The organism is Pseudoalteromonas sp. NZS71_1, from assembly GCF_015864305.1.
Taxonomy (GTDB): domain Bacteria; phylum Pseudomonadota; class Gammaproteobacteria; order Enterobacterales; family Alteromonadaceae; genus Pseudoalteromonas; species Pseudoalteromonas arctica.
Map to the genome: position 1 here is coordinate 57672 of NZ_JADYXM010000002.1, position 57671 is coordinate 115342.

57 protein-coding genes (2 of these 57 cut by a window edge) are annotated in these 57671 nt (G+C 38.7%); 12 read left to right on the forward strand and 45 right to left on the reverse strand.

The annotated features are described in order from the left end of the window. The 6 genes in view from I6F43_RS03205 to ccmA are tightly spaced (at most 2 nt apart) and all read right to left on the reverse strand, a layout consistent with a single transcriptional unit that may run on beyond the window. A protein-coding gene (locus I6F43_RS03205; protein ID WP_197100944.1) for a heme lyase CcmF/NrfE family subunit crosses the window boundary here: on the reverse strand, nt 1-1745 show its 5' portion. It extends 226 nt beyond the left edge of the window; the window shows 1745 of its 1971 coding nt (coding positions 1-1745); it begins with the start codon at nt 1743-1745; its stop codon lies beyond the left edge, outside the window. A 2-nt stretch (nt 1746-1747) separates the two neighbouring features. Continuing rightward, complete coding sequence (ccmE, locus tag I6F43_RS03210) at nt 1748-2227, reverse strand: cytochrome c maturation protein CcmE (RefSeq protein ID WP_007585848.1); 480 nt, start codon at nt 2225-2227, stop codon at nt 1748-1750. Beyond that, the gene (ccmD, locus tag I6F43_RS03215) at nt 2224-2427 is read right to left on the reverse strand and encodes a heme exporter protein CcmD (protein WP_007585846.1); all 204 of its coding nucleotides are present in this window, start codon (nt 2425-2427) and stop codon (nt 2224-2226) included. The genes ccmE and ccmD overlap by 4 nt, the downstream gene beginning before the upstream one ends. Before the next feature lie 2 nt (nt 2428-2429). Beyond that, nucleotides 2430-3167: a heme ABC transporter permease gene (locus I6F43_RS03220; protein WP_007585844.1), complete on the reverse strand. Its 738-nt coding sequence runs from the start codon at nt 3165-3167 to the stop codon at nt 2430-2432. Further along, the gene (gene ccmB, locus I6F43_RS03225; RefSeq protein ID WP_002959286.1) at nt 3167-3853 is read right to left on the reverse strand and encodes a heme exporter protein CcmB; all 687 of its coding nucleotides are present in this window, start codon (nt 3851-3853) and stop codon (nt 3167-3169) included. Before ccmB ends, I6F43_RS03220 begins: the two co-directional genes overlap by 1 nt. Next, on the reverse strand, nt 3853-4473 hold the full coding sequence (gene ccmA, locus I6F43_RS03230; protein WP_076916360.1) for a cytochrome c biogenesis heme-transporting ATPase CcmA: 621 nt from the start codon (nt 4471-4473) through the stop codon (nt 3853-3855). Before ccmA ends, ccmB begins: the two co-directional genes overlap by 1 nt. A 113-nt stretch (nt 4474-4586) precedes the next feature. Here ccmA and fliK point away from each other — a divergent pair, with 113 nt between their 5' ends. Together fliK and I6F43_RS03240 are read left to right on the forward strand one after the other, a co-directional pair. After that, complete coding sequence (gene fliK / locus I6F43_RS03235; protein WP_197100946.1) at nt 4587-7040, forward strand: flagellar hook-length control protein FliK; 2454 nt, start codon at nt 4587-4589, stop codon at nt 7038-7040. A gap of 2 nt (nt 7041-7042) precedes the next feature. Beyond that, on the forward strand, nt 7043-7351 hold the full coding sequence (locus tag I6F43_RS03240; RefSeq protein ID WP_197100948.1) for an EscU/YscU/HrcU family type III secretion system export apparatus switch protein: 309 nt from the start codon (nt 7043-7045) through the stop codon (nt 7349-7351). Nucleotides 7352-7382: 31 nt separating this feature from the next. Here I6F43_RS03240 and I6F43_RS03245 read toward each other — a convergent pair whose 3' ends face one another. The 32 genes from I6F43_RS03245 to I6F43_RS03400 form a co-directional block, all read right to left on the reverse strand. Continuing rightward, nucleotides 7383-7784, reverse strand: a complete 402-nt coding sequence (locus I6F43_RS03245; protein ID WP_024589935.1) for a DUF2802 domain-containing protein — start codon at nt 7782-7784, stop codon at nt 7383-7385. Between the two features lie 17 nt (nt 7785-7801). After that, a complete protein-coding gene (locus I6F43_RS03250; protein WP_002959294.1) occupies nt 7802-8299 on the reverse strand; it encodes a chemotaxis protein CheW in 498 nt (165 codons plus the stop codon). A gap of 24 nt (nt 8300-8323) precedes the next feature. After that, entirely contained in the window at nt 8324-9118 is a 795-nt protein-coding gene (locus I6F43_RS03255; protein ID WP_165725382.1) for a chemotaxis protein CheW, read from the reverse strand. A gap of 3 nt (nt 9119-9121) precedes the next feature. Beyond that, entirely contained in the window at nt 9122-9892 is a 771-nt protein-coding gene (locus tag I6F43_RS03260; RefSeq protein ID WP_007585827.1) for a ParA family protein, read from the reverse strand. A 12-nt stretch (nt 9893-9904) separates the two neighbouring features. Next, complete coding sequence (locus tag I6F43_RS03265; RefSeq protein WP_121953962.1) at nt 9905-10864, reverse strand: flagellar motor protein MotB; 960 nt, start codon at nt 10862-10864, stop codon at nt 9905-9907. A 1-nt stretch (nt 10865) separates the two neighbouring features. Further along, nucleotides 10866-11630, reverse strand: a complete 765-nt coding sequence (locus tag I6F43_RS03270) for a flagellar motor protein (protein ID WP_007585825.1) — start codon at nt 11628-11630, stop codon at nt 10866-10868. Continuing rightward, nucleotides 11623-12789, reverse strand: a complete 1167-nt coding sequence (locus I6F43_RS03275) for a protein-glutamate methylesterase/protein-glutamine glutaminase (protein WP_165721592.1) — start codon at nt 12787-12789, stop codon at nt 11623-11625. Before I6F43_RS03275 ends, I6F43_RS03270 begins: the two co-directional genes overlap by 8 nt. Nucleotides 12790-12847: 58 nt before the next feature. Beyond that, nucleotides 12848-15055 (reverse strand): chemotaxis protein CheA, encoded by a 2208-nt coding sequence (locus I6F43_RS03280; RefSeq protein ID WP_007585817.1) that lies wholly within the window; start codon nt 15053-15055, stop codon nt 12848-12850. Between the two features lie 15 nt (nt 15056-15070). Continuing rightward, nucleotides 15071-15844: a protein phosphatase CheZ gene (locus tag I6F43_RS03285; RefSeq protein WP_007585814.1), complete on the reverse strand. Its 774-nt coding sequence runs from the start codon at nt 15842-15844 to the stop codon at nt 15071-15073. Nucleotides 15845-15861: 17 nt separating this feature from the next. Continuing rightward, entirely contained in the window at nt 15862-16245 is a 384-nt protein-coding gene (gene cheY, locus I6F43_RS03290) for a chemotaxis response regulator CheY (RefSeq protein WP_008132609.1), read from the reverse strand. A 40-nt stretch (nt 16246-16285) separates the two neighbouring features. Continuing rightward, complete coding sequence (locus tag I6F43_RS03295; RefSeq protein ID WP_007585810.1) at nt 16286-16996, reverse strand: RNA polymerase sigma factor FliA; 711 nt, start codon at nt 16994-16996, stop codon at nt 16286-16288. Between the two features lie 26 nt (nt 16997-17022). Further along, nucleotides 17023-17883, reverse strand: a complete 861-nt coding sequence (locus I6F43_RS03300) for a MinD/ParA family ATP-binding protein (RefSeq protein WP_007585809.1) — start codon at nt 17881-17883, stop codon at nt 17023-17025. Beyond that, nucleotides 17876-19357 carry a flagellar biosynthesis protein FlhF gene (gene flhF, locus I6F43_RS03305; RefSeq protein WP_007585808.1) on the reverse strand — a complete coding sequence of 494 codons (1482 nt, stop codon included), beginning with the start codon at nt 19355-19357 and terminating at the stop codon, nt 17876-17878. Before flhF ends, I6F43_RS03300 begins: the two co-directional genes overlap by 8 nt. Before the next feature lie 21 nt (nt 19358-19378). Beyond that, the gene (flhA, locus tag I6F43_RS03310) at nt 19379-21490 is read right to left on the reverse strand and encodes a flagellar biosynthesis protein FlhA (RefSeq protein WP_010553901.1); all 2112 of its coding nucleotides are present in this window, start codon (nt 21488-21490) and stop codon (nt 19379-19381) included. A 72-nt stretch (nt 21491-21562) separates the two neighbouring features. Further along, nucleotides 21563-22693 carry a flagellar biosynthesis protein FlhB gene (gene flhB / locus I6F43_RS03315; protein ID WP_007585806.1) on the reverse strand — a complete coding sequence of 377 codons (1131 nt, stop codon included), beginning with the start codon at nt 22691-22693 and terminating at the stop codon, nt 21563-21565. Between the two features lie 9 nt (nt 22694-22702). Beyond that, nucleotides 22703-23482 carry a flagellar biosynthetic protein FliR gene (gene fliR / locus I6F43_RS03320; protein ID WP_007585805.1) on the reverse strand — a complete coding sequence of 260 codons (780 nt, stop codon included), beginning with the start codon at nt 23480-23482 and terminating at the stop codon, nt 22703-22705. A gap of 2 nt (nt 23483-23484) precedes the next feature. Next, on the reverse strand, nt 23485-23754 hold the full coding sequence (gene fliQ, locus I6F43_RS03325; RefSeq protein WP_002959325.1) for a flagellar biosynthesis protein FliQ: 270 nt from the start codon (nt 23752-23754) through the stop codon (nt 23485-23487). Between the two features lie 40 nt (nt 23755-23794). Continuing rightward, nucleotides 23795-24535 (reverse strand): flagellar type III secretion system pore protein FliP, encoded by a 741-nt coding sequence (gene fliP, locus I6F43_RS03330; RefSeq protein ID WP_007585804.1) that lies wholly within the window; start codon nt 24533-24535, stop codon nt 23795-23797. A gap of 4 nt (nt 24536-24539) precedes the next feature. Continuing rightward, on the reverse strand, nt 24540-24923 hold the full coding sequence (gene fliO, locus I6F43_RS03335; RefSeq protein ID WP_197100950.1) for a flagellar biosynthetic protein FliO: 384 nt from the start codon (nt 24921-24923) through the stop codon (nt 24540-24542). After that, nucleotides 24920-25318 carry a flagellar motor switch protein FliN gene (gene fliN, locus I6F43_RS03340; RefSeq protein ID WP_007585803.1) on the reverse strand — a complete coding sequence of 133 codons (399 nt, stop codon included), beginning with the start codon at nt 25316-25318 and terminating at the stop codon, nt 24920-24922. Before fliN ends, fliO begins: the two co-directional genes overlap by 4 nt. Before the next feature lie 20 nt (nt 25319-25338). Next, the gene (fliM, locus tag I6F43_RS03345) at nt 25339-26430 is read right to left on the reverse strand and encodes a flagellar motor switch protein FliM (RefSeq protein WP_007585802.1); all 1092 of its coding nucleotides are present in this window, start codon (nt 26428-26430) and stop codon (nt 25339-25341) included. Nucleotides 26431-26439: 9 nt separating this feature from the next. After that, nucleotides 26440-26970 (reverse strand): flagellar basal body-associated protein FliL, encoded by a 531-nt coding sequence (gene fliL, locus I6F43_RS03350; protein WP_007585800.1) that lies wholly within the window; start codon nt 26968-26970, stop codon nt 26440-26442. Between the two features lie 57 nt (nt 26971-27027). Continuing rightward, nucleotides 27028-29115: a flagellar hook-length control protein FliK gene (locus I6F43_RS03355; RefSeq protein WP_197100952.1), complete on the reverse strand. Its 2088-nt coding sequence runs from the start codon at nt 29113-29115 to the stop codon at nt 27028-27030. Between the two features lie 89 nt (nt 29116-29204). Next, nucleotides 29205-29651 carry a flagellar export protein FliJ gene (gene fliJ, locus I6F43_RS03360; RefSeq protein ID WP_024589948.1) on the reverse strand — a complete coding sequence of 149 codons (447 nt, stop codon included), beginning with the start codon at nt 29649-29651 and terminating at the stop codon, nt 29205-29207. Further along, nucleotides 29651-30985, reverse strand: a complete 1335-nt coding sequence (gene fliI, locus I6F43_RS03365) for a flagellar protein export ATPase FliI (RefSeq protein WP_024589949.1) — start codon at nt 30983-30985, stop codon at nt 29651-29653. Before fliI ends, fliJ begins: the two co-directional genes overlap by 1 nt. Before the next feature lie 18 nt (nt 30986-31003). Next, a complete protein-coding gene (gene fliH / locus I6F43_RS03370) occupies nt 31004-31810 on the reverse strand; it encodes a flagellar assembly protein FliH (RefSeq protein WP_197100954.1) in 807 nt (268 codons plus the stop codon). Between the two features lie 3 nt (nt 31811-31813). Beyond that, nucleotides 31814-32854 carry a flagellar motor switch protein FliG gene (gene fliG / locus I6F43_RS03375; RefSeq protein ID WP_007581881.1) on the reverse strand — a complete coding sequence of 347 codons (1041 nt, stop codon included), beginning with the start codon at nt 32852-32854 and terminating at the stop codon, nt 31814-31816. Beyond that, nucleotides 32847-34562 carry a flagellar basal-body MS-ring/collar protein FliF gene (gene fliF, locus I6F43_RS03380; RefSeq protein WP_007581880.1) on the reverse strand — a complete coding sequence of 572 codons (1716 nt, stop codon included), beginning with the start codon at nt 34560-34562 and terminating at the stop codon, nt 32847-32849. The genes fliG and fliF overlap by 8 nt, the downstream gene beginning before the upstream one ends. 20 nt (nt 34563-34582) lie before the next feature. Further along, a complete protein-coding gene (fliE, locus tag I6F43_RS03385) occupies nt 34583-34915 on the reverse strand; it encodes a flagellar hook-basal body complex protein FliE (RefSeq protein WP_008168784.1) in 333 nt (110 codons plus the stop codon). Between the two features lie 156 nt (nt 34916-35071). Beyond that, nucleotides 35072-36538, reverse strand: a complete 1467-nt coding sequence (locus I6F43_RS03390; protein ID WP_197100956.1) for a sigma-54-dependent transcriptional regulator — start codon at nt 36536-36538, stop codon at nt 35072-35074. Further along, nucleotides 36535-37647: a sensor histidine kinase gene (locus I6F43_RS03395; RefSeq protein WP_197100957.1), complete on the reverse strand. Its 1113-nt coding sequence runs from the start codon at nt 37645-37647 to the stop codon at nt 36535-36537. Before I6F43_RS03395 ends, I6F43_RS03390 begins: the two co-directional genes overlap by 4 nt. 245 nt (nt 37648-37892) lie before the next feature. After that, nucleotides 37893-39251: a DUF4910 domain-containing protein gene (locus tag I6F43_RS03400; RefSeq protein ID WP_197100959.1), complete on the reverse strand. Its 1359-nt coding sequence runs from the start codon at nt 39249-39251 to the stop codon at nt 37893-37895. Between the two features lie 99 nt (nt 39252-39350). On the opposite strand from I6F43_RS03400, the gene I6F43_RS03405 reads away from it, so the two are divergent. Then, nucleotides 39351-39935 (forward strand): DNA-3-methyladenine glycosylase I, encoded by a 585-nt coding sequence (locus tag I6F43_RS03405; protein ID WP_182748754.1) that lies wholly within the window; start codon nt 39351-39353, stop codon nt 39933-39935. Nucleotides 39936-39959: 24 nt separating this feature from the next. Here I6F43_RS03405 and I6F43_RS03410 read toward each other — a convergent pair whose 3' ends face one another. After that, nucleotides 39960-41393 (reverse strand): sigma-54 dependent transcriptional regulator, encoded by a 1434-nt coding sequence (locus I6F43_RS03410; protein ID WP_197100961.1) that lies wholly within the window; start codon nt 41391-41393, stop codon nt 39960-39962. Between the two features lie 534 nt (nt 41394-41927). Here I6F43_RS03410 and pseB point away from each other — a divergent pair. From pseB to I6F43_RS03425, 3 genes are all read left to right on the forward strand, one after another. Then, the gene (gene pseB / locus I6F43_RS03415; RefSeq protein WP_197100969.1) at nt 41928-42929 is read left to right on the forward strand and encodes a UDP-N-acetylglucosamine 4,6-dehydratase (inverting); all 1002 of its coding nucleotides are present in this window, start codon (nt 41928-41930) and stop codon (nt 42927-42929) included. A gap of 14 nt (nt 42930-42943) precedes the next feature. Beyond that, on the forward strand, nt 42944-44095 hold the full coding sequence (gene pseC / locus I6F43_RS03420) for a UDP-4-amino-4,6-dideoxy-N-acetyl-beta-L-altrosamine transaminase (RefSeq protein ID WP_197100978.1): 1152 nt from the start codon (nt 42944-42946) through the stop codon (nt 44093-44095). A gap of 186 nt (nt 44096-44281) precedes the next feature. After that, a complete protein-coding gene (locus tag I6F43_RS03425) occupies nt 44282-45457 on the forward strand; it encodes a Gfo/Idh/MocA family protein (protein WP_231614018.1) in 1176 nt (391 codons plus the stop codon). Nucleotides 45458-45469: 12 nt separating this feature from the next. Here the strand turns inward: I6F43_RS03425 and I6F43_RS03430 are convergent, their stop codons facing one another. Genes I6F43_RS03430 through I6F43_RS03445 form a run of 4 tightly spaced genes read right to left on the reverse strand, consistent with a single transcriptional unit; the run spans nt 45470 to nt 49827 of the window. Next, the gene (locus tag I6F43_RS03430; protein WP_197100988.1) at nt 45470-47023 is read right to left on the reverse strand and encodes an AAC(3) family N-acetyltransferase; all 1554 of its coding nucleotides are present in this window, start codon (nt 47021-47023) and stop codon (nt 45470-45472) included. Beyond that, a complete protein-coding gene (locus tag I6F43_RS03435) occupies nt 47007-47252 on the reverse strand; it encodes an acyl carrier protein (RefSeq protein WP_197100990.1) in 246 nt (81 codons plus the stop codon). Before I6F43_RS03435 ends, I6F43_RS03430 begins: the two co-directional genes overlap by 17 nt. After that, a complete protein-coding gene (locus tag I6F43_RS03440) occupies nt 47249-48328 on the reverse strand; it encodes an FkbM family methyltransferase (protein ID WP_197100992.1) in 1080 nt (359 codons plus the stop codon). Before I6F43_RS03440 ends, I6F43_RS03435 begins: the two co-directional genes overlap by 4 nt. 8 nt (nt 48329-48336) lie before the next feature. Then, a complete protein-coding gene (locus I6F43_RS03445; protein ID WP_197100994.1) occupies nt 48337-49827 on the reverse strand; it encodes a class I adenylate-forming enzyme family protein in 1491 nt (496 codons plus the stop codon). Nucleotides 49828-50139: 312 nt separating this feature from the next. Between I6F43_RS03445 and pseF the strand changes: the two genes are divergently transcribed. From pseF to pseI, 4 genes are read left to right on the forward strand one after another with little or no spacing between them, the layout of a single operon-like run. Further along, nucleotides 50140-50823, forward strand: a complete 684-nt coding sequence (gene pseF, locus I6F43_RS03450; protein ID WP_197100996.1) for a pseudaminic acid cytidylyltransferase — start codon at nt 50140-50142, stop codon at nt 50821-50823. A gap of 4 nt (nt 50824-50827) precedes the next feature. Then, nucleotides 50828-51883 (forward strand): UDP-2,4-diacetamido-2,4,6-trideoxy-beta-L-altropyranose hydrolase, encoded by a 1056-nt coding sequence (gene pseG, locus I6F43_RS03455; protein ID WP_197101005.1) that lies wholly within the window; start codon nt 50828-50830, stop codon nt 51881-51883. Beyond that, nucleotides 51876-52421 (forward strand): UDP-4-amino-4,6-dideoxy-N-acetyl-beta-L-altrosamine N-acetyltransferase, encoded by a 546-nt coding sequence (gene pseH, locus I6F43_RS03460; protein WP_197101009.1) that lies wholly within the window; start codon nt 51876-51878, stop codon nt 52419-52421. The genes pseG and pseH overlap by 8 nt, the downstream gene beginning before the upstream one ends. Then, a complete protein-coding gene (gene pseI / locus I6F43_RS03465) occupies nt 52418-53485 on the forward strand; it encodes a pseudaminic acid synthase (RefSeq protein WP_197101018.1) in 1068 nt (355 codons plus the stop codon). The genes pseH and pseI overlap by 4 nt, the downstream gene beginning before the upstream one ends. Before the next feature lie 677 nt (nt 53486-54162). Here pseI and I6F43_RS03470 read toward each other — a convergent pair. Then, nucleotides 54163-56169 (reverse strand): motility associated factor glycosyltransferase family protein, encoded by a 2007-nt coding sequence (locus tag I6F43_RS03470; RefSeq protein ID WP_197101020.1) that lies wholly within the window; start codon nt 56167-56169, stop codon nt 54163-54165. Nucleotides 56170-56507: 338 nt separating this feature from the next. On the opposite strand from I6F43_RS03470, the gene fliS reads away from it, so the two are divergent. Further along, entirely contained in the window at nt 56508-56909 is a 402-nt protein-coding gene (fliS, locus tag I6F43_RS03475; protein ID WP_197101022.1) for a flagellar export chaperone FliS, read from the forward strand. An 8-nt stretch (nt 56910-56917) separates the two neighbouring features. Then, complete coding sequence (locus I6F43_RS03480; RefSeq protein WP_197101031.1) at nt 56918-57217, forward strand: hypothetical protein; 300 nt, start codon at nt 56918-56920, stop codon at nt 57215-57217. Between the two features lie 144 nt (nt 57218-57361). Here I6F43_RS03480 and fliD read toward each other — a convergent pair whose 3' ends face one another. Then, nucleotides 57362-57671, reverse strand: the end of a protein-coding gene (gene fliD / locus I6F43_RS03485) for a flagellar filament capping protein FliD (protein ID WP_197101035.1). 1088 nt of this gene lie beyond the right edge of the window; the window shows 310 of its 1398 coding nt (coding positions 1089-1398); its start codon lies beyond the right edge, outside the window — the gene reads right to left on this strand; it ends in the stop codon at nt 57362-57364.

Sequence of the window (57671 nt, forward strand, 5' to 3'; positions counted from 1 at the left end):
GTCATAAACTGCATACCAATATCATACTTACGTTTTTCGGCGTGTAAGCGTGTTACTAGCTCATTGTTTTTAAGCACCGATACAACACCAGCATGACCACTGTAGTTCGGCCCGCGAATAGTTTTAACACCATCAAAACGGTATTCATACTCGTTAAGCTGAACTGTATCGCCTTGCTTCATCGATACGTCACGCTCAACTGAATACGCCGATGTAAGCGTTACACCTGCAATAACAAACGAAATACCAATATGCCCAAGCACCATAGCCCAGTAACTTACACCTAAGCGTTTTAAACCTTCTTTTAAGGTGCCGTGTACAGCAGATTTAGTGTAAATGTCGATGCCAGTTGATATTGCAATCCAAACTGCAAGCGTTGTAGCTAATAGCGTAAGTGGTTTTACTAAGTCGTAACTTGAAAACAACCAAGAACAGGTAATAACAACACTGGCTAATACGCCCATTAATATTTTGTTTTGTAAAAAAGCCCACTTATTTTGCTTCCAGCGTAAAAATGGTCCTATTCCCATCAAAATAGCAAACGGGACTAAAATTATTGCAAACATCTTATTAAAAAACGGTTCGCCAATAGAAATACTGCCCAAGCCCATTTCTTTATGAACCATAGGTAATAACGTACCCAGTAATACAATTAATGTAGCAACCACTAAAAATATATTATTGAGCCATAATGCCACTTCGCGTGATACAAATTTGTATCGACCTTCACTATGTACTTGCGATACACGCAGCGCGTATAACGTCAAACCACCACCAACAACAATGCCTAAAAAGGCGAGTATAAATAAGCCACGATCAGGGTCTGTAGCAAAAGCATGCACCGATACAATAATACCTGAGCGCACAATAAAGGTGCCTAATAAGCTTAACGAAAACGCTGCTATCGCTAATAATACAGTCCACGATTTAAATACACCGCGTTTTTCAGTTACGCTTAATGAATGCAGTAATGCAGTTGCAACAAGCCATGGCATTAATGATGCGTTTTCTACTGGATCCCAAAACCACCAGCCGCCCCAGCCAAGCTCTGAATACGCCCACCAGCTACCTATTGTTATTCCAAGAGTTAAAAAGCCCCATGCAGTCATTGTCCACGGACGTGACCACTTAGCCCATGTGTTATCAAGCTTACCGGTTAACAACGCAGCAATAGCAAAAGAGAAAGCAACTGATAGTCCTACATAACCCATGTACAGTAATGGCGGGTGAATAATCATGCCCGGATCTTGAAGCAACGGATTTAAATCACGCCCTTCAACTGGGAAATAAGGAAGTAGGCGCTCAAACGGGCTTGAAAGTAGTAAGGTGTACATCATAAAACCCACACCTAAAAAACCAAGTACGCCCAATACGCGAGCACGTAGCACCCAAGGCAATGATTTAGAACGCGCAGCGACAACTGCAGTCCAACCTGCTTGCATTACTAACCACAGTAAAATAGCGCCTTCATGGCCGCCCCATGTAGAGGTGATTTTGTAATACCAAGGTAGCGTACTACTTGAATGATATGCCACATACGATACGGTAAAATCATCCGTTACACTGGCGTAAATAAGTGCTGCAAAAGAGATTAAAACAAAAGCGAATTGCCCAATTGCTAAAGAGGGAGCTGCACGCATTAATCGAAGATTACCGGTATGCGCGCCCCAAAGAGGAAAAATACACAGTAAAACGCTTAGCACCATGGCAAGCGTTAAAGAAAAATAACCAATTTCTGGGATCATAGCTAATTACCACTATCTAAGTTGTATTTTGGTTTTTCGTGCTTAATACCTTTAACTGCCTCTGCAACTTCTGCTGGCATATATTCTTCGTCATGCTTTGCAAGCACTTCAAATGCTTCAATAACATTAGGTTCGATTAATACGCCCTGCGCTACAATGCCTTGCCCCTCACGAAACAAGTCTGGCAATATGCCTTGATAACGCACGGTCACTAATGGACCTGTATCAATTAGCTTAAAGCTTACTTGTAAGCTCTGTTCATTACGCTCAACCGTGCCTGGTACAACCATGCCACCAATACGTAGCTTTTGGCCAATGAATGGTTTTTCTTTATTAGGCCCTTTGCCATCAATAAGTTCGCTTGGCGTATAAAAAAGATTAATATTTTCTTGAAGTGCATAAAGCACTAAACCAATTGATCCACCAATACCAAACAGTACGGCAATAATTACCAATAGGCGCTTTTTACGTCTTGGATTCATGAGGCTTGTTCCTGTTTAGCTTTTTTAATTCGCGCTTCACGTATTATTTGTTGCTCAACTGAAGCCATAATACGTTTGGTATCTCTTAAAGAGTTCACTAAAATACCGAGTAAAATAAGAGCGCATGTACCAAAAGAAAGCCAGATATAAAACCCATAGCCTCCCATTGCAATAAAATCAGAAAAAGAGTCAAACTGCATAATTACCCCTTATTTAACAACAAACGCACCCACGGTCGGTGCTTTTCGCGTTGTAAAATTTCATTTTTAAGACGAATTAAAGTCACTGTTCCTACAAAAGCAGCAAAGGCTAAAATATTAACCATAAGTGGCCAAAACATACTTGGGTCTATTGCTTTAGTGTCTAGTTTTGTAATGCTTGCGCCTTGGTGTAGCGTATTCCACCACTCAACTGAGTAATGAATAATAGGTAAATTAATTACGCCAACAATTGCTAAAATAGAAGCTGCACGCCCTGCTGACTTCTTATCTTCAAATGCATGATAAAGCGAAAGCACGCCAAGATATAAAAATAATAAAATAAGTTCAGACGTTAAACGCGCATCCCATACCCACCAAGCACCCCACATAGGTTTACCCCATGCAGCGCCAGTAATAAGCGCTATAGCTGTAATACAAGCACCAACAGGCGCTATAGCAATAACGGCAAGTTCGGCATTTCGTAGTTGCCATACAAGTGCAACAACAGCTGCAATAGCCATTGATGAGTAAGCCCCCATAGACAAAATGGCAGAAGGAACATGAATAAAGATGATACGGTAGCTGTCTTTTTGTTGGTAATCGGCAGGTGCAAAACCAAGCCCCCATACCCATCCAACAATCATACTAACTACAGTAACTACGGCAAAATAAGGCAGTAACGTATTGCATAACTGGTATGCACGCTCTGCTTTAGCATAGGGATGTAACCACTTCCACATTAACTTACACTCACTTTTAAAGCTGACGATATGGCAATTGGTGCGCTAATAATAGCAATAAGTAACATTGCACCAAGGATGGCAAGCTGCCCACTATAATCCAGCGACATGGTGCTGGTATCGATAGCCGACGTTGCAAAAATCAAAACAGGAATATACAAAGGCAGTACGAGTAAACTCATCAAAATACCCCCTTTTTGTAATCCTACAGTAAGCCCTGCGCCTATTGCGCCAATAAAGCTCAATAGTGGAGTGCCTAATAATAATGTTAAAACAGTCGCTGTTAACGCCGTACTTTCTAGGTTTAACAACAATGCAAATAGCGGCGTCATTAATACAAGCGGTAAACCTGTTACCACCCAGTGAGCAGCCACTTTAGCAAGTACGGTTAACGATAACGGGTAAGACGATGCAATTAACTGCTCCAATGAGCCATCATTAAAATCATCTCTAAACAGCTTATCCAAGCCCAACATGGTAGAGAGTAATGCGGCAACCCAAATAATTCCCGGTGCCATTCTCGCTAGTAAACCAGGCTCAGGCCCGATTGCTAACGGAAATAATGAAATTACAATTAAGAAGAACAAAATAGGATTTACAATTTCAGCGCGCTGGCGAAACGCAAGTTTTACATCTTTGGTAAATACCGCACTAAATAGCAACCAATAAGAATGTTGACGAGTCATTAGTGACGATACTCCAGTGTAACCGTTTGCAAGTTACTAAAATGGGTCGTTAAATCTTGGTGGGTCGTTAACAAAATAGCTCCACCGTTTAGTAAGTGCTCGGTAAATCGCTGCTGTAAAAAGGCAACACCGCTTTTATCAAGCGCGGTAAATGGCTCATCAAGTACCCATAATTTAGCATCACTTAACCAAAGCCTAACCAAAGCTACACGTCTTTGTTGTCCAGCAGATAACATTCTAACCGGTACATCTTCAAGTCCAACAAGGCCAAGTTGCGCTAAAATGGGATACAAGTCAGGCTGGTTTATGTAGCCATTAATTTGTAACCAATGACGAACATTTTCAACTGCACTAAGCTGAATATTTACACCTGTTTTGTGGCCTATAAAGAGTAGTTCTCTGGCATACTCTTCGTAATACTTAGATATAGGCTGTTCTTGAAATAAAACAGCTCCTTCATCAGGCACAGAAAAGCCTGCGATAATACGCAATAGCGATGTTTTACCAGCCCCATTAGGACCCGCTAATTGCATGATTTGACCGCTATTAAGGCTAAAATTAAGATCCGCAAACAAACAACGATCTTGCTTGATGCAGGTGACGGACTTAATGTGTAACAAGATGACGATTCTCTCTGCCAAAAATTAGGCGTTAGTCTACCATAATGATAGGGTAATACGAATATTGCTTTAAAATCGATTCACTTAAAATAGAGAAAACTTGATTTAAAATAATGAATACGCCAACGCAAATAACATTATCTAATTCATTGGTTATCAATCAATCGACAAACCCTCAAACCAATGAGTTATCGCAATTACCTAATGAGGTACTTGCGGCTAAAAACATTCAATTTTCGAAAGACTCGATTACGCTTGATGTATTTATTGATAAACATTGGCAAACATTAAGACTTGGCACTACAAGCGCACCTCAAAATTTACAAAAGATAGCCAGTGCTAACATACAACTTAGTCCCGATGGCAAACAGCTCAACATCACGCCAAACACTACAACCCTTACTTTAAATCAACCAGTACAATTACAGCGTTTATTAAATTATGTAAGCACGGGCACTGAGGTACAAAGCAAACCAATGGATTTACAGGTGGTTATGTCCCCTACCCCAAAATTAGTAATTGATAAACTTAACGCCAGTATTGCCATAAATAAAGACGTAGCGCAGTTACTTTTAACTGAGCAGCCTTTAAAAGTAGTTGTTAGTACGACTAACAAAGGCGCACAGCTTAATGTTATTAATCGCTTTGCAGATACAATTCATACGCAACCACTTAGCCAAACTAAACTTACTAAATTACTCGTGGCCTTATTACCTAGTGCGCAACTTCAAGCAACACCTAAACTAGCTATTTTGACTCATCCTCAAAAGTCAGGTTCGTTTACAACGCCTATTACTAATCAACAAGTTAGTGAGCTACCCAACACCCCCATTAAGGTAAATTTAATAAATCAGGCTGATAAATTACTTATTAAAACCGATACTAATAATATAAAAGTAACGCTTAATAACTCATTTTCTAAACCGTTTAACGAGTTACTTTTAGCTCAAAAAAGCAGTGTCCCTGAAATACATTTTTCTGCGTCCACTATTAAAGCAAGCCCACTGCTTACACCTGATAGCCCAATAAAGTCGTGGCTACAAAATAGCTTTAGTGATTTAAAAACGCGAATTAATGATGCAGTTAAATATTTTGAAAGTAAGCCCTTTGCAGCAGCAAATAAATCTGAGTTAATGCCGCCGTCTGGATCATCTGCGATACAAAGGCCGAGCTTAGTTATGCAATTAACAGTATCACCGTTAAATAGAGTTAACATTACCCAAAATGTAAGTACTGCGTTAAATAGTAATACGAGCAATACTTTACCAGAGCACTTTTCAAGACTTCCGCCACTTGTACAATTAACTCAGCAAATAAAAGGAAGTGTTAGTGTTTGGCAATCATCTACAAATATAACAACAGCTAACACGCCAACGCCAAATAATATTACTCAAAATGGAGTGGCGAGCGCTAAGCCAAGTAATTTAAACGCGAGTCAATTGAGTGCTCTGAATATTAGTACTAACAGTAAAGTTGATACGTTAATTAAGCCTACAAGTGAAATTGTTACTAAAGGGCAAACAACGTCTTCAGTGCAACCAGTAATAAACGGCAACAATCAAAACAGTGCAAACTCAGCCTCGATTAAAAACATGCTCCCATTAGCAGAGCCGTTATCTAATATTGCCTCTCGTAGTCAAATGCTACAACCAATAGAAGCAAAGCTATTAAGCACACTATTAAAGCTTCCTGATACCACAATCCCTACGGATAGAGTAGCTGGTAACAAACAGCTTTTAAGTAGTCAAATTACTGACATTACAAATAGAGCAACAAAAGACACGCCCGATTTAACTCGCTTAATTAACCAAGCATTTAATCGCATGGTCTCAAGTAATAATGTTAACCCTGCGACCATACAGCGTGAAGTATTAGCCACCTTACAACCATCTCAATTAACGGGTGATACACTACAAAGTAGCTTCACTAAAGGACTTGAACAAGTTGCAGTGAGTATTTTAGCAGCCCCTATAATTAGCCAATCAGTAACACCGATAAGCTTTAATAACCAAACTGGCTTAGATGCACTTTTACAAGTACTCATACCTACTTTTAAAACAGGAAACGCGGGAGCAAAAATACTTGAGCAACTGCAGCAAGCTCAAGTTCAAGCATTGGCTAGCGAAATCGTACAAGTTAAAAACACACTTACCCAAGTAAGTGTTTCAACACCAAGTCAACAACCAGACACAAACCCGCTTGCACAATTTTTATTACCAATGAAATTGCCGCCAGAGGCCGCCCAAACAGAAATAACACTGGGGCAATATAAAAAGCCAAGCGCAGATAAATTAGAAGATAAAAATGTATGGTTTGTCAGGTTAAACTTTGATTATGCACAGATTGGGCAGTTACAGATTACCGCTGAGTTAATGGATAAAGCACTCGATTGCCAGCTATTAGCCTCAAGCCAAGAAGTAAGCGCAATTGCTCACCCTCACTTAGATAATTTAAGATCCAAATTAGCTAAGCATGGTTTACAGGTTGGAGAGCTCAACTTAAAGCGAGGCGATGCAAATAATCAGGCATTTTATAAATCTCATGCAATTATTAATATTAAGGTTTAGTAATGAGTGATACACCTATTAATAAGTCAGCCATTGGGCTTTTATACGAAGCTGGCAACACCCCCATTGTAAGCGTAAAAGGGTTTGGTGAGTTAGCTGACGAAATAATTGCAGCGGCAAAATTAAAAGGAATTATGATCCACGAAGATGCAGCGCTTGCTAAAACGTTGTCGCATTTAAGCTTAGGGGAAGAAATCCCTAAAGAGCTTTATTATGTAATTGCAGAGCTTATTGCGTTTTCGTATGTATTAAGAGGTCAATTTCCGCCAGGCTGGCAAGACTTTCAAGGTAAGTTAAATATTAAAGCGTGAGATTATTTACACGCTTATAACTAAAAAGGCGCTAAGCGCCTTTTTGTTTATGTAGTGAAAATAGTAATTCGGCTTCTGCTCGCGGTAATTCGCATTCGCGTATCACCTCATCGAGGTCCGCACCTAACTCAACCATTTTTACTGCACGAGAGTAAATTTTAGCATCAGGGTCATCGTATTTTTGCGCAGCTTGTTGTTGTATTAAATCTTGATTTTGTTGCTCAACCTCAAGCACTCGCTTACCAATACTTAAAAGCCCTGTTCTAAGCTCTGAAATTTCACTTCGCAAAATATGAGTTTGCTCTGAGCTATCTTTAAGCTGCTGTAATACAGCATTAACTTCATTCACTTGTTTGTTTTTTAATGCAATTATTAGCGCAAGCGATATAAGTCCTACCGCTAACGCTGATATAGCTATACTAAGTAACAGCATAATTTATTTGGTAAAGCTTATATATCGCTTAACTCATCCCATTCATCATCGCTGAGTAACTTGTTTAAATCGACTAAAATCAGTAGCTCATTATCACGATTACAAACGCCTTGAATAAACTTAGCACTTTCTTCAGTACCAACATTTGGTGCACTATCGATCTCAGAGCTGCGTAAATAAACGACTTCAGATACGCTGTCGGCTAAAATGCCGATAACTTGCTCTTCAGCTTCAATAATTAATATACGAGAATTATCGGTTGCATCAGCAGCTAACAAACCAAAACGTGCACGAGTATCAATAACAGTTACAACGTTACCGCGTAAGTTAATAATACCAATAACGTAAGAAGGTGCACCTGGTACAGGGGCTATCTCTGTATAACGAAGTATTTCTTGTACTTGCATTACATTTACGCCGTAGGTTTCTTCCTCTAGCTTAAACGTAACCCACTGTAAAATTTCATCATTATTATCTGCGTTTTTATTTGCTGACAGTAATTTATCTTGATTCATGCTATTACCCCGTAATGGTCATTACTACTGACGGCTATCTAAGCCTTTCTCTAATAATATATTTAAATTATCTACATCTATTAAAGCACACATTTTTTCTTTTATAACACCAGCAAGCCATGGGCGCTTACTTTTATTTGTACGCCATTTTACATCTTCTTTACTCAATGTAATGTTATTTATCAACTTTTCAGCTAATAAGCCCCACTGGCTATCACCTAAGGTAATTAAATACTGATAATCTAAAGACGCCTCTAATTTATCATCATACTTTTCTGGCATTACCCAACGAGCAGTATCAACAACATTAAGCTTTTCTTCTCTGTTGAGCATAACGCCTTTAAACCACTTTGGCTTACCAAACAAATGATTTACTTCACCTAATTGATGTATACCGCCTAATGCTTTTAATGGTACAGCCAATGTTAAACCAGCAACTTCAAAAAATAATGCCTGAAATTCACCATCAAAATAGTCAGATTGGCTAGTGGTTATAATCTGTGGTTCTGGTTCTTCTGTAGTCGTACTTATCGGCTCTATTACTTCATCGTCAATGGCTTTATTAACTTTTGCGGCTTCAAAAATCGGTTCAACTATTGGCTTAATTTCAGAATTAAGTAAATCTTGATCAAATATTTTTTCTGCCGCTTTTATCTGTTCTTTTGGTTTTAAATGAATATGTTCTTGCTGCGAGTCGTGTGGCATTTGCTCAAGTAATTTTGCGACTGGCTCAAGGTTATCTACAGGCTCGTCTTCACATAACAAAGCCCCTAGGTATTGTTTCATTACTTTTTCATTAGCAAATAATTGCTTACTCATTCATTAACCTTGTTCAATTAAATATTCTAGCAGTGCTTTATATGCGTATACACCACGCGAACGAGGACAATACTCTACAGGCACTTTTTGCGCAAAGCTTGCATCTCTAAATTTAGTATCTACCGGTATCACACCTGGCCAGACTTTATCACCATACGTACTTTGAAGTGTTTTATATGCTTCTAACGATGCTTTAGTACGTTTATCATACATAGTAGGGATTATAGTATATTGATAATCTTTCGCTTGAGAGGTTTGCATTAATTCCATAGTGCGCATCATTCTATCAAGCCCTTTCAGTGCTAAAAATTCCGTTTGCACTGGCACTAAAATTCGCTCACTTGCTGCAAGCGCATTAACCATTAACACCCCTAAAACTGGGGGGCAATCTAAAATGGCATAATCGTAATGTTCACTGATTTTTGCAAGCGCTTTTTTTAGTATTAATCCCATACCTGTTTTATTACCCATGCTTCTATCAAGCGTGGCTATCGCCATTGTTGCGGGTAAAATATCTAGGTTTTCAAGTGTTGATGGGCATAAAGCTTGAAGTATCTCTTCACTTTGCATGCTCGTGCCACGCGCAAAAATATCATATACGCTGACTTCCAAATCTTCTGAGTCAATGCCAAAGTAATAAGTGAGTGATGCATGAGGGTCTGTATCAATAAGCAACACACGCTTACCCTGCAAAGCTAAAATACCAGCAAGGCTCACTGCTGTTGTTGTTTTACCAACACCACCTTTTTGATTTGCGACAGTCCAAATCTTCACATTACATCCTAATTACTGTTCATTGCGCGTTGTTATGCGAATACCACCATGAGGCAAACGAATTATTTTTATTGTATCGTCATCTGAAGGGAGCTCAATTTCAGGCTCTGCCACTACTGGCTTGACGGCCTGTTCATCACCTTTAATGTCTTGTATTGGCGGTAAACCATACTTAGAAAGTGCAATAACAACTTTACGATTTTCTGCTCGCCCTTGTTCTGTATCGTTACTTACAAAAGGTGAATATTGACCATAACCTTCTATCGCCATTCTGGCAGAATTAATACCTAATGCTTCCAACTCTACTAAAATAGATGTTGCTCTAGCAACCGAGAGTTCCCAATTTGAGCGAAATATTTCATTGCGAATACTTTCATCATCAGTATAGCCACGCACCCTAATATAGTTATCTACTGGAGCAATAATATCTTTAACAATTTTGACGACTTGTTTTGCCCTAGAATGTGCAACTGAGCTACCACTTGAAAATAACATACCTGAGCTTAGCTCTATAATCAGCCAATCTTGATTAAGCTCTAAACTGGCTTCTCCATCACGAATTTCATCAATAAGCGCTGACTGCAGCTTAGTAAGTAAGCTATCAAGTGGTTTTCCTAAATATTTTTGTTGTATGTTACTTGTATCACTTTGACCGTCGAGTAACTCTGGACCTTGTTCTTCTTTTAAAATACTTTCACCATAAAGAACTTCTTGTTCAGGTGTCACTCTATCAGTCAATATTCCATTACCATTGACGCCCTCACCTTGCTGGGAGTGCTGGCGGGCAGATTTATCAAAAACGTGTTCAAGGGAGTCTGACAATATTTGAAATTGTTCTTCTTTGTTAATCGCTATCGCATACAGCACCACAAAAAAAGCAAACATAATGGTCATGTAATCGGCATACGATACAAGCCAACGCTCTGTATGTTGACTTTTAGGAGCAGAGTGACGAAGTCGTCGGCGTAGCATGTTATTCGTCCACTAAATTAGGACGCTCTACACGATAGGCTTCAAGCTTTAATTCTATATTTACTGGGCTTTCACCAACGCTTATTGCAATCACACCTTCGGCAAGCATTTCATGGTAAAGCATTTTTTGCTCTACACGCTGTTTTAACTTATTTGCCATAGGTAAAAACAATAAATTAGCTAAACCAACACCATAAATGGTCGCAATAAATGCCGTTGCAACGCCTGCACCAAGCATTTGTGGATCGGTAATAAACGACATTGCCTGTATTAAACCAAGCACAGCACCTAAAATACCAATGGTAGGACTGTAGCCCCCCATCGCTTCATAAACACGTGCGGCTTCAAGCAAGCGATCGCGTTCTAGCAGTAAATCAATTTCAAGCGTGTCACGTAGTTTTTGCTCTGAGCAGCCATCTACAAGCAAGCTTAAACCTTTTGCTGCATATGCATCTGGGTGAGCTAGCGCTTCGTTTTCAAGCGCTAAGTAACCTTCTTGACGTGCCTTATGAGACCATCGCTTAACTTGTTCTATTGCATCTTCAATATCATATTGTGGCGCAACAAAAACCCAAGAGCTCATATTTAGCATTTTTTTAAAGGTACTTGCTGATGTTTGTAACATAACAGCGCCAAGCGTGCCGCCTAATACAATAATAAGGGCAGGACCATTAAATAAAGCAGAAACAACGCCGCCTTCTAAAGAGTAACCTAGACCTATTGCACCCAGTGCTACAAATAGTCCAAATATTGAGAGTTTATCCACAACCTACCTCTCTCTTGATACGTGCTGCAACATCGCTTAATGCTAAGCTTTCACTCGAAAGCCCCGCATTAGCAATGGCTTGAGGCATTCCATAAACAACACAGCTTTTCTCATCCTGTGCCCAAATAGTTGCACCCGTTTGCTTTAACATTCTTGCACCGTCACGTCCATCAGCACCCATGCCTGTTAAAACAATAGCAAGCACATCGCCTTGATACGTTTTTGCTGCACTGGCAAACGTTACATCTACACTCGGTTTATAACTTATTCTCTCGCTATGATCTTCAAATACGCGCAGTGTTCTATTTGCACCACGCCCTTCTACCATCATCTGCTGTCCGCCAGGCGCTAGATAAGCCGTTCCTGGTTGTAAGCGGTCACCTTGTTGCGCTTCTTTCACTTTTATTTGGCACAGACCATTTAAGCGTGCTGCGAAAGCAGGTGTAAAAGCCGCAGGCATATGCTGAATAAGCAAAATAGGGTGAGGGAAATTAGCTGGCAATTGAGTCAGTATAGTTTGTAGTGCAACAGGGCCACCTGTAGAAGTGCCAATAGCCACAAGCTGGTATTGCTTTCCACTTGCTCGCATTGAGGCAATATTTGAACCTGACGATGTTGTAGGGGCTGCTCTTTGAAAGCTTCTATCGGGTTGTTTTATCGAAGGCGTTAGTGTGTTTGTTCTTTGCGAAAGTGAGCTTGTTATCGGTTTAGTTGATATTACTGGCTTAGGTGGTGTTGCAGCTTTAAACGTTCGCGGTAAACGTCTTCGCCCTATATCTTTCACTTTATTTTGTAAAAGCTTTATAGCGTCTTCATTATTGCGAGCGATGTCTTCAAATTTTTTCGGTAAAAAATCCATTGCTCCAGCATCTAGCGCATCAAACGTTGCTGTTGCGCCATCACGTGTTAGTGATGAAAACATTAAGATAGGCGTTGGATTACTCGCCATTATCTCTTTAACTGCGCTAATACCATCAAGCACAGGCATTTCGACATCCATAGTGATCATATCTGGACGTAGCTGAGCTGCTTTTTCAACAGCTTCTCTGCCATTCACAGCAAAGCCTATAACTTGTATGTCGCTATCTTGCTCAAGAATTTCGCTTACTCTGCGGCGAAAAAAGCTTGAATCATCAACAACTAAAACTTTAACGGCCATTTAGCTCTCTTATTAAATTTATGCGTAGGTATATATTAAATATATACCTACTTTATTATTAGCCTGCGTAATGTTTTAACATGTTTGGAACGTCTAAAATCAGTGCAATGCCACCATCCGAAGTTATTGTAGCACCTGCCATACCTGGTGTTCCTTGAAGTAACGCATCAAGCGGCTTAATCACTACTTCTTCTTGGCCAATTAATGAGTCAACAACAAAACCAATTTGCTGCGTACCAATTTGCACAATAACTACATGGCCTTTTGCTTTTCGCTGTGAACGATCCGAGCCTTTAACTAACCAGTGCTCGAGGTAGAATAACGGTATTGCCTTTTTACGCACAATAATTGTTAATTGCCCATCAACCACATTTGTTTTCGTTAAATCTAAGTTGAATATTTCACTAACACCAGCAAGTGGTAACGCAAATGTTTGTGCGCCAACAATTACCATTAAGGTCGGTAATATAGCTAAGGTAAGTGGTACTTTTATCTCTAAAATGGTACCTACGCCTAACTCAGATTGAATACTTACAGAGCCGTTTAATTGGGTGATTTTAGTTTTCACCACATCCATTCCAACACCACGACCTGAAATATCAGATATCTCTTCTTTTGTAGAAAAGCCAGGTGCAAAAATGAGGTTGTATGCTTCAGTGTCAGAAAGTCGACTCGCTTGATCGTGGTCGAGTACGCCTTTACTAATTGCTATTTTTTTCAGTTTCTCAGCATCCATACCAGCGCCATCATCTTTAATGGTCAACAAAATATGGTCGCCTTCCTGAGACGCAGATAAAGTAACATTACCTGTTCTAGGTTTACCTGCAGCCTCACGAACAGCTGGCATTTCAATACCGTGGTCAACTGAGTTTCGAACTAAATGCACAAGCGGATCGGCTAGTGCTTCCACTAAGTTTTTATCTAAATCGGTTTCTTCACCTACAAGTTGTAAGTCAATGTCTTTGTTTAAGCTGCGTGCTAAATCGCGTACTACGCGAGGGAAACGACCAAATACCTTTTTAATTGGTTGCATTCGTGTTTGCATAACCGCGCCTTGAATATCAGCAGTCACTACATCTAAGTTAGAGATTGCTTTACCCATTGCTTCACTGTCTGAGTTGGTCGCTAAACTAACCAAACGATTTCGCACAAGTACTAACTCACCAACCATATTCATAATTTGGTCAAGTCGTTTTGTATCTACGCGAACTGTCGTCTCTGCTGCTGGTGGCGCTGATTTTTTAGGCGTTGCTGGCGCTGCTTTAGCAACCGGTTTTTCTACCGGTTTAGAAACGGGTGCTTTTACAGGTTCTGGTTTTTTTACAGGCACACTCGCTTTTGCAGCTGGTTTAGCTGGAATATTGGGCTGTTTCACAGCAGGAGTGCTTTCTATTGATTTAGGTGCAGTGCCTTTACCATGAAGTTCATCAAGAAGCGCTTCAAACTCATCATCACTAATTTCATCATCTGATGAATTAGCAGTATTTGACGCTGGTTTAGCTGGTTCTACAGGTGCTTTAACTGCACTACTTTGCTCAGGTGCTTTACTCGCAACCTCACCAAAACTGCCAACTCCATGTAACTCGTCTAATAAGCTGTCAAATTCATCATCAGTAATATCACCATTAAAATCACTACTACTTGCTACTGGCTTTTCAACTGCAGGACCTTGTCCTTTACCGTGTAGTTCATCAAGTAAGTTTTCAAATTCATCTTCAGTGATTTCGTTTATTTCAGCATCACTAACCGAAGGAGTTCCGCTAAACATTTCATCAAATGCAAATGGATCTTCCTCATCAGCTATTGGCGTATCAACTACTTCATCAAGAGGTTGTTCAACGTCAGTTTCTGAAGCGACTCCGTTAAGCTCGGCTTCTGTTGGAGGTAGGCCCAAAATGTGGAGGGTTTGAAGTAACTCAGGATCTGCTGGTTCTGGCTTATCCCTATTTTGGATAGTCGCGAACATTTCATTAATGGTGTCGAGCGCTTGTAAAATAACATCCATTAACTCTGAATTGACCGTTCGCACGCCTTGACGTAGTAAATCAAATACGTTTTCAGCGCCGTGGCAAGCATCAACAAGTTCTGTCATAGCTAAAAAGCCTGCACCACCTTTTACAGTGTGAAAGCCTCTGAATATGGCATTTAGTAACTCGGTATCTTCTGGATTATTTTCCAGTTCAACTAACTGTTCAGATAAAAGCTCTAGGATTTCTCCTGCCTCTACAAGAAAGTCTTGTAAAATATCTTCATCGACTTCAAACATGCAGTTACTCTCCTCTTAGAAGCCCAAACTTGATAAAAGATCATCGACTTCATCTTGATCAGACACAACATCATTACGCGATTCTTTATCAATAATAGGGCCTTCAGGACCTGCTAAAGTTTGTGTGGCAACTGGTTCTTTTATTTTTTGTTGTTCTACTTTATTCGCTGTGTTGTCACTGTCATCTTGTTCAGCAAACGCTGTTAAAAGATGAAGTAAGCTTTCTTCTACTTCTCTAACAAGTTCTATAACACGGCGAATAACTTGACCTGTTAAGTCTTGATAGTCTTGAGCCATTAGTACATTTGTCATTAAGCTTTGAAGCTCATCCGTTTTATGATGAGAGTTATTCATAAACTTATCGATACTATGGCAAAGTTGTTTAAACTCACCAAGCTCAATCTCCCGGCTCATTAAACGATCCCATGTCGGTTTGATATGAGATATTTCATCTGCAAGTTGCTGAGCTATAGGTAAACTAGCCTCAACAGCATCCATTGTTTTATTAGCCGCATTTTCTGTCATTTCTATAACATAATTAAGCCGCTTTTTAGCATCTGGAATCGCATCTGTCGTTATGTTAGTTAAGCGAGTATCAAGCTCAAAGCTTTTAAGTGCTTCGTGCAGTTGACGAGTCAACTTCCCAACTTCAGCAAATAATTTAGACTGCTCTTGCGAAGCTGTCTCTAAAATCAACTGATTAGCTTTATCTTGCTCATCGTTTTCTAAATAAATGACGAGTTGACGAGCTTGTTCTAACGTTATTTGAGGCGCAGCTGGTGCTGACATAAGCCTCTCCCCCATCATTAGCCTAAGCGTTCAAATACTTTTTCTAATTTAGTTTTTAATGTTCCAGCCGTAAATGGCTTAACAATATAACCATTAACGCCAGCTTGCGCTGCAGCTATTATTTGTTCTTTTTTAGCTTCTGCCGTTACCATCAGTACAGGGATATGTTTTAACTTATCATCTGCACGAATTGCTCTTAAAAGGTCAATACCTTGCATTCCCGGCATATTCCAATCTGTAACCACAAAATCAAACACTTGATTTTGTAACATAGGCAAAGCTGTAGACCCGTCATCAGCTTCTTGAACATTAGTGAAACCTAAGTCACGTAATAGGTTTTTTATAATTCGTCTCATCGTTGAAAAATCATCAACTACAAGAATTTTCATGTTTTTATCCAAAACATCCCCCAGTGAGGTATTAACCTTAGTTTACTTACTACTAGTTTATCCAGTCATTGATTTTAGCTTTAAGCTTAATCATCGCCTGACCATGTATCTGACTTACACGCGATTCGCTTACATCGAGTATATGTCCTATTTCTTTTAAATTCATTTCATCGTTATAGTATAAAGAAAGTACCATCGCATCACGCTCTGGTAATGACTTTATTGCATTTAGCAAAGACTCATTAAACCGATCATTTTTAACATTATTAAAAGGTTTGTCTAGCGCTAAATCTTGGCCTACGGGAGTAATAACATCCTCATCTACACCAAGGTCTTCTATGCCTAATACTTTACTGGTATTAACATCATTCAAAATATGATGGTACTCATTGAGTGAAATTTCAAGTTTTTCAGCAACTTCTGTATCTGTTGGTTCGCGATTCAGACTGCTTTCGAGCCCAGTAATTGCCTCTGCAACTTGTCGGCTTTTACGGTGTACTGAACGAGGAGCCCAATCACCACGGCGCATTTCATCAAGCATAGCCCCGCGAATACGAATACCGGCAAAGGTTTCAAAGCTTGCGCCTTTTGTTGCATCAAAGTTTTTTGAAGCTTCTATTAAACCTATCATTCCTGATTGAATTAAATCATCAAGCTGAACGCTAGGTGGTAATCGAGCAATTAGATGACATGCCACTTTTTTAACAAGTGATGCATGTTTCTCAACAATCACATTTAAGTTTTGTGTTGATTGATATCCCATAGCTCTATTCACCAATGTTGTCATAATTAGCCGTTTACTAGTTTCTCAATGAAAAACTCTAAATGCCCAGATGGTTGATTTGGTATTGGCCATTTAACTGCTTTTGTCGCCAGCGCTTTAAACGCGAGAGCGGCTGGCGAACTTGGAAAGAGCTCAACAATCACCTTTTGGCGACGTGTTGCTTTGCGCATATTTTCGTCATAAGGAACCGTTGCTACTAGCTCCATTGAAACATCTAAAAAGCGATCGGTAACTTTAGATAGTTTTGCAAACAATTCAGTGCCTTCACGCATACTGCGGACCATATTGGCAACAATTTTGAACTTATAAACACCGTGCTCGCGGCTTAATACTTTAATAAGTGCGTAAGCATCGGTTATTGATGTTGGTTCATCGCACACTACAACCATTACATCTTGTGCTGCTCGTGAGAAGCTTAGCACCATGTCTGAAATACCAGCGGCTGTATCTACAATTAAAATATCAAATTCGGTATTCAATTCGCTAAATGCACGAATTAGCCCGGCATGCTCAGATGGCGATAGTTCAACCATACTTTGCGAGCCCGATGTAGCGGGTACAATTTTAATACCAGCAGGGCCTTCAACTAAAATCTCGTCAAGCTCACATTCACCTGACAAAACGTGTGATAAATTGCGCTCTACACGTAAACCAAGCATCACATCACAGTTTGCTAAACCTAAGTCAGCATCCAGCACTAATACTCTATTACCTTGTTGCCCTAGTGCAATAGCGGTATTTAGAGAAACATTTGTTTTCCCTACCCCACCTTTACCACCGGTTACAGCGATAACTTTTACGCCGTTGTTATTGTTTTGACTCATTTTGCGCAGGCCGCTTGCTTGATCTAATACTGTGTTAATCATACATCCCTACTGTACTTGGCGCCACTGCTTGGTGCCTTGAATGTTGTGCTTTTGTTCTTTTTAAATATAACTGCTCAGCCTTTTTCACTAGTTTCTCAGCATTTGCAACACGAATATCTTCTGGCACTCGTTGACCGTTAGTAAGATACCCTATTGGAAGGCGATTTTGAATCGCAATACTAATAATCTCACCCAAACTTAATGATTCATCTAACTTAGTGAAAATACAACCACTTAACTGTACTTTTTTAAAGTGACGTACTGTTTCTTGTAATACATTAATTTGTGCCGTCGCGCTTAGTACTAAGTAGCTGCGAATATCCACACGTTGGTTACGCATTAACGTGTTTAACTGCTCAGTCAAACGTAAATCTCGCTGACTCATACCTGCTGTATCAATTAATACTAGACGTTTATTTCGTAAATGATATAAAACTTCAGCTAATTCATTAGCATCTTTAACTTGCTTTACACCACAACCAATAATACGGCCGTAAGTAGCAAGCTGTTCATAAGCACCAATTCTGTATGTATCAGTGGTTATTAAGGCCACTTTATCAGCGCCATATTTTTGTGCACCTAACGCTGCAAGCTTAGCAACTGTTGTTGTTTTACCAACACCTGTTGGACCCACTAACGCATATACACCACCTTGGCGAAGTATTTCATTATTGGTTGTTTGCATTTGATCTTCGACCATCGTTAACAACGCTTTCCAGCCTTGCTTACGAGATACATCATCAGGTACAAAACATGCCATTTGTTGCGCTACTTCTTTATCAATACCCATACCGACTAAGCGGTCAACCATGCAAGCGCGTGTTGGATCGCGACGCGCCATATCTTGCTGCATTAAGCCTGATACTTGATGCTCAAGTAATTGACGAATTGCGTTCATTTCTTCACGCATTGTTGTCATTTCTTCGCTTTCATTATTGGGTGTTTGTTGGCGAGCAGTTACTGGACTATCTAAATCATCAAAGTCGCTGTCTAAATCATCAAAACCCAAGCTATCCGCTTGAGTTTGTGGACGAACTGGCGCTGCATTTTCAGGAGCAAACATATTTTTAGTACGCTGTTCCATAACTGGTTCTTGATAGTTATCGGTAGTATCAATACCAGATTGTGAAAACATTGATGCAAGTTCAGGGGAGCGAGGACGCGGTGATTGGCGCTCTAATAAAGCCTGTAGGCTGTCAGCCACTTTTGCTTGCGGCTCTGGTTTGGCACGCTGAGGCTCTGGTTTTACAAAATTATGCATACTTTGCTGTGGTGCTTGAGCACGCGGCTCTGCAGTACGTTGTGGTTGCGCTGCTACTTTAGGGGCTGCTTTGTCATAATCAACTGCCGCTACAATTTCTACACCGTTAGCCAGCTTCTTATTTGACATAATAACCGCATCAACACCTAGCTCATCTTTAACTTCTTTAAGTGCTGTGCGCATATCTTTAGCAAAAAAACGTTTAATTTTCATGATTCAACCCCTGTTAAAATCTTATTGTTGGCCTACAGAGCTAACAATCTTGATCTGTCTTTCGTCTGGTACCTCTTGATAAGACATCACTCTCAATCCTGGAATGGTGTACTTAACAAAACGAGATAACACAGTGCGTAACATTCCTGACGTTAGCAATATAGAAGGTTCACCGGCCATTTCTTGATTTTGATGCGCTTGTGTCAATGACACTTGAAGTCGCTCTGCAAGTCCAGGCTCAATACCGGCACCTTCATCACCTGCATTTTGTAATGACTGATGCAACATCTGTTCCAACTCAGGTGCCAAGGTTATGACAGGGATTTCTGATGACATACCAACCGCATCTTGAACAATTAACCTACGCAGAGAAATACGCACTGCAGCCGTTAATACATCAGGGTCTTGGCTACGCGGGCCATACTCAACAAGGGTTTGAACAATTGAGCGCATATCGCGAATAGCTACACCTTCATTCAATAAATTTTGCAGTACTTTTACAATTGCAGTTAATGGCAACACGTCAGGTACTAGTCCTTCTACTAAGCGAGGATGGCTTTTAGCAAGCATATCAAGCAGGTTTTGAACTTCTTCATGCCCTAGTAACAACGCCGCACTGTTAGTTAATAACTGGCTAATATGAGTGGCAACTACAGTTGCTGAATCTACAACGGTATAACCTAGTGATTGCGCTTCATCTTTTTGATCAGGCTTGATCCATACTGCATCAAGGCCAAACGCAGGATCTTTGGTTTCAACCCCTTTAATTGGGCCAAATACTTGCCCTGGGTTAATTGCTAGCTCGTCGCCATGTTTAAGTTCGCTTTCACCGGTTGAAACACCCATTAGCGTTATTCTGTAAGCATTAGGGTCAAGCTCTAAATTATCGCGAATATGAACAGGTGGTACTAAAAAACCAAGTTCTTGAGAAAGCTTTTTACGTACACCTTTAATACGATTAAGTAGCTCACCACCTTGAGATTGATCTACCAACGGAATTAATCTGTAACCTACTTCTAGGCCAATTACGTCAACCTGTTGAACATCATCCCAACCAAGTTCTTTTTGCTCTTGTTTATTGGCAATACCTGTTGCAGCGCTTCCGCCACTGGCGGCTTCTTCGGCCTCTGCTGCAGCGGCTTTTAACTTAGTTTGCTGTGTGTAGTAAGCTAAATAACCCAGTAACGCACCTAAACTTAAAAAAGCAAAATGCGGCATACCAGGCACTAAACCCATGATGATCAAAATACCTGAAGCAATAAAGAGTGATTTTTCGTTACCTAGTTGTTTCTTAAATTGGTCACCCATATTGAGCGACTCATTTTGACGTGTTACAACAATCGCGGTACCAATTGAAAGCAGTAAAGAAGGGAGTTGAGCAACTAAACCATCACCAATGGTAAGTAATGTATATACTTCCATTGCGTTGCCAAAACTCAAATTATGTTGAATCATACCGACAAATAAACCACCAACAATATTGATGATTAATATAACAATACCTGCAATGGCATCGCCTTTTACAAATTTACTCGCACCATCCATTGAGCCGTAAAAATCAGCTTCGCGAGTTACTTCCTCGCGGCGATCACGCGCTTGCTCAGCACTGATAAAACCAGCGTTTAAATCGGCGTCAATTGCCATTTGTTTACCCGGCATTGCATCAAGGGTGAAACGTGCAGATACCTCAGAAATACGCCCAGCACCTTTAGTAATTACCACAAAGTTAATAATGATCAGAATTAAGAATACGACTAAACCAACAGCGTAGTTACCACCAATAACAACTGAGCCAAACGCTTCAATTACTTTACCGGCAGAATCACCACCATTATGACCTTCAAGTAATACAACTCGAGTGCTGGCAACATTAAGCGCTAAGCGCATAATCGTAGCGATTAGTAATACAGAGGGGAATATACCAAACTCAACCGGCTTCATCGTGTAAACAGTCACGAGTAAAACCACTAGTGCGAGGGCAATATTAAACGAGAAAAGAATATCGAGTAAAAATGGCGGTAACGGTAAAATCACCATTCCCAAGGCAGCAAGCACAAGCAAAGGAGTACCTACCCCTTTGGCATAGTCTTTTTTGTCTCTGTTAAGTTGTTGTAATACCGCTTTAAAACTCATAATTCTACAATTTCAAAAAATTGACACTACGTAGAATTAGCAATAACTATTCCAAGTTACTAAGTTAACGGTTTAATACTTGTAGGCATCGGGGATTGGGAGCTTGTTATTGAGCTTAGTTGGACGTTTACCGCGCCCTTTATTAAAGCGCTTAAGCTGAAATACATACGCTAAAACTTGCGCTACAGCAGTAAATAGCTGATCGGGTATTTGCTCTCCTACTTCAGCCGTATGGTAAAGCGCTCGGGTCAGCATAGGGGATTCTAAAATAGGTACTTCGTTCCCTATTGCTACTTTTCTAATTTGCATCGCCATTTCATCAATACCTTTAGCAAGTACTATGGGCGCACCTGCGCGCTCTGTATCGTATTTCAATGCTACAGAGTAGTGAGTTGGGTTGGTAACAATAACATCAGCGTCAGGGACATCTTGCATCATACGATTTTGCGACATTTGCCTTTGTGTTTGCCTAATACGCGCTTTTATTTGTGGGTCACCTTCAGAGTTTTTATACTCATCTTTAATCTCTTGCATTGTCATTTTAAGTTGTTTGTTATGGTTATAACTTTGAAATGGTGCATCAATAGCCGCAATAATAATTAAAGTGCATGAAAGGCCTAAAAACATCCAGCCTAAAATCTCTAAGGCATGAATAATATTACCTGGTGCACTTTCTAAACTTAAATGCAGTATTTCATCAAAATAGGTATTAATTAAAAATATAGCAAAACTTGCAACCAAACCAAATTTTAAAAGTGACTTTACAAGCTCAATAGCCGCTTGCGGGCCAAACATACGTTTAAAGCCTTTCATTGGCGACATTTTACTTGCTTTAGGTGCAGCGGCTTCCCAGCTAAAATTAAAACCACCTAGTAACGTATTACCAATAAATGCAGCCAAAACTATAATTAATACAAACATAGCCATAGGAAACATTAAAGCGTCTGCAACCTCTCCCCATACGGCAAACATTTTAGTAGTATCAAAGGCTTCGTTGCGATTTAAGCTAAGGGTTCGGCCCATTACATTGTATAAACCTTTGCCAATTTCTGGCCCATACATCAAAAGCGATATAGCCGAAAAAATAAGTACAAACATGGTACCTAGCTCTTTTGAGCGCGCTATTTGGCCTTTCTTTTTAGATTCTTCAAGTTTTTTGGATGTGGGTTCTTCTGTTTTTTCTTGTCCTGAGTCTTCAGACATGACTTTCTCCTAAGGTGAACAACCAACTAAAGTACACATTAGCTCAACCATTTTTAACCATTGAAACTCAAACTGAGTAACAAAGTTACCTAGTGTCGCCCAAATAATAATAAGTCCCGCTACCAAGGTAAAAGGAAAACCAATAGAGAAAATATTTAATTGCGGTGCTGCACGCGTCATAATACCAAACGACATATTAATAACTAGCATCGCGGTAAGCGGTGCAAGTGAGAGTACCAGTGCTGTAGTAAACATCCAGCCACCCCAGGTCACTATGTCCCAGTAATGATCTACAGACCACCATGTGCCATCAATGGGTAGCACTTGAAAACTATGCACCACCATTTGAATCATCATTAAATGACCGTTAAAAGCAAAAAATAATAGGGTGGCCAAAATAAGGAAAAACTGGCCCACAGCAGGCACACTCGCACCATTAGAAGGGTCAATAACCGAAGCAAAACCTAAACCGGTTTGCATCGCGAGTATTTGCCCTGCTAACACAAAAGTATTTAATAAAAGTATAGATGCAAAACCAATAGCAACACCAATCAGCATTTGTTGAATAACGACTAAAATCATCTCAAACGAAAATAAATTAGTGAATGTAGCTGGGGGCAGAACAGGAACTACAACAAAAGTTACAACAACCGATAAACCCATTTTTATACGTGTAGGAACATTTTTAGCCCCCAAACCAGCCATAATCATAATCATTGAGCTAATGCGTACCAGCGGCAACAAAAAATCGCTCAACCATTGAATAACGACAGCAAAGGGGTATTCCACGTTTAACCTGCAATTTCAGGAATAAGTAATACTAGGCGAGTAAAAAAGTCCATTAGCTCTTGAGTAAGCCAATGCCCACCCACAATAAGCGCACTAATGGTAATTAATAAACGAGGTAAAAAGCTCAATGTTTGTTCATTGATAGACGTTGCGGCCTGAAACACAGCCACAACTAAACCAATAATTAAGCCTGGGACTACAATTGCAGACACCAGCTTAATAACTAAAAAAAGAGCGTCACTTAGGATATCAACAAAAATTTCCGGTTCCATGTTGTACTCCTATTGTTGGGTCATGTTAATGCTTTGCATACTAAGTCCCTAAACCAAAGCTTTTGGCTAGAGTCCCCATCACTAAGCTCCAGCCGTCTACAAGTACAAATAACATAATTTTAAACGGTAAGGACACAATCATGGGTGAAAGCATCATCATACCCATCGCCATTAATACCGAGGCGACCACTAAATCAACAATTAAAAATGGGATAAAAAACATAAACCCTATTATAAATGCGGTTTGCAATTCGCTGGTTACAAAGGCGGGTATAAGCACTATTAACGGTGTGTCTTGTGGCGAATCTAGCTGATCATAACCGGCAATTTTAGCAAACGTTTCTAAATCTTTTAAACGCACTTGTGAAAGCATAAAGGCTTTCATTGGCTCTTTAGCAAGCTCTAATGCCTGTACTGAAGTAACCTGCTCATTTAAGTAAGGCTCTATAGCTCGCTCGTTTACCTGCTGATAAATAGGCGACATTATAAAAATACTTAGAAAAAGCGACATACCTAATAACACTTGATTTGACGGTGTTTGCTGCAAACCAATTGCTTGGCGCAAAATGGCGAGTACAACAATTATTCGTGTAAAGGAAGTCATCATAATTATGGCAGCCGGTATAAAACTCAGCGCCGTCATAATTGCTAAAACTTGTAACGTTACTGAGTAATCCTGTGTGCCATCAGCGTTTGTTGTAATAGTAAGCGCATCAATTCCTTCTGCGCTTACACTTGGTACAAACACCATGGCAAAAATAATAAGCAGCCACTTTGTCATAGGTTTAATTCTTTTTATTTTGGTTTGATTGCGGGTTTAAAAGTTTACCAAATCGTTTAGCGAGTTCAGGTAGTTCTTTTTCACTTAATGGGGTTTCTAACTTGTGTAAGTAATTAATACTGTGGGGAGTTACACCAAGTAAATGCTGAGTATTATCTATCTCTACAACCATTAAACGCTCGCGAGAACCCAAAGGTAGACTTCTGACTACTTTAAATTCATCGCTGTTTGCTAAATTTGGATTAAGCTTTTTAACAAAAAATGCCAGCACAATAATCAGTACTAGCACCATTACAAGCGACAGCACCATAGAGAGTATATCTCCAGTGGGTGTTGCCACATCTGCTTTTGAAAAAACGGAACTCGTTAAAGCAACTAATAAGCTCATCGTAGTTTTTTGATCCGCTCTACTTGGCTTATCACGTCAGTTAAGCGAATACCAAACTTGTCGTTTACTACAACTACTTCACCATGGGCTATCAAAGTACCATTAACTAACACGTCTAGCGGCTCGCCCGCAACACGGTCAAGCTCAACAACAGAGCCTTGGTTAAGTTGCAATAAGTTACGAATATTAATTTTAGAGCGTCCTACTTCCATTGAAATAGTAACGGGGATATCTAAAATAGTGTCGAGTTTTCGTTTTTCATCGCCACTCATTTCGTGTTTTGAATCACTTAACTCATCAAGCTCTGCAACATGTGCTTCGCTACTATCATCTGGAGCTTCGGCTTCTGCTAATGCTGCTGCCCATTCATCCATTGTGTCTTGATCATCGCTCATACTTTTAACCTTTTAATCAATTACCAGTCTAAGTCTACACCGTCAGAGAGGTGTAAATCATCTTCTAGTTCTGCTAATTCTGCATCTGAGTCAATTTTCTTGCCGCCTTTGGTAAATACATGCAGCTCAGATTTAACTGAATCAGGTCGTTTAATTTTTTCACTAATTTGAAGCGCAACATTATCGCGAGAGCGACCCATTTTGGCTCTAAATGTAGGTAGTTCTTCAACAAACACGGTTATATGCTCAGGCATTTCAACCGGAATAATATCACCGGCTTTGAGTTCCATAATTTGTTTTAAGGTTAAATCAACTTCAAGTAACTGAGTTGATATTTCAACCTCTACATCCATTATTTCATCGCGAAGCGCTTTGCTCCAACGTAAATCAGTATCTTCAGTATCAGACTGAACACCCGCATCTAACAGCTCTCGAATTGGCTCAAGCATTGAATACGGAAGTGCAATATGAAAATCGCCACCGCCGCCATCGAGCTCAATATGGAAAGAACTAATAACCACAACCTCAGTTGGGCTTACAATATTAGCCATAGCTGGATTTACTTCAGAATCGAGGTATTCAAACGATACATCCATAACCGGTGCCCAAGCTTCTTTATAATCTTCAAAGATTATTTTAAGGAGCATTTGTACAATTCGGCGCTCTGTTGGAGTAAATTCTCGGCCTTCTATTTTTGCATGATAACGCCCGTCACCACCAAAAAAGTTATCTACCAATATAAACACAAGTCGTGCTTCCATGGTAATCAGGCCAGTGCCTTTTAAAGGTCTAAAACGCACCATATTTAAACTGGTTGGAACAAATAAAGTATGAATATACTCGCCAAACTTAATCATTTGCACGCCGTTAATAGACACCTCTGCGGTGCGGCGCATCATGTTAAATAGGCTAATTCGCATGTGACGAGCAAAGCGTTCATTAACAATTTCCAGCGTCGGCATACGACCACGCACGATCCGATCTTGCGAAGAAAAATCGTACTGAAGCGTACTTCCCCCGCCATCTTCACCTTCGTGTATATCTTCCTCTTCAACGTCATCAACGCCATGTAATAGCGCATCAATTTCGTCTTGGGATAATAAATCGCTCACGCTAACCCCTTATTGCATCACAAAGCCGGTAAACAATACCCGCTCAATTACTTTGCTGCCTTCAACATCCATTAAGGCTTTTTGTACCTTTTCAAGTGCAGAAAAACGAAGTGTTTCTTTACCAGAGCTCGTACTTAACTCATCAGCAGTTGTAGTAGAAAACACGCTTAGTAGCGTCCCTTCTATTAGTGGAATGTGTTTTTTGGCTGTTTCTTCATTTACTTCGCCACGCACTAGTAACTGTACTTTAATTTGCACAATTCTGTCGCGACTTGAACCGGGCACGTTAAATACAAATGGGCGTGGCATTGACACATATAAAGCACTGCCTATTTCAGCTGAATCACCAACTGCAGCAGAAGGAGCATCTGCTGACATCGCAGTCTCTTCATCTAAGGTTTCAACTGGCGCATCCGAACCCGACATAAAAAAGTAACCTGCAGCACCGCCTACAATAAGTAGTACAGCTACTATGATTATTATTAGTTTCTTTTTGCTTTTACCGGTTTCTTCAATTTCTAAACTTGTTTCTTCAGCCATCATGATTCCTTTAATCGCAAAGGTACTTGCTTGTTTTAGTTATTATAATAGCAGCACTTAGGCATAGTAATCTATTGATGATGAAGTTTGTTGTCGAGAACTTTGTGCAGTGTTATTTGCTTGCTCGTCGTTTTCATCATTAACTGACTTATTATTAGCCATATTACCTTGGGGTCCACTCTCACTTTGCTCGGCAGTTTCACCACCTGATTGCCCATAAGAAATAGTACTTTCACCAAGCTCTAAACCTTGTTGCGCTAACATTTCACGTAAGCGCGGCATTGATTGCTCAAGCGCTTCTTTGGCTTGCTGGTTTTGTACTACAAAGTTTATATGTGCTTGTTCTGCATCGCTACGAATACGTATTTGCATACTGCCCATTTCGGGAGGATCTAGGCGAATTTCTGCTTCTTTGTTATTAATGCTCAACATTGAACTAACGCGCTCTTGCAGTAATTTAGCTGCATCACTTTTAACAATATTAATTGCCTGCATTACACCAGGATCAATACTTACTTGCTTAACTTGCGATGTACTTTGTAATTGTTGAGTTTGTATTATTTGGGTATCAAGTAAGCTCTGCTCATAACTTAATGAGTCGTATTGGCTTAATGTGCTCACTTGCTGAGTATTTAAAGCAGCTGTAATTTGCGTAAATATTTGTGCTACGCGTGCAGGTGTTTGTTCTGCAGTTATTTTTTTAAGGCCATCTTTTTGTAATTCTTCAAGTGATTTTAATAAATCATCACGCTTAGTTGAGGTTGTTACGGCTTTATTTAAATCAGCCTCTTCGTTTGTTGATGTCTTTAAGCTTAACTTTTGTGGATTATATACTGTGTTAGGAGTTTCTGACGCTACAAACGTTTTTGAGTCTGTCTTAGCGGTATCGGCAAGTCCTATTTCAATTGAAGCTTTTAATTCATTAACTGTTTGCTTAAGCACTGCCAATTGCTCGCCTTTAGGCTGCTCTGTTTTAATATAAGCGTTTAATTGCGTTAATAAGCTTTGTTTTTCAGTTGTATTAAGTGAATTGATTTCTGCGCTAAAAGATTGTTTTGTGCTCGTGCTCTGCGTTTTTTCGTTATCAGTAATAAATTGCGCAAGCATTTGCTTAAGATTTGAAGTGCTACTAGTTGCGTTACTGGTTGAATCAGTATTTTCTAATACCTTAACTTGCGCGTTAAGTTGTGAGCGCTGCTCAGGCGTTAAACTAGCAATAACATCATTAGCTTTAATTAAGCTCGCATCTTTAGTCATTAACGTATCTATTGCTGCATTATTATCAGCTTCAGTTGCGGCTGAAGAAGACTGAGTAACGCCCGCTTTGTCGGTGAGTGTTGGCAAAACTATATTATTTTCATCAGCAGACTTATTTTGTCCTATTTGCTCTTTAGAACTCATTAAGGTTGAGGCAACTTCAGGTTTTTCTAATATAGGGCCAATGCTGTCATCGGGCTTTTTATTTATAGAATTTAATGGCCCTTCAATAGCTTCAGCAACACCACTTTTACGATGCTTGCCTTCATTTAATGGTAACGAATTCAAAGATGGTGAGCTAAAGTTATCGCTTTTTGAATCAGTTAATTTAGCCGTTTTAGAGTCTACATTAGTGGCAATTGGATTTTGCACTACACTGGCTGTATTCGCTTCTTTAGCCGATACTTCATCACTTGTATTAGTGGATGCAATTATTGGTGTGCTTTGTAATTCTGAATTCTCTATTTCTGTGTTTTCTATTTCGGTATTCTCTGCTTGTGTAGCTTCTAGCTCTGCATTTTCTGATTCTAAACTGTTAGTTGCATCGAACGGCTTATTGACCGAAGTGCTCATTGCTTGTGCTGAATTAATTTGATCAAGCATCTCAACAGACACAAAAGTAACTTCGTCTGTTGTTACTTCATCTAGCTTTACGCTCAGATTTTCATTTTCTTCTGGCTGTTTATGCTTAGGTATGGCAATCGAATTTTCGGCATCGGGATTTTTATTGCCTTTAAGCAATGGCTCCATAGAGTTATGCGCTTCGTTTAGCTGACTTAAAAATTCATCGCCTAAATTTTCTTCGCCATTAGCTAAGCTATTGTCTTTAAAAGCTAACAGTGAATCTTTTTCAGAAGAAACTAAAAACGAAATGTTATTCATCGCCATAAATCACCTAATACCATTACGGCAATATGCCACCGCATACCGCCAAAAGTTGAATTCCACTAAGTAACAAAGCAATTAACGTGCCTGAATTACAAAGCTTTACGACGTTGAAAAAACTGATTAGCTGAAAACTCATCTAACATTTTTTGCTCATTTTTTGCCATTAACGCATTTGCTTTAAGTTTTTGATTTTCGATTAATTTGGCAACTGCTTTAGCTTTAATTTGCTGCTTAAGCCATAGAGTTTTGCGTTGAGTAACAACTTGCTTAGCGGTATTTACGGTACTTGCTTGTTGGCGAATTGCCTCTTCAATTTTAGCTATAAAAGCATGGTACTGACCAAACCCTGCACTAGATAAACCCGACTTACCTTTTAGGTGTAACTGCTGAGAGTATTCAAGTCTAAAATTGTTTAAACCTTGTAACTTTTGTTGATTCGATTGCAAGTTTTGATTAGCTTGTAAGTAACTCATGCGCAAATTTTCTTCTTTATCATTTTCAATTTTGAGCAATAAATCGAGTTTGTTTTTAGCCATTATGCTTGTCCTAGTAACTGAGCAAGACCTTGCAGACCATCATCGTAACTAATGACATCTCGCATACCTTGTTGTAAAAATGCATTCACTCTTGGCATCATATTTATAGCTTGGTCGAGCATTTGATCGGTCCCTTTTTGATAAGCGCCTAACGTAATCATGTCTTTGTTTTGTTGATACATTGAATACACTTGTTTAAGCACTCGGGCTTGTTGCATATGCGGCTCAGAAACAACTTGAGGCATAACACGCGAAATCGACTTTTCTATATCTATAGCAGGATAGTGCCCACTGTCAGCTAAATCACGCGATAGTACAATGTGGCCATCTAATATAGCTCGCGCTGCATCAGCAATAGGGTCTTGCATATCATCGCCTTCACTCAACACCGTAAAAAAGCCAGTAATTGAACCTTGCCCTTCACCGCCATTACCAGCACGCTCCACCAGCGCAGGTAATTTAGCAAACACCGAAGGCGGATAACCCTTTGTAGCGGGCGGCTCGCCAACAGCAAGTGCAATTTCACGTTGTGCCATTGCATAACGTGTTACCGAATCGAGTAACAATAATACGTTTAAACCCTGATCTCTAAAATACTCTGCAATAGTTACGGCGCTCTCACAGCCTTTTAAACGCATAAGTGGTGATGAATCAGCAGGCGCTGCGACAACAACTGAACGTTTGCGCCCTTCTACACCGAGTATTTCTTCAATAAATTCTTTTACTTCGCGGCCACGCTCCCCCACTAAGCCAACAACAATGACATCGGCTTCGCTACCTCGGGTCATCATACCGAGAAGTACTGATTTACCCACACCAGAGCCTGCAAATAAGCCCATACGCTGGCCTTGCCCTACTGTGATAACCGAGTTAATAGCACGTACACCTACATCCATAGGCTTAGTGATTGGTCTTCTTGAAAGCGGGTTTATAGTATTTTGCGCAAACTTTAAATGATGCTCAGCATTAATTTTACCTAAGCCATCTAGCGGTCGCCCTAAACCATCCACCACGCGGCCTAATAAACTCATCCCTACAGGCAAACCTAAATTATTTACTTGAGGAATAACACGCGCACCAGGTAATACACCAGAGATGTGGTCGTTAGGCATTAAGTACAAAGTTTGATCGTTAAAACCGACTATTTCAGCGTCTACAAAGCCGTTCATAGTTTCTATTTTACATTGGCTACCAACGGGTGCACGTAAGCCTCTAGCCTCAAGAGTAAGGCCAACAACACGCGTTAAGATACCTGCCACAGCAGGCGCCGGGGTTTTAATATGTTGTTGATATTGAGATAAGCGTTCGCTTAAAGGTGCACGTTGAGTTGACATAACACGCCAATAAAATAGTTAGATACCACTATTATGCAAAAAACTATCCAACGTTTCTTTGACACGTGTTTTAAGGGTCATGTCGAGTGACGATTGCGCTGTTTTAACTTCACAGCCACCGCGCTCAAGAGTGGGCTCTGCCATTAATTGCCAGTTATTATCAATAATGGTTTGTTCGCCGTAGCTCTCTTTTATGAGTTCTAAGTCTTCGGGGTTTAAATGGATTCTTACTTTTTCTTGCTCCGCATTAAGTGAATCAATACTTTGCTTTAACGTATGTAAAATCACATCTGGCGATGTTTTTACTTCTTGATAAATAACAGCTTCCGCTATCATGCTAGCAAGTTGTACTAATTGCTTCTCGGCTTGTTCGTCCACTTTATCTAGCGGTGCAGTTAGCCCCTCTAAAATGGCTTTTAAACTTGTTAACTGCTCTTCAATTAATGGTTTTACATCTTCAAGGCCTTGTGTTTTACCTTGCTCTAAGCCTTCTTTGTAGCCTGCTTCTTTACCTTCGCCAACGCCTTTTTCAAAGCCGTCTATGTAGCCTTGCTCATGACCTTGTTTAAGGCCTTCTTCGTACGCGTCTTGTCTAATGCGTTCAAGCTCAACCATGGTAAGCGCAGGGAGTTCTGGTTCTTGTGGCTCATCAATAGGCATTTCTTCGGCTAATTCTTTTTTGTACAACTCACTAAGCGGTGTGCCGTAAGCCGTAGAGCGATTGCCAAAGCTGCTCTCATCTGGTGCTACATCTGGAATAGCCCAGTTTTTTAATAATTCATCTGCTTCATCAGCCCGAAGTGTGCGTCCTTTGAGTTTGCTCATAGTTTACAGGAACTCCTCGCCACCGCCGCCGCCCAGCTGAATTTCACCTGAGTCAGATAAACGACGCGCTGTTGATAAAATCTCTTTTTGCGCCGCTTCTACTTCACTTATACGCACCGGTGCCATTGCTTCTAAATCATCAGCAAGCATTTCGGCTGCACGTTTAGACATATTGCCCAGTATTTTATCTTTAAGGGCATCGTCGGTGCCCTTAATTGCTTTCATTAATACGTCTTGTTGTACTTCTCGTAGGATTGCTTGAATACCACGGTCTTCAACATCCATTAAGTTTTCAAACACAAACATTAAGTCTTGAATTTGCTGCGACATCTCTTCGTCATGTTCACGAATAGAGTCCATTAACTGCCCTTCTACATTGGTATCTAGGTAGTTCATAATATCTGCAGCAGCTTTTAAGCCCCCCATTTTAGCGGCTTGTGCACCTGCTTGGCCGGCAAATTGTTTTTCCATGATTTCGTTTAGCTCTTGCAGTGCTGCTGGCTGAACTTCTTCAAGGTTTGCAATACGCATGGTTAAATCTAAGCGCACTTTTTCAGGGAACTGAGCAATAATCTCAGCAGACTGCTCGGGCTCTAAGTACGATAATACAATGGTTTGAATTTGTGGATGCTCATTACGAATAATGTTTGCTACCTGCTTAGAGTCCATCCATTTTAATGAATCCAAGCCTTTAGCGCCTGAGCCCATAACAATTTGGTCAATAAGGCTAGCGGCTTTATCTTCACCAAGTGCTGCTGTAAGCGCTTTTTTAATAAAGTCTTCTGACTGAAAACCAATGGTACTAAAGCTTTGAATTTGTTCTATAAACAAGTTGTGTACAGCGCTAATCTTAGCTTGTGATAAGTCCTGTAACCCAGCCATCGCCATACCCACTTTTTGCACCTGTTTAGGTTCTAAGTGTTTAAGGATTTGCGCGGCATCTTCTTCTGATAAACTCAAAAGTAATATAGCGGCTTTATCTACCCCATCTAGCTTATCAACATCAAAGGCTGGCGGGAGTTGTTTTTGTTCTTGATCAGTCATCTTCTGTTAACCACGCTTTGACTACTTGTGATGATAGTTCTGGTTCGTTAGCTACAAGGGCACGAATTGCTTTGAGTAAATCTTCGTCGCCATGTAAATCCGGTAACTGCAGTGTACCATCACTTGAGAAACCAACCGAAGCAGAATCAAAGTCTTTATTTAGCATATCAAGCGTGTTGTCGCCAATATCTACGCCTGAACTTAATGCATCTTCGTCGTATTCTTCTAGTGTATCGTCTGGGTAAATTAAGCGTTTAAGCATTGGTTTTACTACTGCCATTATCAATACAATGATAACTAAGGCGCCTAATACAAGGCGGGCTATTTTCATAAACCAGTCTTGTTCCCACAGTGGCACTTCTATTGCTAAATTTGTTTCTTCACGTACAAACGGCACTGTTACGACTTCAAGTGCATCACCACGTTGCATATCAAAACCTACACCACCTTGTAGTAAGCGACGAATATTTGACAATGCCTCTACCGAGCGTGGAGTCATGGTTGTTTCACCGTTTTCTCCCACTTTAGCAATGTAGTCAACAGCAACTGATACGCTTATCCTACGTATTACACCACTTTGCTGGCGCTTATGAGAAATTGTAGTATCGAGTTCATAATTACGTGTGGCTTCTTTGTGGCTGCGTGTTGGTGACGTAGCTGTGCCTGCACCACCTTGCCCCGCAACCTCAGGAATGTTCGAATTTAACGGTGGCTGATTTGTAAGCGCACCTGGAATACCAACAGCTAGGCCGCCAATGTTATTTTCTTCAAATGTGGTTTCGCTTCTAACCGCTGGTAGGTCTGGGTTATAACGCTTTTGAGTTTCCTCAATCGAGCTAAAGTCCATGCTCAAATCAACTTGGGCTGTATAGTTTGCAAGCCCTACAACCGGTATTAAAATACTGTCTATTTTTTCAAGGTACTCTTGTTCGCGCTTACGCTCTAAGTCGTATTCTTTACGAGAGCGTGCTGCTAATGAGCTTTGCGAACCTGAATTTAGTAATCGACCATTTTGATCGGTAACAGTAACTCGCATAGGCTCTAAACCCTGTACTGCCGAGGCAATCATATCAACAACAGAATCTACTTCTTCACGGTCAAGTGAGCGACCACGCTTAAGCGTTAATACAACAGTTGCTGATGGTTTTTTCTCTCTACGCGCAAATACGTTTTCTTTAGGAATAGCTAACAATACTTTGGCGCGAGTAATGTTGTTAAGTTCTTCAATGGTGCGGGCAAGTTGTTGCTCGCGGCCATGTTTTAGGCGTTCGCGCTCTAAGCGTTGGCTTACACCAAAGCCCATATCTTGCATAATTATATCAGAGCCAGATGCAGGGCCTTGCTCTAACCCTTCGCGGGTCATTAACAATTTAATATTTTGGTATTCGCTTTCATCAACCGATACAACATTGCCATCTAGTTGATATTCAATTTGTTGCGCATCTAAAAAGTCGAGCGTTTGAATCAGCTCTTCAGTTTGCATTTTGCCCAATGGGCGCATATCTGGCTGACGAGCCCAAATAATAATGAAAATCGCGATAGCTAAACAAATAGCCAATGCTATAACCAATGTTACTTGGCGCAATACATCAACACCATTTAAAGCACTTAAGTAGCCTGACTTTTGTTCTTGTTGATCATCACCACCACTTTGGTCAATACCGCCACCAGCAAGTGCTAGGTCTGTAGATTGGTTAGATTGCGCCACAATAATTCTCCACTACCTAATTAAACAGGCATGTTCATGATTTCTTTATAAGCTTCAACAAGTTTATTACGAACCTGTACTGTAGCCTCAAAAGCAACTGACGATTTTTGAGAAGCAATCATCGCTTCAGCAAGCGATACACTTCGATCACCCATTTCAACCGCTTTTACTTTTTGACCTGCATCTTGCTGTAAACCGTGCACTGTATTTAGTGCATCACTTAGCATGTCGCCAAACTGGGAAGTAGAAGTAGGCTGAACTTGAGTCGGCAATTTATTTATTTGATTATTACGGCCGGCTTCTAAAGCCATTGATTGCATTTCTTGAAATACAGCACTGTTTTGAATTTTCATAATTTATCTCTGACACGCAGTGAACTCTTACAAGTAATAAAGCACAAAGCATGCCAAATAATTAATCATTAAAATACAATAGGTTAACTTTAATTTGTGTTAGTCAGAGTTTTGACAACCCTAAGTTCGCAGCGCAAACTTAGGGTTTATAGGAGGTTATGCAGGAAGTGAAATACCTAAATCGCGCATTTGCGCTAGTTTATAACGTAAAGTTCGTGGGCTTATGCCCAACGTTTCGGCAACGTCTTTACGCTTGCCTTGGCAACGTGCAAGGGTTTCTAAAATAATGCGATGCTCTTTGTCTTTAAGCTCATCTTTATAGCTACCGGTATCTGCCGCAAGTAAACCTTGTTTGGGCTCATCCTCGGCATGCAATTTTTCATCATAATATGCAGAGCTTAGCGTGCTTTTATCAACGCCTTTATCTGCGTGAGCTAATTCTGTTGGCGATACTGTTTGCGCTGGTGCCAATGATGGCTCCATAACAAAGTTATTAGATACTAAGTTTTCGATAAAAATAGCATGCTCGTTTATTGTGTTACCCGTGCGCAGTATAAGCGCACGTTGTATAACGTTATCAAGCTCGCGCACATTACCAGGCCACGCGTGAGCCAGTAACTTTTGCTCGGCAGCTTTATCTAAATACGCCATAGGCTCTTTGCTTTTACTTATATGGCGCTCAATTAAATGCTTAGCCAATACGATAATATCGCCAGGGCGTTGGCACAATGGTCGCCACATTAGTGGAAAAACATTAAGCCTGTAATATAAATCTTCTCTAAACTGATTTTCAGACACGGCTTCTTTTAAATCACGATTACTGGTTGCCAAAATACGTACATCGAGCTGGATTGTTTTACGACCCCCTAAACGCTCTACTTCACGCTCTTGCAGTACGCGTAACAGCTTTGCTTGTAGCCCTAAGTCCATCTCTGTAATTTCATCAAGTAAAATAGTACCGCCCTGTGCTTGCTCAAACTTACCCGGGCATGCTTGAATCGCGCCCGTAAAAGCCCCTTTTTCGTAACCAAATAAAGTGGCTTCGAGCATATTTTCAGGAATAGCCGCGCAGTTAATCGCTACAAATGGATCATTACATCGGCTCGACTTATCATGAATATAACGCGCAAGTACTTCCTTACCTGAACCACTTGGGCCAAGTACCATTACACTTGCATCAGAGCGTGCTACTTTACTCGCAAGCTCCAATAATTGAATACTAGTTGGGTCAGCAACAATAGGTCCGTCGGTTTCTTTTGCTTTTTCAGGTAAATAACGGCTCACCATATTTAACAGCACTTCAGGTGCAAATGGTTTAGCCATGTAGTCAATTGCACCTAGGCGCATGGCTTCTACCGCATCGTCAATTGTGGCATACGCCGTCATCATCAATACAGGTAAATCAGGGTGGTTTAATTTAATACTGCGTAGTAAATCAAGGCCACTCATTGCGCCCATTTGCACGTCGCTTACAACAAGCGAAAATTGATCTTTTTTAAGCAGTATCATTGCTTGCTCAGCACTGTTGGCTGCAACACATTCAATACCCGACATTTCAAGGGTATCTATTAAGGCTTCACGAAGCCCAGCGTCATCTTCGACAACTAAAATAGTGTTACTCATAATGATCCCTCTAATTTAGATGTTGCCTTAATAGGCAGTAACAAGCTAAAGCAGGCACCACCCTGCGTATTATTGGTCACATCAACACGACCTTGGTGCGCACTAGCTACCGAACTCACTACAGCAAGCCCTAAACCTGTGCCCTGACTTTTTGTAGTAAAAAATGGTTCAAAAATTTTATCGCTTTGGCTTAAATCAACACCTGGGCCATTGTCGCTCACACTAATACGAACCATATCTAAATCTTTTAAATCTCTTTGTGCACTTATTTTTACTTTTGCGCCGCCGCCAATAACTTGAATACTATTGTGCACAAGATTTTGAATAGCACTGGCCAATGCCGTTTTATTACCGACTATTTGTATATCTGGCTCTGGTAAGCTTACATCCAGTTCACTTTCGTTAAGTGCGACCATAGCATCAGCGCCCGCTTTAACTTCTGTTAAAAGCTGCTGCATTGAAACTTGCTCAACAACTTGCTGATCGCCACTTTTAGCAAATAACAGCATGTCGTTTACTTGAGTTTCTAAATCTTTTAAACGTGACATTAACTTTGTTTGAAAGTTATCGCGAGATGCTTCGGGTAAGCGCTTTGACCCTAAATTAGCAGCGTACAGCATAGCGGCTGAGAGCGGCGTACGTACTTGATGCGCTAATGACGCAACCATTTTACCCAGCGCGCTTAATCGCTGCATATGTGCAACACGTTTTTGTAAGCGACGGGTTTCGGTTAAATCCGTCATTAAAATAAGTTGCCCAGGCTCTGGTGCTAAAGCAGTAATATCAAGCTTTATTAGGCGTCCGTCTTTTAAAGACACTTCATGGCCATCATCTTGATGTGGCCTAAAAGAGCGCTGAATAACATTAAACCAGCGTTCGCCTTCAAGTGGCTCGCCAAGCATATCAATCGCTATTTGATTCGCTTTTGCAATCAACCCTTTGCCATCAAGTACAACCACACCTGCTGGCATGGTATCAACCAAATGCGAAAGCCAACTTGCTTGCTTGCGCAGATCGCTTAATTCACCAATGTACTCCTCTTGAAGTAAACATGGGTTATACTGATTTGCAGAAATAAACTGTGGTTTTAACACGCTTGCAAGAGCCATAATCAAATCTCATTTAAATAATACATGAGATTAAATGCACAAAACGTACCAAAAATTAACACCTATCAATCAAGAGCTTACAATAAATTTTCCTGTCGTAAAAATGACACTCATTTTGAAATCAGTAATAACTGCTGGGGAAAAGCGAAAAAAATCTAACAAAGCTTTAGTATCAATGGCTTTTTTTGCAATTTTAAAACTGGTTTTAAGTCAATATGTGAAGAGGTAAGTCTAAATATGTTCCGTTATAAAACTCGACTGCTGTTAAACTGGATTAATTGATGCCCCTCTAACTTATCAATAATGGGCATTAAGTGAACTAAATCGATTCCTATCTTTTCTGCAATATCTAGCATATCCACATCACCAGTGGCTTCACTTAAAATGGTTAAAATACTGTTTAGCTCTTGGCGAGAGTCTAATGCATTATCACTTGAACCTTGAGTATGCTGGTAGGAGTTCATCGTTGGATAAAGCCCCCTTTTTCCTAATTGTGGCTCCCCATAAGGGCATAAATTAATCACTTTAGTACCATACTCAGCTTTAATTAATAGCTTTTCTATTTCATCAATTGAGCGAATAAGAGAGTCAATAGACATATACTCTTTTGTATCTAAAGAATTATGATAACCTTCATATTCACCATAACTATTACGACTTGCTTGGCCCATAGGTAAATTAAATCCTGGTGCGCAAAACTGCCTTTCATCTGAACCACTTAAGGGCGTAAAATCAATAAAGTCCCACTCCTCGTTTGAGGCGCCACTTACTAACTTATCGAATAAACTGTCATTTCGTTTACTTTTTTTGTAACGTAGTTTTGATTTTGGTCCACCTAAACAGGTCAAAATTAAACCGGCTTCTAAGTTTTCTTTTAAAGCATCGCCATATTTATATAAATAACACAATGAACCGATGGTTTCTGGGTTCAGTAAGAAACGGTATGTAAAACGTCTTTTTGGCCAGTGTTTTATACGATTATATAATCCCAATAAAACCAAAGGTCCACTGAGTTCATTATTTGCCATAGATGGATGACATAAGTAACTGGTTAAAAGTATTTCTTTTTTACTCTGACCTGCTAACGAACATTGTCCAAATGGGACACCTCCTTCGTCATCAAAGGAACTTTCAATACGCACTTTATATTTACCTTGCGGCAAGCTTTTCAATATATTATGCGCCAAACAAAAACCCCAAGTTCGTTTGTAATAGCTGGTTACATAGGGGATTGCATCAGGTAAGTGAGGGATGGAATATAAATGAGGTCTTAAATCAGCAAAGTCAATTTCTCTATCTACTGGCTCAGAATAATTTATAACATGTAAATTATTAACCTCAGTATCACAGATTAAGTTACCTTTAGGGCCCCACAAGCGAGCGCGTTTAAAGAGCCAAGATGCCGGTGTGACCCAATCAAATACAGTAGTCCCCGATTTTACTTGTTCAATAGTTAGTGGCATTAAATTTTTAAAGTAATTTAACGAAGACTCGATACCCAACCCGGTAATTGATCTGCAGATAGGAAATAGATCATCAAAAGCCCGGTTTAATAATTTATATTCTGCGTCTTTCTCTGCTTTTCCTATTTGATATTCATGCACAAATACCACTTCCTTTTACATAAAATAATTTAACAAAACTATAAATTATTTTATGTCTGAATTATAGTATTGATAGAGTTAATTAAAGAAAGTAACACAATGAAACAACGCTGCTCTTGGCTTGATGAAACCAAACCAGACTATGTAACATACCACGATGAAGAATGGGGAGTACCTGTGTGTGACGATCAAACTCTGTTTGAATTTATTACCTTAGAGTCAGCACAAGCAGGGCTGAGCTGGTATACCATTTTAAAAAAAAGAGCTGGGTACCGTGAGGCATTTTATCAGTTTGATGTTAACCAAGTCGCATCGATGGATGAGCACGATATCGATCGCCTAATGCACTTCGTGGGGATAGTTCGCAACCGCTTAAAAATTGCTGCCACCATCAATAATGCTAAACGGTTTTTAGAGATACAAAAAGAGTTCGGTAGTTTTTCAAATTATCAATGGCAGTTTGTTGGCGGTCAGCCTGTTATAAGTAATTTAAATAATAAACAAGGCTCCCCTGCAATTACAGAGGCATCGACTGCGTTTGCAAAAGATCTGAAAAAACGTGGTTTTAAATTTTTAGGCCCAACCACCGTCTATGCATATATGCAGGCGTGTGGCATGGTAAACGATCACAATAATGACTGCTTTAGAAAGGCAGAAATAATTAACACCTACATTAAAAAATAACACTAAAAAAAAATTATCAAATATTTAGTCTTTTGATAAATTATATTTTTTCATTTTTTCTACTAATGTTGTTCTACGTACCCCAAGTACTTCTGCTGCGCGAGCAACAACGTAATCAAATCGCTCCAACGCCTGGGTTATTAAATTAATTTCAAGCTCAGCTAAATACTCTTTTAGCTTAATACCATCATCGGGTAAGATACTCGCATCTGTAGCCCTAGTGTCTATCTCAGGCTCATCATAATCACTAAAATCGGTGCTAAAAATATCATTAAATGCATCGCGCTCTAGTAATTCCTCTGGATATTGAGGTTCATATGCATCAACTTCAATATAGCGATATTTGTTAGGCAAGTCGGGAATATCAACCACTTTTTCAGGGAACATAATAACCATACGCTCCACCAAGTTAGCAAGCTCACGGATGTTACCAGGCCAAGCATGTTCTTTTAAGCTCTCAACTGCGCGCTCTGTAAACTTAGCAGTAGAACCTGTTTGGTCGTTAACACGGCGCATTAACTCTTTTAAAAGCAGCGGAATATCATCAGCACGTTCACTCAGCGATGGGTTCTCGATAGGAAATACATTTAAGCGGTAATATAAATCTTCCCTGAAACTGCCCTCTTTTATCATTGTTTCAAGATTACGATGCGTGGCCGCAATAACGCGTACATCAGCCTGAATAGCCTTTGTACCACCAACACGTTCGTAGCTACGCTCTTGCAATACTCGCAGCAACTTAACTTGCATTTGCAGTGGCATATCGCCTATTTCATCTAAAAATAGCGTTCCACCTTGAGCTAGTTCAAATCGCCCTTTACGAGCCGATATAGCGCCTGTAAACGCGCCTTTTTCGTGGCCAAATAGTTCGCTTTCGAGCAGTTCTGCCGGAATAGCACCACAGTTAACTGGTACAAACGGTCCATTAATACGCTTTGAAAGCAGGTGTACATTACGGGCAACCACTTCTTTACCAGTACCTGATTCACCTAAAATTAAAACATTAGCGTCGGTTTTTGCCACTTGTTCAATTAAAAAGCGAACATCTTTTACGGCCTCTGTTTCACCAACAAGTCCGTCAAAGATTTTATGTGGTTTAGTATGCTTATGCTCATTAGGCAGCATACGCTGATACTGCTGGCAATCGTGAAGTAACTGAGTTGTCACTTCGTGATTAAATGGCTCACAGATAAGTCCCACCACATTAGCTATACTTAATAGTGGTTTTAGCGTTTCGCCAATTAATAAAAACGGTAATGTTGGATAGCGTTTAATTAAGCTTTCGTGGTCAAGTGATTGCAATGCTCCTAAAATAATCATGCATTCTTGCTGCTGATATTTTTTGCATTCTTGTTCAAAGCAGTCTTCGCTTAATAGCTCAGCAGCTTCACCAATAAAGCCAAGTGAAGCATTTAATCCTATTGCGCGGTTGTTATTATTATCTAAAATCAAGATCATATTTAGCGAGCCGTACTTTCACTAATTTGTATAATTAGTTAAATTGTAAGCCAGTTCAGCATGGATGCAAGTGATAGCGGCAGTTTTTTGACATAAACGCCAAAAAACAGACAGACTAGTTAAATCAATCATACTTAAGAATTAATTATTAAGTACCAAAAGCTAAAGTAGTTTAAGATAGTTCCTATCGATTGTTTTGGTTGTTAATAGAAAAAGATAGATTTTCTAAAAACTCTCTTTGTATCATCTGAAGCAGAATCTACTTTTCGAATAGTTTATTAGACTATAAATTTATTATCACTCTGCTTTATTTGATTTAAAGTCTTAGCTTGTAACTATAAAGTATTATCATAGCCACTATGGTTTTAACTGATTAAATTGTACCTTGATTTACCAAACCCCATACTTTGTATCACCGTTTTACTAAATTAACTTGGCACTTTGCTTGCTTAGTAGTTAAAGTATTGAGATATGTATTAAAAAATTACGATTACGTGTAATAAAATGCCAATAATAAATAACCCGGGTAGTACTATGTTCAATAATAAAACAATTTTAATCACTGGCGGTACTGGTTCATTTGGAAAAAAATACGTAAAAACGCTACTTGAGCGCTACAATCCTAAAAAAATAATTATTTTTTCACGAGATGAGCTTAAGCAATTTGAAATGCAACAAGAGTTCGATCAGCCTTGTATGCGTTATTTTATTGGCGATGTAAGAGATAAAGACAGGTTAATTCGCGCAATGCGTGGAGTGAACTACGTTATTCATGCTGCAGCGTTAAAGCAGGTACCTGCTGCCGAATACAATCCGATGGAATGTATTAAAACTAATATTAACGGAGCTGAAAATGTTATTGATGCAGCCCTTGATAATGATGTTGAAAAAGTAATTGCATTGTCTACAGATAAGGCGGCTAACCCAATAAATTTATACGGTGCAACTAAATTGGCATCAGACAAGTTATTTGTTGCCGCTAATAATATAGCAGGCGGCAATCGCACAACATTCTCTGTTGTACGTTATGGGAATGTTGTTTGTTCTCGTGGCTCTGTAGTTCCTCTTTTTCAAAAATTCATTAATGAAAAACGAGATCATATTCCAATCACCCATGAAGAAATGACTCGTTTTTGGATAAACCTTCAGCAAGGTGTAGATTTTGTATTAACTAACTTTGGCCGTATGTTAGGCGGTGAAGTTTTCGTTCCTAAGATTCCTTCTATTCGTATTACTGACTTAGCTAAAGCAATGGCACCTGACTTACCAATTAAAATTATCGGTATTCGTCCTGGTGAAAAATTGCATGAAGTAATGTGCCCTGCTGATTTATGCTTTGAGACTTATGAATACAATGACCATTTTGTTATAGCACCTGGGATCAAGTTTAGCAGTCGAAGTAATGACTTTACTATAAACGCACTCGGTGAAAAAGGTGATAAAGTTGAGCAAGGATTTGAGTATAACTCGTTGCATAATTCACACTATATGACTCTTAAAGAAATTAAAGAATTCAATATCCAAGCATTAGTTTAATAAGAAGAAATTAAATGATCCCATACGGTAAACAATCAATCTCACAAGATGATATAGACGCTGTTGTCGATGTATTGAAATCAGACTGGCTTACTCAAGGACCTAAGGTTCCTGAATTTGAATCTGCCATTTCAAACTATTGTGGTGCACAGCATGCTTGCGCCACAAATAGTGCAACATCAGCATTACATATTGCTTGCTTAGCACTAGGTGTCGCTAAAAATGATAGTGTGTGGACATCCCCCATTTCATTTGTGGCTTCAGCGAATTGTGCTTTATATTGCGGGGCAACTATCGACTTCGTTGATATTGATCTAGAAACTGGCAATATGTCTGTTAATGCGCTTGAAAGTAAACTTAAAGCTGCAAAGGAAAATAACTGTCTTCCTAAAGTAGTTATCCCCGTTCATTTAGCAGGTCAGTCATGCAACATGCAAGCTATTCACCTGCTTGCAGATAAATATGACTTTAAAATAATAGAAGATGCCTCTCACGCTATTGGTGCTAAATATTTGGGCAAACCTGTTGGATGTTGTGAATTCTCAGATATTACTGTGTTTAGCTTTCACCCGGTAAAAATTATTACAAGTGCTGAAGGTGGAATGGCAGTAACTAACTGCGCAAAGCTTTATAAAAAAATGCAACGCTTACGCAGTCATGGCATTACTAATCACCCTGACGAAATAACCGAGCCAAGTCATGGTCCATGGTATTATCAACAATTAGAGCTCGGCTTTAATTATAGAATGAGTGATATACAAGCTGCTTTGGGGCTGAGTCAGTTAAAGCAACTAAATAACTTTGTAAAAGTGCGAAATGAGATTGCGAAAACATACGATCATGCGTTTGCAGACTCAGACATATTACACTTGACACAATCTGATGATTGCTACTCTAGCTACCATTTATATGTTGTTCGTTTAACACAATGTGACATAGCAAAACATAAATCCGTAATTACAAGTATGCGTGAACAAGGTATTATGGCTCATCTGCATTATGTACCTATCCATTTACAGCCCTACTATCAAACCCTAGGCTTTTCTAAAGGCGACTTTCCAAACGCTGAAACATACTACAAACAGGCTGTAACTATTCCTTTGTATCCGGCAATGATAGCAGACAAGCAGCAATTTGTTATCAATACATTGATTGGTTTAGTATGAAGCTTGCTTTAGCCACATTGTAATTTGGCCACACACCATTATGTAAATAGAATTGTTACCGAGACAATTAAGAGATAGAACAATATGTAAGTCTCTCACGAAAAAAAATAACAGTAAATTATTCAAGACTCACTAATCCAGTAAATTAGAAACTATAATTTAGTTTAGAAAAACTATTGATTACCGATGAATGGCTATGATCAAAAGGCAGATATATCTATGAATGACAACAATAAACAATTAAAACTTGCCTTTATTGGCGGTGGCAATAACTCAGCTGTAGGCTATGTTCACTTCGCCGCAAGTCAACTCGATAACAAGTTTGCAGTTGTTGCAGGTGCTTTTTCAAGGGACCCAGATGAAAATCGTGCAACCGCGCAAAGGTGGGGAGTTTCAAAACAGCATTTATATAACAAGTGGGAAGAACTTGTAGAGCAAGAGAAAAACCATGTAGATGCATTTGTAATACTAACTCCCACCCCTCATCATATTGAAGTAATAACCACCCTTCTGAAAGCTAATTTAGCCATTATCTGCGAAAAATCACTTGTTACCGGCCCAACTGAAGTTGCTGAGATTGAAGACCACTACGACAAAGATAAACACTTTTTAGCCGTTACGTACAACTATAGTGGTTATGCTATGGTAAGAGAATTGAAACATCTTATAAAGCAAGATGCTCTTGGCACCATCCAAAAAATTCATCTTGAAATGCCACAAGAAGGATTCCGTAGGCCTCCTGATGTCGCAGGTAAACGAGCGATACCACAAGCCTGGCGATTAAAAGATTTTGAAGTGCCAACCATATGTCTAGATTTAGGGGTGCATTTACATCACCTTTCAACATACTTACTTGAAATGGAACCAACGGAGACAATCGCACAATTTACTAATCATTCTCAATATCCTAACTTAATTGATGATGTAAATATGTTGCTTAATTATCCAGATAACATAAAGGGTAGTATGTGGATGTCAAAAACAGCTATCGGCCACCGAAATGGACTACAAATCAGAATATATGGAGATAAAGGGAGCGCTCGTTGGTTTCAACTAAACCCTGATGAATTAGAGTTAAACTACAACGACGGCCGCAGAGAAATTTTAGATAGAGCCGGACAATGTCAGTATGCTAACCAATTTAGATATAACCGTATGAAGCCAGGCCACCCGACAGGATTCGTTGAAGCCTTCTCAAATCTTTATAGTGATATTCATACTGAGTTATTATTATTTCAATCTGGTGAAAGAAAAAATAAAGACTACGTTTTTGGGTTAGAACAAGCAAGCCATGGACTTAACTTGTTCTTAGCTGCCAAACTCTCTATTGACTCTGGATCTTGGGAACAGATCGAAACATAGTTTCTAAAAAGTTTAAATTATTACTATTTTAAAATTATAATTTTGTTTAATAAGGCTATCTTTTGTAGCTGGGTTATACCCACACATATCCCAGCTACACCATGTAGAGTCTTCTGATGCGCACAGCAAATTGATTTCTTGGTTCCATTCTAATGCTTGTCGATACTTGGCAATCCAAGCAACCATTGCGGTCTCATGACTTACGACTAAGACACAAAAAGGAGAGTCTTTTAATTTTTTTAACTCTAATTCATACAGTTCTCTGCTCTGATGAAAATCTGTAGCATTAATAACATAAATATACTTAAAAGATCCTCTTTTAAACGCAACTGATGCATGCGAAAAATAAGTTCCACAACTTAACTTAACGCTATACATCTCATCTTCTTGAACGAGTCTTGGTTCTATTTTCAATTCCCAATCACGCTCTATATATCTAGGAAATTTGCTTGTGATATTGATATGATTTTTTAGATTAAAGCCAGTGATTTGACCTTCAAAACTTTGACTATAAGGAATAATTGAATTTGTATTTATTGGTAAATTATGACCAAGAGAGTCAGTTAATGAAATATCGGAACAATACCATGCCTCAGGCACTATGTGATCGAATGCATTCAAACCAGTGTCGAACTCTAGCAATTCAAAATTTAATTCATCCGAAATCAATGTAACTAACTCATTTATAAAGTAAGTTATTGCTCCGAACTTAGCAAAGTCATTATAAGGAATATTACAACGCATAAGCTCTAACAATTTAACATCGCAATCACTTCCTTTAGCTAAGGCCCATCTATCTCCTCTAAGCTTATTCATCACAAAGTTAAAGTATTCATCATAACTAGCTTTATAAATTCTTCCTCGACCCAATGTGGCATAATTCCAGATCCCTACACCTTCTGCCTCTAAACCAACTGAGTGTGCATTTGCAGTTGCTTCAGCACTAATAAGTGGAACACTATAAAGCCATTGCTTTATTTTTTTTGAATCGTGGTAGAGTCCAGAAAAAAGCTTGTCATACCTAAATGGTACGTTAGCCAAATAATCGGCATAGTGGATGAAAGCGGTCCAGTTAGGCCCTAAACCTAAATTCAAACAAATTACGTTATTTCCTAACAGTCTTTCAAAAAAACAATCGTGACCATAAGACGTAGGGGTTAAATTTTCTATTAATGCCGAAGCAGGTCCTTTAATTGCAACCGACATAAAAGGATCACCACTTCTGATAACGCCCTCTTGATGCCGAAAAAATTCAGGAAAAGGTCCAATTTCAGCTTTGATATCTTGTGTATCAAATATAACAGGTGACGTAACCGTATGTTTACCAAATGTGTAAGAGTAAGTAGGCACAATAATGCTGCCAGTTTCTCCTACACATTCGCATAAGCTTAAGTAAAAAGCTTCATTGATATCATCCAAGCTTTTTGCATTTTCTAAAAAACCAAACATTCCAAGCGAGGTCGTCACAAATACAGCATCGCCTTTTTTTATGCCACAATTTTGAAGACTTTCAAGTATGTCTTTTTTTATATAGCTACTCTTCATCTTATTATTTTTTGCTATCAATAATTAATGCCAAACCACCTAATGTTCTAAATTCCTCTGACTGAGTGTTATCAGGTGTTAGCTCAATATCAAACTCTTCTTCTATTTCCATAATAAACTGCATCAAACCAAAAGAATCGATTATACCTGCATCTAAAAAACGAAATGCAGGGTAATCAACCTCTTCAATTTCACTAAGGTTTGCTCTTTGTGCTAAAAGTTCGACTAGTTGTTGTAATGTTTCTTTCATTTTTTTGGTACCGCATAAAAAATAGTTTCAAAACCCCAATGGCCTTCATGTCTGATGTAATAATTATATCCATCCCCAACAAAACTATTTATAAGCATAGGTATTTCCCATAAATCATCAGGGTTATGATACACGGATAAAGAAAGAGTTGGTAAGTAACTGGCAATAAAGCTCCTAGCTTCACTTAAAGCTTTGTAATCAGCCCCTTCAATATCCATTTTAATTACATTTGGTTGCTGTTCAAATAATAACTTTGAGAAGTCCAACCGGTTCACTACTTTATCATTCAATAAGATGCTTGCTTCATCGACTGCTATAACTTGTGTATCTGAGCTTTTACCTCTGAGGACTAAAACAACATCTTCAGGTAAGCCCACTGCTCCGTTGTAGATTTTCGTGATCTTAGTAAGACCTAGTCCTTCAATATTAAGCTTTAAACCTTTAATGTTTTCATCATTAACTTCAATACAAGCATATGATTCAAGAGAATCACGGTAATTACGTGCAAATACTTCTAATGTATCTCCATTAAAAGCACCAACGTCCATAACTCGTAATTTCTTTTCTTTATACAAATTGGGAATATTCGGAGGAAAATACATATCATAGCACTCTGGAAATATATAAGTACTTTGGCTAGGTGATTGCCTAAATTCAACTAATCGACGAACAATTGATTTACTCTCACTATCAGTTAACATACCGCTAAGTATTTTTATTTTATCTCTATTAATTTGAGATTCTCTCGGTTTTTTTCTATAGTTGAGCCCATCCACTGACATATCCAATAAACTATTGTTAAGTATACCGAATACATCATAAGTGTTAATCACCCATTGAAAGCCAGAGCCTTTGAGTATCTCTTCTAAATTTGGATACCCCAGTAAACAATTAAAAACAGGTTTACTTTTATCTATATCAGGGTTATCAGGCTTCGATATTGGAATACCCATAAAATTATCAACATCGCTATTTTGATCAATTATGGCCAGTGGAGGTGCTTTTAATAATTGCCTTGGCAGTAGAGCTCGACAATAATTATTAAATCCGTACAAGTAATAATCTGATAAGTCCATAAAAACCTCTAAATGAAAAAACTAAATTTCTCAGCAAATTTCGAGCCAAATATACTTTGACACTGATTTCTTTGTATTTTACCCAAAGCAGTTTTAGGCAGTTCTTCAACTTGAATAAAGAATACTGGCACTTGATGTGTTGCTAAGTTATTGGAACACCACTTTCTTATCTCTCTAACTGTCACCTTAGTTTTAGCAACAAAGGCTACAGCTGTAACCTCCCCAAAATGTGAAGACGGTATAGGAAATGCTGCTGACTCAACAACATCTTCAAAAGAATTTACAACTGACTCTATATCCTCAGGATAAATATTAATCCCACCCGAAATAATAATCTCTTTCTTTCTGCCCTTAAAATACAAATAGCCATCATCGTCTATATAACCCAAATCACCGGTATAAAAAAAATCATCTTTTACAGCTTTTTTTGTTAGCCCTGGCTTTTCGTAGTACCCCAAAAATGCTGTAGATGATTTTACAGTTATTTCTCCCACTTCATTACTTTTAACGGGATAAGAATCATCATCACGAATAATAACTTCAGCTTGTGATACGACTTTTCCCACGCTAGCAACTTTATGTATTTCATTGCTGGCATCAAAATCAGTAACCGTTCCCACCTCAGAAGCTCCATAACACTCGTGAATAGGACAAGATAACAATTTAATCAACCTCCCCTTAATATCTTTTTCTATTGAGGCTGAACTAGAAACTATTCTTTTTAAAGAATTCAGTTTTGGTTTTTCTTTTTCAAGTAATGAAAGCACATTAACTAATTGTGAAGATACTGCAATTGTGAAGGTTACGTTGTTAAGTTTAATCTCATTTATCCAGGACCTAGAACTGAACTGCTTTAATAACAGACATGTACCACCTATAAGTAAAGGTAATAAGGTTAACCTTTGAGCTAGAGAATGGTATTGAGGGGTGCCACATAGAATTATATCTTTATTATCTAACCCATATATCTCTTTCGCTGCAAACGCCCTATTTATTTTGGTTTGCTGTGAAAAACATACCGGTTTTGGCTCGCCTGTTGAGCCAGAAGTCATCGTTAGAATATACATGCTTGCTGCTGTACCAGCACAAATATATGCTTGATAGGGCACCTGTTCGAAATGCCTTATATCTACTTTATTAGTTGAACATTCCAATAACAGTTCCTGCTCATGAAGTATAAACTCAGCATAGCTTGCCCGAACTGCCTGCTGAATTTGGTCACTTTTATATTCAGGATTTAAAGGAATCAGTATGGCCCCAATCTCAGCAATAGCTAACATAATAGCCGTCATCGCTAAACCATTAGGTAAGAGTGTCATAACTTTTGTATTTTTTTGTACACCTAAATAACTCAGTTTTCCAGCATAGGTATCAACTAAACCTAATAAGTCAGAATAGGTTAATTCCTCATCGCCATGAATTAAGGCTACTTTATCCTGCACAGCATTTTTTCGGATAATCGAAGTAATACTATCGTTTTCAATTACTTTATTTAACAAATTAACAACCTACTACACTCGCTTAAAATAACTCACTTTCTTTGATCACAACTTATGCTAAACAGCCAATTATGAATAACTCTTTATTCGTTATGAAAATAATTAACAACTTCATTTTGTAAGTAAATCAATAAAAGTAGTCCGCTTATATTAACAAAACACCTAAACAATATATCTACCTACTGAAAAAGCTTCTCAAAATAGATAAAAATTATATACTTAACTTATAATAAAAAGGCTATAAACAGTAAGGTAGTAATTCATTTATTATGCTAGTAATACCACAATTAACAGTTTCATGAGAAGATAACTTTGAATATAGCAATCATTCCCGCCCGTGGCGGCAGTAAACGGATCCCCAAAAAGAATATTAAACTTTTTAATGGTAAACCTATTATTGCTTATTCAATTGAAGCAGCGCTTATAAGCGAGTGCTTTGATACCGTGATTGTTTCAACTGATGACAATGAAATAGCTGAAATTGCAACGAAATATGGAGCCCAAGTACCTTTTATGCGTCCTGATGAAATTAGCGATGACCATGCCACTACACTCGATGTTATGAAGCACGCTATAGATTGGTGTGATAAAAATCATTGGCAAGTCAAAAAATTGTGCTGTATTTACGCTACGGCCCCTTTTATTTTACCCGAGGATATTCGCCAAGGACTCAGTATTTTAGATCAAGAACAAGCCAGTTATGTGTTCAGTGCCACCAGCTTTGCTTTTCCGATCCAGCGTGCATTTTCAATCGACAAAAAGAATAATATTAATATGTTTTTGCCGGAAAACCTAAATGTGCGCTCACAAGATCTCCCGACAATATATCATGATGCTGGGCAATTTTATTGGGGCACTGCACACTCCTTTCAAACAAAGCAGCCGGTATTTAGCGCACATTCTAAAATTGTCCGCTTGCCTCGTAAGCGTGTACAGGACATAGATACACTTGAAGATTGGGAAATAGCCGAAGCCTTATTTAAAGTGATAGGGTAATGCTATGAAGGTCTTTATTCGTACAGACGCATCAGTTTATATTGGTACAGGTCATGTTATGCGCTGTTTAGTTTTAGCGCGAGCACTACAACAACATCACTTTAGCGTTACCTTTGTGTGTCGTCCACAGAACGGGGATCTTATTAAGTACATAAAAAGACAAGGAATACATGTTCAGTCTTTACCTCAGGTTGCTGTTGTAACGCCACAACACAGCGCAGATTATGCAGCCTGGCTACAGCGTAGTTGGCAACACGATGCGATTGATTTTATCGCAGCGGTTAAGCACGCAGATGTTGTCATTACTGATCACTATGCTATTGATTATCAATGGCAAAAATATGTGAAAGAGCAACTTAGCTGTACTCTGCTCGCGATTGATGATCTAAATAGAATACATTTTAGTGACTTAATTATCGATCAAAATCTTTGGCCTGATTTACCTCAGCGTTATCCCCATTGCTCACAAAAAAAGTTACTTGGCCCGCAATATGCTTTATTAGATAAACCCTTTTCAGATTTAATGAATAAGAATATTAAGAAAAAGAATCAAGTGCTTGCATTTTTTGGCGGCAATGACTTAAGCAAAGAGTGTATAAAGTTATTTCACGCAGCTTGTACATACAGCAGCCTACCTTTTCAGTTAAAAATTGTCACAGGTCAAACCAACCAAGCTTACCAACAGCTGATAAACTTACCCAGTCCATCACATGTGAGTGTCGTTAAATTTATTGATAAGTTTGCCCTAGAATTAAAGCAAACAAATTATGTGATAGGCGCCTCAGGGGTCAGCAACTGGGAAAGGTTTTGTTTAAATATTCCAGCCACAATAGTTTCGGTAGCTGAAAACCAGTTGAAACTTTCACAGTACTTAGCGCAACTTGAAGTGGTGCGATACCTAGGTGAGAGTCAATATACCGACATACAGACGTATATTAATGAATTGCAGTTTTTAACCTCATGTTGGCCCGGTATTCGCTTTAATTCATCACTCAATATTGATGGCCATGGTACAGAACGTATCGTATCAGAGCTTAAGGAGCAGCTTAAAAATGAATAAACATTTTGTTTTACAACCACTTATTGATGATTATTTCCAGGACATCTTACTGTGGCGCAATACCCCTGAGGTAAGAAAAAGTATGTATACTAGCCGCATTATTAGCAAAGACGAACATCAAGTTTGGTTTAACACACTTAAAACCGATCAATCAAAAGCCTATTTTGTTGCCATTATTGATCAAATTAAATCTGGGGTAATTGGTTTTACAGCAATCGATGAAACCAAAGCACATGCCAGTTGGGCTTTTTATACCTCACCACAGGCAAAACCTGGCAGTGGATCAATAATGGAGTTTAATGCCTTAAACTACGCTTTCGATACGTTAAAGCTGCAGCAGCTCAACTGTGAAGTATTGGGTTTTAATACCAAAGTGATTAAAATGCATGGCAAATTTGGTTTTCATATTGAACACACCGATAAGCATGCTTTTTTCGATGGTAAAACACATCACGATATTGTAAAACTCAGCCTTTGCAAGTCGAGATGGCAGATTATAAAACCTGAAATTAAAAATAAAATACGCAGATTCCTATGACTGAAAACACAACAGAAATAGCCATTGCCGGTACAAAAATAGGGCCCAACCAGCGACCTTATATTATTGCCGAACTGTCAGCTAATCATAATGGCGACCTTAATAGAGCAATGCAAATTTTAGAAATGGCCAAACGCAGTGGTGCAAATGCAATAAAGCTGCAGACTTACACACAAGATACAATCACTATTGAATGCAATAAGCCAGAATTTAAAATACAAGGTGGACTTTGGGATCAACGCACTCTTTATGATTTATATACCCAAGCCCATATGCCTTGGCATTGGCATAAACCCTTATTTGAAAAAGCCAAACAACTCGGGCTCACTATATTTAGCTCACCGTTTGATACAACTGCAGTCGATTTATTAGAAGAGTTGGGAGTCCCAGCATATAAAATAGCCTCATTTGAGGCCATAGATTTACCCTTAATTGAATACGTTGCTAAAACAGGGAAACCTATGATTATCTCAACTGGGATGGCCAGCTACAATGAGATAAAACAAGCTATAGCGACAGCAAAAAACGCTGGCTGTCGTGAACTTGTGATCTTGCATTGTGTCAGTAGTTATCCAGCCCAACCTTGTGATTATAATTTAAAGACATTGCACAATATTGCTGAAGAGTTTAATGTTCTGACAGGGCTATCTGATCACACTATAGATAACACAACAGCAATTGCCGCCGTAGCCTTAGGCGCTTGTATGATTGAAAAACACGTCACATTAGATCGCAATGGCCAAGGCCCTGACGATAGTTTTTCTCTTGAAGAGCCCGAACTTACCTCGCTTTGCCATAATAGCTATGTAGCCTGGCAAGCACTTGGCAATATAGACTATCAAAGGTCGAAAGCAGAACGAGACAATATAGTGTTCCGTCGTTCACTTTACGTTGTTACTGACATTCAAGCCGGTGAATTAATAACTGAAAATAATGTAAGAAGCATCCGACCTGGCTATGGCTTAGCACCAAAACACTACCCGCAAGTGCTTGCGCAACGAGCCAATAAATTTATTGAAAAAGGTACTGCATTACAATGGGATATGATACAAAGCGATAAATAAAGCCGGTGCTTTTGTATGCTTAGACAGTGGGCTGGCGCAAAGTTATTTCAATATATAGTTGAACCTGCCCGCCTATGCTGTGCTTAAAATAGTCCCTGTTTTAGTGAGCCCCTCCCATTAAAAACAATGTATTTATATCCGTTCTGGGCTGCATGATCCATCAACTTAAATGTATTAACCCATACAACACACCAACTTGAAAAGGTGAGACCGTGTACGTTCCATTTTGTTGCGTTAGTCTGGACTTCCCATACACCCAGTTAAGATTTGCATAATTCAATGGGAAAACGACACAAAATATAGATGAATTACAATAATAATGCACAAATTCATTAAGGAAAAATAATTCAGCTCAAATCCAACCTAATAGTCATCATTAGAGAAGTAGGTAACGGTCAGTTTAATTCTGAGCAAGTACAACTTAATATAAATGAGTATATTTGTATATATACTTGCTCCGTATCATCCCCGAGTCGCAACTAGGTCAATACTTTAATTTACTTTTTGTTATAGTTCGATCTGAATTGAAAAAAGTTCCGATTCAATAAAACTGTAAAGGCATATATTTAACTGTCAATCTTGTTGGTATTTTTTATAATTATCTTTACTCATTTAATCACCTTATTAATATTAAATAACACAGATACACCTGATTAACACTAAGCCCAATAATATTCTTAAACCTTAGCTGGTTTATTGTAATTTTCGGAAAACTCTATATAGATATCATTTAAATGGTTATGAAAAGCATCTATACAAACATTGATGAATTCTGCTCGGGAATCTAAATCATTAAAGTAATACGTATTTGCCATAATATATGTTTGAAAGTATCTAAAAGTACCTTGAATCAGCCAGTACACATCTTCATTATTATTATGAGTATTAATTAACAGCTGGTTCTGCCGATAAAAAGCATCGGCAAGCTGCTCTCTTGTTTCAAAATAAAATGAAGTAATCCCAATTAGTTGTTCTAATATATGCTTAGATTTGTGTTTTAATTCAAAACTTGCCGTATTTATGTTCTTTTCTGATAAACCATCTAAAGATGAGGCTGAATCTAATAGCTGTTTAATTTTTTTATGTTTATCTACAAATGCATTTTTGATTTTTATATCAGACATTCTTTTTGGCTCAGCGAGCTTTATATACGCACCATCTGTTGTATTATATACTTTTAGTTTAGGTTGATGTTTTAATAATAATTCCATATTAAATTTTGACATATCAAAATGTGAAGTAGAATAAACTTCTTCTCTGAAATTCCCTTTTACACGTATTTCACCTTGCATCATATCTTTTGTTTGCTCTTTGTATTTAAAATCTTTGTCGTAATAAATACTATCTTTTGCGTGGTGTGTATCTGTAGAAACAAAACCAAAGTCTGTACCAATCAAATATATTGTTTTAAAACCAAGTTCAGCAGCAATTGCCAAAGCCGCATTCGATACCGTTGGATTAGTAAACATAGGGCATGCATACTGCTTTTTTCTATCTAAATATTCAATTAATCGTCCACCAGCATCGTTGAGTTTATTCAGTAAAAATGCCGATTTAAAGCGTTTCAATATCTGATCAAAAACAGTATTGAGGGCAACTATATTTAAATCACTTAACTTAATATCAACTTCCCTTGTTCGTTCAACAACTTCAACCCACTCTAATAGCTGTGCAGTTCGTTCCATTTCAACATGTATATCGGGTTTAATATTATTCACTAGTAAAGCTTTTAGTGCTGTACCACAAGATATAATAATAATATTTTTTTGATTTTCTTTTAAAAAATCAATCGCCAAGTCCAAAGAAGGTCCGTTGGCCACAATAAATACGGGAGTATCTTTTAGTTTGTTTTTAAAGCTACCGGCTTTTTTTATCACTGGAAATTGCGCTGTTAAATTAGCTATTGTATGGGAAACTCCTATAATTTCATCTTCAAAAAAGCCCCAACCACCATGCCAACGGTGCCCAACCTCTTTGATTTTTTTTATTGCCTCATCTATTGAATCGCTATTATAATGTTTAAAGTAGTGAATTACACTTGTATTAAAGAAACCTTGCATAGAAAGCATAGAGCCAATTTCATTAACAACATCATGCTTTGTCCCCCCCACTTGAATTCTAAATACCCCTCCATTATTAAGGCACTTATTAAACAGCGGTCTTAACTCAATACAATGTAATAAAGCATAAAAAGTACTAGGTGTTTGTTCGTATAAAAAAACATTCAATACATTTTTTTTATTCAAGAGCTCTTTAATGTGGTAGCCTAACCCAGCTCCTAAAAAACATACAAAGTCTAATTGCTGCTCGTTTGCAGGATTATCTAATTTCTCCCCACCATGTTCTAATCTCACATTATTAATAGATTTAAGTAAGGCTGCATGCTTAAAAACAATATTTTCGTCATTCGAATGCTTTATCCTGTAGTGAGAATAGACAGGACTTTTTAAAAACTTACTAACTTGTTTTTTTGCAAATTCACGCGGATTTTCAGTGTAAGAAAATCTACCATTACTGTATAGGTTTTCATTCCCTTCATCGTCAATAACTACTCCCGTATCAGTCGGTTGGAAATCTTTAAACATATCAAAGATCTGTGGCATTTTTTCTTTTAGTAATTCTAAGTTTGCTAACAAAGTTGCTTTGAGCATCATTTTTTTTAATTCACTTTCTACTGTGTTCAAAATACACTCCAGTTTTTCATTTGATTTGTTGAGCTTTTATCAAATTTTATCACTAAGCTAAAAATTTGATATGACTGTAAACTGACAGTTCACTACCCATTTAAAGCATTATGCTTTATTTTAAATAAATGTTTAATACCTTAAGAATAGGTCTGATATAATAGTATCTATATAGCCTCACGCAATTTATGCGCCAATTTTTATTTGACGATGTTTATAATTATATTAAGTTACTTATGTGCCGATTACTAAATACCACCAAAGTACTTGGCATTATTTTTGCTTTATTTGGGTATTGCATCACACAATTTTAGTAATATAAATTTTAGGATTCCCCCATGGCTCATATCTCAGTAAAAAAATACGGTCAAGTTCGTGCTAGTAGTATTGCCGAAATGGCGCCATACGAACAAATAAACCTTATATTTAGTAATATTATCGGCCGTTTAGCTGCAACAAAGGGATTTATTGAGCGCAAGGAAATACAAAAGAAAGGTGAAAACATTTCAGCCTGTGTTTTACTATTTGGTGCCCTACAAGACGCTCTTAATTTAGAAGTAGAGCAAGATCCTAGTATTTCTAACAATTTATTGGCACTTTACGATTACTGCCAACGCCGTTTAACACAAGCTAACTTACATAACGATATTGAAGCAATTATTGAAGTATCAAGTATTGTTAAAGAAATTAAAGAAGGCTGGGATAATATCCCATTAGATCAACGTAACCCTGCGGTTTAATTTAAATTATGGATTCGCAAACACCAGTAAGCAATGCTGAGCAGATACAAGCATTACTTAGTAAAATTGAAGTGTTAGTAAATGATGATAATGCAGACGAAGCTCAGCCTTTTTTAGACACTTTAAATACTAAACTAAAGCAATGGTGCGAAAGTAGCGAAGGTCCAAGTACAGAGCAATTAGAATTAATTCAGCTTCGTATAAATACCATTTTAGTTAAAGCGAATAGTGCCAAAAACGAATCATCAAAAGCTATTATTAAACATAAAAAGTCAGGAAAGGCGATAAAAGCTTATAAAAACACCTAGTAAACAGACCTAATAAACTACCTTTATTCTAACTAAATACATGGCTATAGCTTACTATTTGAATCAAAGAATAATACACAAAAAAACCGCTAAATTTAAACTTAGCGGTTTTTTATTAAATCTATAATATATTTAACTCAGTTATTAATTTGATTGCCTAACTACGCCTGGCATGTTTTCTAATTGAGCTTGAACATAGCTGCTGGTGTTATTAAGGCTAGCCACTAATAAATCCATCGCATTATATTGAGCGTATAAACGAGATGATAATGATTCCATTTTACTGGCAAGGTCCAAGCGATCATCATCTAAATCATCTAGCTGATTTGTTTTACTGTCTATTCGGTTTTGAATAATACCATCGGAATCTGTATAAAAACTCATTAGCTCATCAAACGACTGTGCAAAGCCATCATCGTCATCACCTACAAAAAATTGCTGCACTAAATCTACG

Bases quoted from the DNA above. Each gene is read 5' to 3' on its own strand.
- I6F43_RS03405 (WP_182748754.1), top strand. From the start codon at position 39,351: ATGAAACAACGCTGCTCTTGGCTTGATGAAACCAAACCAGACTATGTA.
- fliL (WP_007585800.1), bottom strand. From the start codon at position 26,970: ATGGCTGAAGAAACAAGTTTAGAAATTGAAGAAACCGGTAAAAGCAAA.
- I6F43_RS03425 (WP_231614018.1), top strand. From the start codon at position 44,282: ATGAATGGCTATGATCAAAAGGCAGATATATCTATGAATGACAACAAT.
- flhF (WP_007585808.1), bottom strand. From the start codon at position 19,357: ATGAAAATTAAACGTTTTTTTGCTAAAGATATGCGCACAGCACTTAAA.
- I6F43_RS03255 (WP_165725382.1), bottom strand. From the start codon at position 9,118: ATGAGTAAGCAATTATTTGCTAATGAAAAAGTAATGAAACAATACCTA.
- I6F43_RS03250 (WP_002959294.1), bottom strand. From the start codon at position 8,299: ATGAATCAAGATAAATTACTGTCAGCAAATAAAAACGCAGATAATAAT.
- ccmD (WP_007585846.1), bottom strand. From the start codon at position 2,427: ATGCAGTTTGACTCTTTTTCTGATTTTATTGCAATGGGAGGCTATGGG.
- pseI (WP_197101018.1), top strand. From the start codon at position 52,418: ATGACTGAAAACACAACAGAAATAGCCATTGCCGGTACAAAAATAGGG.
- fliQ (WP_002959325.1), bottom strand. From the start codon at position 23,754: ATGGAACCGGAAATTTTTGTTGATATCCTAAGTGACGCTCTTTTTTTA.
- fliN (WP_007585803.1), bottom strand. From the start codon at position 25,318: ATGAGCGATGATCAAGACACAATGGATGAATGGGCAGCAGCATTAGCA.
- I6F43_RS03285 (WP_007585814.1), bottom strand. From the start codon at position 15,844: ATGTCAGCACCAGCTGCGCCTCAAATAACGTTAGAACAAGCTCGTCAA.
- I6F43_RS03480 (WP_197101031.1), top strand. From the start codon at position 56,918: ATGGATTCGCAAACACCAGTAAGCAATGCTGAGCAGATACAAGCATTA.
- I6F43_RS03295 (WP_007585810.1), bottom strand. From the start codon at position 16,996: ATGGGATATCAATCAACACAAAACTTAAATGTGATTGTTGAGAAACAT.
- I6F43_RS03435 (WP_197100990.1), bottom strand. From the start codon at position 47,252: ATGAAAGAAACATTACAACAACTAGTCGAACTTTTAGCACAAAGAGCA.
- pseG (WP_197101005.1), top strand. From the start codon at position 50,828: ATGAAGGTCTTTATTCGTACAGACGCATCAGTTTATATTGGTACAGGT.
- fliG (WP_007581881.1), bottom strand. From the start codon at position 32,854: ATGACTGATCAAGAACAAAAACAACTCCCGCCAGCCTTTGATGTTGAT.
- fliO (WP_197100950.1), bottom strand. From the start codon at position 24,923: ATGAGCTTATTAGTTGCTTTAACGAGTTCCGTTTTTTCAAAAGCAGAT.
- pseH (WP_197101009.1), top strand. From the start codon at position 51,876: ATGAATAAACATTTTGTTTTACAACCACTTATTGATGATTATTTCCAG.
- fliI (WP_024589949.1), bottom strand. From the start codon at position 30,985: ATGTCAACTCAACGTGCACCTTTAAGCGAACGCTTATCTCAATATCAA.
- fliP (WP_007585804.1), bottom strand. From the start codon at position 24,535: ATGACAAAGTGGCTGCTTATTATTTTTGCCATGGTGTTTGTACCAAGT.
- pseB (WP_197100969.1), top strand. From the start codon at position 41,928: ATGTTCAATAATAAAACAATTTTAATCACTGGCGGTACTGGTTCATTT.
- I6F43_RS03275 (WP_165721592.1), bottom strand. From the start codon at position 12,789: ATGGCCGTTAAAGTTTTAGTTGTTGATGATTCAAGCTTTTTTCGCCGC.
- I6F43_RS03265 (WP_121953962.1), bottom strand. From the start codon at position 10,864: ATGCTACGCCGACGACTTCGTCACTCTGCTCCTAAAAGTCAACATACA.
- flhA (WP_010553901.1), bottom strand. From the start codon at position 21,490: ATGAGTTTTAAAGCGGTATTACAACAACTTAACAGAGACAAAAAAGAC.
- fliE (WP_008168784.1), bottom strand. From the start codon at position 34,915: ATGAAAATTCAAAACAGTGCTGTATTTCAAGAAATGCAATCAATGGCT.
- I6F43_RS03220 (WP_007585844.1), bottom strand. From the start codon at position 3,167: ATGTGGAAGTGGTTACATCCCTATGCTAAAGCAGAGCGTGCATACCAG.
- pseC (WP_197100978.1), top strand. From the start codon at position 42,944: ATGATCCCATACGGTAAACAATCAATCTCACAAGATGATATAGACGCT.
- I6F43_RS03410 (WP_197100961.1), bottom strand. From the start codon at position 41,393: ATGATCTTGATTTTAGATAATAATAACAACCGCGCAATAGGATTAAAT.
- fliS (WP_197101022.1), top strand. From the start codon at position 56,508: ATGGCTCATATCTCAGTAAAAAAATACGGTCAAGTTCGTGCTAGTAGT.
- I6F43_RS03355 (WP_197100952.1), bottom strand. From the start codon at position 29,115: ATGGCGATGAATAACATTTCGTTTTTAGTTTCTTCTGAAAAAGATTCA.
- I6F43_RS03240 (WP_197100948.1), top strand. From the start codon at position 7,043: ATGAGTGATACACCTATTAATAAGTCAGCCATTGGGCTTTTATACGAA.
- fliK (WP_197100946.1), top strand. From the start codon at position 4,587: ATGAATACGCCAACGCAAATAACATTATCTAATTCATTGGTTATCAAT.
- fliH (WP_197100954.1), bottom strand. From the start codon at position 31,810: ATGAGCAAACTCAAAGGACGCACACTTCGGGCTGATGAAGCAGATGAA.
- I6F43_RS03245 (WP_024589935.1), bottom strand. From the start codon at position 7,784: ATGCTGTTACTTAGTATAGCTATATCAGCGTTAGCGGTAGGACTTATA.
- flhB (WP_007585806.1), bottom strand. From the start codon at position 22,693: ATGTCTGAAGACTCAGGACAAGAAAAAACAGAAGAACCCACATCCAAA.
- I6F43_RS03395 (WP_197100957.1), bottom strand. From the start codon at position 37,647: ATGGCTCTTGCAAGCGTGTTAAAACCACAGTTTATTTCTGCAAATCAG.
- fliJ (WP_024589948.1), bottom strand. From the start codon at position 29,651: ATGGCTAAAAACAAACTCGATTTATTGCTCAAAATTGAAAATGATAAA.
- I6F43_RS03440 (WP_197100992.1), bottom strand. From the start codon at position 48,328: ATGGACTTATCAGATTATTACTTGTACGGATTTAATAATTATTGTCGA.
- I6F43_RS03390 (WP_197100956.1), bottom strand. From the start codon at position 36,538: ATGAGTAACACTATTTTAGTTGTCGAAGATGACGCTGGGCTTCGTGAA.
- ccmB (WP_002959286.1), bottom strand. From the start codon at position 3,853: ATGACTCGTCAACATTCTTATTGGTTGCTATTTAGTGCGGTATTTACC.
- I6F43_RS03300 (WP_007585809.1), bottom strand. From the start codon at position 17,883: ATGATTAACACAGTATTAGATCAAGCAAGCGGCCTGCGCAAAATGAGT.
- ccmE (WP_007585848.1), bottom strand. From the start codon at position 2,227: ATGAATCCAAGACGTAAAAAGCGCCTATTGGTAATTATTGCCGTACTG.
- I6F43_RS03280 (WP_007585817.1), bottom strand. From the start codon at position 15,055: ATGTTTGAAGTCGATGAAGATATTTTACAAGACTTTCTTGTAGAGGCA.